This window comes from Pseudomonas songnenensis (assembly GCF_003696315.1).
Lineage (GTDB): Bacteria > Pseudomonadota > Gammaproteobacteria > Pseudomonadales > Pseudomonadaceae > Stutzerimonas > Stutzerimonas songnenensis.
This window is the reverse complement of record NZ_RFFN01000002.1, coordinates 1-56,752: the sequence shown is the minus strand read 5'-3', so window position 1 is coordinate 56,752 and position 56,752 is coordinate 1. Positions and strand designations below refer to the sequence as shown.

General features: G+C 63.9%; 51 protein-coding genes and 1 pseudogene (1 of these 52 cut by a window edge). 33 read left to right on the top strand and 19 right to left on the bottom strand.

The genetic code is table 11. The features are described from left to right. Together EA798_RS04605 and EA798_RS04600 are read right to left on the bottom strand one after the other, a co-directional pair. A protein-coding gene (locus EA798_RS04605; RefSeq protein ID WP_122098216.1) for a heavy metal sensor histidine kinase crosses the window boundary here: on the bottom strand, positions 1-1,270 show its 5' portion. The gene continues 89 nt to the left of window position 1, outside the view; the window shows 1,270 of its 1,359 coding nt (coding positions 1-1,270); the start codon lies at positions 1,268-1,270; its stop codon lies off the left edge, out of view. Further along, entirely contained in the window at positions 1,267-1,941 is a 675-nt protein-coding gene (locus EA798_RS04600) for a heavy metal response regulator transcription factor (protein WP_106157878.1), read from the bottom strand. The genes EA798_RS04605 and EA798_RS04600 overlap by 4 nt, the downstream gene beginning before the upstream one ends. A 199-nt stretch (positions 1,942-2,140) precedes the next feature. On the opposite strand from EA798_RS04600, the gene EA798_RS04595 reads away from it, so the two are divergent. Together EA798_RS04595 and uraH are read left to right on the top strand one after the other, a co-directional pair. After that, positions 2,141-2,644 (top strand): GlcG/HbpS family heme-binding protein, encoded by a 504-nt coding sequence (locus EA798_RS04595; RefSeq protein ID WP_106157877.1) that lies wholly within the window; start codon positions 2,141-2,143, stop codon positions 2,642-2,644. A gap of 16 nt (positions 2,645-2,660) precedes the next feature. Then, positions 2,661-3,071 carry a hydroxyisourate hydrolase gene (uraH, locus tag EA798_RS04590; RefSeq protein WP_003285094.1) on the top strand — a complete coding sequence of 137 codons (411 nt, stop codon included), beginning with the start codon at positions 2,661-2,663 and terminating at the stop codon, positions 3,069-3,071. A 5-nt stretch (positions 3,072-3,076) separates the two neighbouring features. On the opposite strand, the gene EA798_RS04585 is transcribed toward uraH, so the two are convergent. After that, positions 3,077-3,985: a LysR family transcriptional regulator gene (locus tag EA798_RS04585; protein WP_122098215.1), complete on the bottom strand. Its 909-nt coding sequence runs from the start codon at positions 3,983-3,985 to the stop codon at positions 3,077-3,079. Between the two features lie 114 nt (positions 3,986-4,099). Between EA798_RS04585 and gcl the strand changes: the two genes are divergently transcribed. The 6 genes from gcl to EA798_RS04555 all read left to right on the top strand — a co-directional run bounded on the left by gcl (position 4,100) and on the right by EA798_RS04555 (position 11,741). Beyond that, positions 4,100-5,881, top strand: a complete 1,782-nt coding sequence (gcl, locus tag EA798_RS04580) for a glyoxylate carboligase (protein ID WP_122098214.1) — start codon at positions 4,100-4,102, stop codon at positions 5,879-5,881. A 173-nt stretch (positions 5,882-6,054) separates the two neighbouring features. Further along, positions 6,055-6,837 (top strand): hydroxypyruvate isomerase, encoded by a 783-nt coding sequence (gene hyi, locus EA798_RS04575; RefSeq protein WP_122098213.1) that lies wholly within the window; start codon positions 6,055-6,057, stop codon positions 6,835-6,837. Positions 6,838-6,869: 32 nt separating this feature from the next. Further along, positions 6,870-7,760 (top strand): 2-hydroxy-3-oxopropionate reductase, encoded by an 891-nt coding sequence (locus EA798_RS04570; RefSeq protein ID WP_106157874.1) that lies wholly within the window; start codon positions 6,870-6,872, stop codon positions 7,758-7,760. A gap of 328 nt (positions 7,761-8,088) precedes the next feature. Continuing rightward, positions 8,089-9,360, top strand: coding sequence for a glycerate kinase type-2 family protein (locus EA798_RS04565; RefSeq protein ID WP_122098212.1), 1,272 nt, complete (start codon positions 8,089-8,091; stop codon positions 9,358-9,360). Between the two features lie 32 nt (positions 9,361-9,392). Continuing rightward, on the top strand, positions 9,393-10,808 hold the full coding sequence (pyk, locus tag EA798_RS04560) for a pyruvate kinase (protein WP_122098211.1): 1,416 nt from the start codon (positions 9,393-9,395) through the stop codon (positions 10,806-10,808). A gap of 96 nt (positions 10,809-10,904) precedes the next feature. Then, the gene (locus EA798_RS04555) at positions 10,905-11,741 is read left to right on the top strand and encodes an urea transporter (protein ID WP_122098210.1); all 837 of its coding nucleotides are present in this window, start codon (positions 10,905-10,907) and stop codon (positions 11,739-11,741) included. A 1-nt stretch (position 11,742) separates the two neighbouring features. Here the strand turns inward: EA798_RS04555 and EA798_RS04550 are convergent, their stop codons facing one another. Then, the gene (locus EA798_RS04550) at positions 11,743-11,967 is read right to left on the bottom strand and encodes a DUF2188 domain-containing protein (protein WP_122098209.1); all 225 of its coding nucleotides are present in this window, start codon (positions 11,965-11,967) and stop codon (positions 11,743-11,745) included. A gap of 261 nt (positions 11,968-12,228) precedes the next feature. Here EA798_RS04550 and hmpA point away from each other — a divergent pair, with 261 nt between their 5' ends. The 4 genes and pseudogenes from hmpA to pncB all read left to right on the top strand — a co-directional run bounded on the left by hmpA (position 12,229) and on the right by pncB (position 15,601). Beyond that, positions 12,229-13,407: an NO-inducible flavohemoprotein gene (gene hmpA, locus EA798_RS04545; RefSeq protein WP_122098208.1), complete on the top strand. Its 1,179-nt coding sequence runs from the start codon at positions 12,229-12,231 to the stop codon at positions 13,405-13,407. A gap of 52 nt (positions 13,408-13,459) precedes the next feature. Next, the gene (locus EA798_RS04540; protein WP_106157868.1) at positions 13,460-13,693 is read left to right on the top strand and encodes a hypothetical protein; all 234 of its coding nucleotides are present in this window, start codon (positions 13,460-13,462) and stop codon (positions 13,691-13,693) included. Positions 13,694-13,946: 253 nt separating this feature from the next. Then, positions 13,947-14,099 (top strand): annotated as a pseudogene (locus EA798_RS04535) (con-10 family general stress protein); the annotation flags it as partial. A 299-nt stretch (positions 14,100-14,398) separates the two neighbouring features. Further along, positions 14,399-15,601 carry a nicotinate phosphoribosyltransferase gene (gene pncB / locus EA798_RS04530; protein WP_122098207.1) on the top strand — a complete coding sequence of 401 codons (1,203 nt, stop codon included), beginning with the start codon at positions 14,399-14,401 and terminating at the stop codon, positions 15,599-15,601. Positions 15,602-15,638: 37 nt separating this feature from the next. Here the strand turns inward: pncB and EA798_RS04525 are convergent, their stop codons facing one another. After that, positions 15,639-16,832 carry a GGDEF domain-containing protein gene (locus EA798_RS04525; RefSeq protein ID WP_106157866.1) on the bottom strand — a complete coding sequence of 398 codons (1,194 nt, stop codon included), beginning with the start codon at positions 16,830-16,832 and terminating at the stop codon, positions 15,639-15,641. 345 nt (positions 16,833-17,177) lie between these two features. Between EA798_RS04525 and EA798_RS04520 the strand changes: the two genes are divergently transcribed. Next, complete coding sequence (locus tag EA798_RS04520; RefSeq protein WP_122098206.1) at positions 17,178-19,040, top strand: autotransporter domain-containing SGNH/GDSL hydrolase family protein; 1,863 nt, start codon at positions 17,178-17,180, stop codon at positions 19,038-19,040. A gap of 59 nt (positions 19,041-19,099) precedes the next feature. Here EA798_RS04520 and EA798_RS04515 read toward each other — a convergent pair whose 3' ends face one another. Then, positions 19,100-19,999: an ATPase gene (locus EA798_RS04515; RefSeq protein ID WP_122098205.1), complete on the bottom strand. Its 900-nt coding sequence runs from the start codon at positions 19,997-19,999 to the stop codon at positions 19,100-19,102. 358 nt (positions 20,000-20,357) lie between these two features. On the opposite strand from EA798_RS04515, the gene EA798_RS04510 reads away from it, so the two are divergent. Further along, positions 20,358-20,627 carry a hypothetical protein gene (locus tag EA798_RS04510; RefSeq protein WP_106157863.1) on the top strand — a complete coding sequence of 90 codons (270 nt, stop codon included), beginning with the start codon at positions 20,358-20,360 and terminating at the stop codon, positions 20,625-20,627. A gap of 5 nt (positions 20,628-20,632) precedes the next feature. Here EA798_RS04510 and EA798_RS04505 read toward each other — a convergent pair whose 3' ends face one another. Beyond that, complete coding sequence (locus EA798_RS04505) at positions 20,633-21,523, bottom strand: LysR family transcriptional regulator ArgP (protein WP_106157862.1); 891 nt, start codon at positions 21,521-21,523, stop codon at positions 20,633-20,635. 92 nt (positions 21,524-21,615) lie between these two features. On the opposite strand from EA798_RS04505, the gene EA798_RS04500 reads away from it, so the two are divergent. The 4 genes from EA798_RS04500 (at position 21,616) to EA798_RS04485 (ending at position 26,356) form a co-directional block, all read left to right on the top strand. Then, on the top strand, positions 21,616-22,224 hold the full coding sequence (locus tag EA798_RS04500) for a LysE/ArgO family amino acid transporter (protein WP_122098204.1): 609 nt from the start codon (positions 21,616-21,618) through the stop codon (positions 22,222-22,224). 400 nt (positions 22,225-22,624) lie between these two features. Further along, positions 22,625-23,206, top strand: a complete 582-nt coding sequence (locus EA798_RS04495; RefSeq protein WP_003294652.1) for a superoxide dismutase — start codon at positions 22,625-22,627, stop codon at positions 23,204-23,206. Between the two features lie 282 nt (positions 23,207-23,488). Then, on the top strand, positions 23,489-25,549 hold the full coding sequence (locus EA798_RS04490; protein ID WP_122098203.1) for a putative bifunctional diguanylate cyclase/phosphodiesterase: 2,061 nt from the start codon (positions 23,489-23,491) through the stop codon (positions 25,547-25,549). A gap of 123 nt (positions 25,550-25,672) precedes the next feature. Further along, on the top strand, positions 25,673-26,356 hold the full coding sequence (locus EA798_RS04485; RefSeq protein WP_122098202.1) for a spermidine synthase: 684 nt from the start codon (positions 25,673-25,675) through the stop codon (positions 26,354-26,356). A 14-nt stretch (positions 26,357-26,370) separates the two neighbouring features. Here EA798_RS04485 and EA798_RS04480 read toward each other — a convergent pair whose 3' ends face one another. Both EA798_RS04480 and EA798_RS04475 read right to left on the bottom strand, forming a co-directional pair. Next, positions 26,371-27,264: a GIDE domain-containing protein gene (locus tag EA798_RS04480; RefSeq protein WP_122098201.1), complete on the bottom strand. Its 894-nt coding sequence runs from the start codon at positions 27,262-27,264 to the stop codon at positions 26,371-26,373. A 1-nt stretch (position 27,265) separates the two neighbouring features. Further along, the gene (locus EA798_RS04475) at positions 27,266-27,838 is read right to left on the bottom strand and encodes a LemA family protein (protein WP_122098200.1); all 573 of its coding nucleotides are present in this window, start codon (positions 27,836-27,838) and stop codon (positions 27,266-27,268) included. A gap of 168 nt (positions 27,839-28,006) precedes the next feature. On the opposite strand from EA798_RS04475, the gene EA798_RS04470 reads away from it, so the two are divergent. The 7 genes from EA798_RS04470 to EA798_RS04440 all read left to right on the top strand — a co-directional run bounded on the left by EA798_RS04470 (position 28,007) and on the right by EA798_RS04440 (position 39,324). Continuing rightward, the gene (locus tag EA798_RS04470; RefSeq protein WP_122098199.1) at positions 28,007-29,341 is read left to right on the top strand and encodes an imelysin family protein; all 1,335 of its coding nucleotides are present in this window, start codon (positions 28,007-28,009) and stop codon (positions 29,339-29,341) included. Positions 29,342-29,509: 168 nt separating this feature from the next. Beyond that, positions 29,510-30,928: a di-heme oxidoreductase family protein gene (locus EA798_RS04465; protein WP_122098198.1), complete on the top strand. Its 1,419-nt coding sequence runs from the start codon at positions 29,510-29,512 to the stop codon at positions 30,926-30,928. Positions 30,929-30,973: 45 nt separating this feature from the next. Then, complete coding sequence (locus EA798_RS04460; protein ID WP_122098197.1) at positions 30,974-32,050, top strand: imelysin family protein; 1,077 nt, start codon at positions 30,974-30,976, stop codon at positions 32,048-32,050. A gap of 2 nt (positions 32,051-32,052) precedes the next feature. Next, positions 32,053-33,147, top strand: coding sequence for a DUF1513 domain-containing protein (locus EA798_RS04455; RefSeq protein WP_122098196.1), 1,095 nt, complete (start codon positions 32,053-32,055; stop codon positions 33,145-33,147). 84 nt (positions 33,148-33,231) lie between these two features. Continuing rightward, a complete protein-coding gene (locus EA798_RS04450; RefSeq protein ID WP_122098195.1) occupies positions 33,232-34,854 on the top strand; it encodes a methyl-accepting chemotaxis protein in 1,623 nt (540 codons plus the stop codon). A gap of 225 nt (positions 34,855-35,079) precedes the next feature. Beyond that, positions 35,080-36,213 (top strand): efflux RND transporter periplasmic adaptor subunit, encoded by a 1,134-nt coding sequence (locus EA798_RS04445; protein ID WP_122098194.1) that lies wholly within the window; start codon positions 35,080-35,082, stop codon positions 36,211-36,213. A gap of 54 nt (positions 36,214-36,267) precedes the next feature. Then, positions 36,268-39,324 (top strand): multidrug efflux RND transporter permease subunit, encoded by a 3,057-nt coding sequence (locus tag EA798_RS04440; RefSeq protein WP_122098193.1) that lies wholly within the window; start codon positions 36,268-36,270, stop codon positions 39,322-39,324. An 18-nt stretch (positions 39,325-39,342) separates the two neighbouring features. On the opposite strand, the gene EA798_RS04435 is transcribed toward EA798_RS04440, so the two are convergent. The 5 genes from EA798_RS04435 to EA798_RS04415 all read right to left on the bottom strand — a co-directional run bounded on the left by EA798_RS04435 (position 39,343) and on the right by EA798_RS04415 (position 43,269). Continuing rightward, positions 39,343-39,564, bottom strand: coding sequence for a hypothetical protein (locus EA798_RS04435; protein ID WP_122098192.1), 222 nt, complete (start codon positions 39,562-39,564; stop codon positions 39,343-39,345). Positions 39,565-39,737: 173 nt separating this feature from the next. Then, positions 39,738-41,387 carry a chaperonin GroEL gene (groL, locus tag EA798_RS04430; protein WP_106157848.1) on the bottom strand — a complete coding sequence of 550 codons (1,650 nt, stop codon included), beginning with the start codon at positions 41,385-41,387 and terminating at the stop codon, positions 39,738-39,740. A 47-nt stretch (positions 41,388-41,434) separates the two neighbouring features. Then, a complete protein-coding gene (locus EA798_RS04425) occupies positions 41,435-41,728 on the bottom strand; it encodes a co-chaperone GroES (protein WP_011914234.1) in 294 nt (97 codons plus the stop codon). A gap of 248 nt (positions 41,729-41,976) precedes the next feature. Beyond that, positions 41,977-42,435, bottom strand: coding sequence for an FxsA family protein (locus tag EA798_RS04420; protein ID WP_106157847.1), 459 nt, complete (start codon positions 42,433-42,435; stop codon positions 41,977-41,979). A 126-nt stretch (positions 42,436-42,561) separates the two neighbouring features. After that, positions 42,562-43,269 (bottom strand): HugZ family pyridoxamine 5'-phosphate oxidase, encoded by a 708-nt coding sequence (locus EA798_RS04415; protein WP_122098191.1) that lies wholly within the window; start codon positions 43,267-43,269, stop codon positions 42,562-42,564. 102 nt (positions 43,270-43,371) lie between these two features. Between EA798_RS04415 and EA798_RS04410 the strand changes: the two genes are divergently transcribed. Beyond that, a complete protein-coding gene (locus tag EA798_RS04410) occupies positions 43,372-44,130 on the top strand; it encodes an SDR family oxidoreductase (protein ID WP_122098190.1) in 759 nt (252 codons plus the stop codon). A 76-nt stretch (positions 44,131-44,206) separates the two neighbouring features. On the opposite strand, the gene EA798_RS04405 is transcribed toward EA798_RS04410, so the two are convergent. Beyond that, positions 44,207-45,211 (bottom strand): DUF481 domain-containing protein, encoded by a 1,005-nt coding sequence (locus EA798_RS04405; RefSeq protein ID WP_122098189.1) that lies wholly within the window; start codon positions 45,209-45,211, stop codon positions 44,207-44,209. A gap of 136 nt (positions 45,212-45,347) precedes the next feature. Between EA798_RS04405 and EA798_RS04400 the strand changes: the two genes are divergently transcribed. Together EA798_RS04400 and EA798_RS04395 are read left to right on the top strand one after the other, a co-directional pair. Continuing rightward, on the top strand, positions 45,348-45,707 hold the full coding sequence (locus EA798_RS04400) for an MGMT family protein (RefSeq protein WP_122098188.1): 360 nt from the start codon (positions 45,348-45,350) through the stop codon (positions 45,705-45,707). Between the two features lie 38 nt (positions 45,708-45,745). Then, complete coding sequence (locus EA798_RS04395) at positions 45,746-47,446, top strand: AmpG family muropeptide MFS transporter (protein ID WP_122098187.1); 1,701 nt, start codon at positions 45,746-45,748, stop codon at positions 47,444-47,446. A 48-nt stretch (positions 47,447-47,494) separates the two neighbouring features. Here the strand turns inward: EA798_RS04395 and EA798_RS04390 are convergent, their stop codons facing one another. Both EA798_RS04390 and EA798_RS04385 read right to left on the bottom strand, forming a co-directional pair. Next, on the bottom strand, positions 47,495-48,319 hold the full coding sequence (locus EA798_RS04390) for a mechanosensitive ion channel family protein (RefSeq protein WP_106157841.1): 825 nt from the start codon (positions 48,317-48,319) through the stop codon (positions 47,495-47,497). Between the two features lie 89 nt (positions 48,320-48,408). Then, positions 48,409-48,888, bottom strand: a complete 480-nt coding sequence (locus EA798_RS04385) for a YajQ family cyclic di-GMP-binding protein (protein WP_106157840.1) — start codon at positions 48,886-48,888, stop codon at positions 48,409-48,411. Between the two features lie 156 nt (positions 48,889-49,044). Here EA798_RS04385 and EA798_RS04380 point away from each other — a divergent pair, with 156 nt between their 5' ends. The 5 genes from EA798_RS04380 to EA798_RS04360 are packed head-to-tail and all read left to right on the top strand — an operon-like array spanning position 49,045 to position 54,618. Then, positions 49,045-50,010 carry a GGDEF domain-containing response regulator gene (locus EA798_RS04380; RefSeq protein WP_122098186.1) on the top strand — a complete coding sequence of 322 codons (966 nt, stop codon included), beginning with the start codon at positions 49,045-49,047 and terminating at the stop codon, positions 50,008-50,010. 4 nt (positions 50,011-50,014) lie between these two features. Then, positions 50,015-50,926 (top strand): putative 2-dehydropantoate 2-reductase, encoded by a 912-nt coding sequence (locus tag EA798_RS04375; RefSeq protein ID WP_122098185.1) that lies wholly within the window; start codon positions 50,015-50,017, stop codon positions 50,924-50,926. A 45-nt stretch (positions 50,927-50,971) separates the two neighbouring features. After that, the gene (locus EA798_RS04370) at positions 50,972-52,987 is read left to right on the top strand and encodes a sensor histidine kinase (RefSeq protein WP_106157837.1); all 2,016 of its coding nucleotides are present in this window, start codon (positions 50,972-50,974) and stop codon (positions 52,985-52,987) included. Positions 52,988-53,006: 19 nt separating this feature from the next. After that, positions 53,007-53,597, top strand: coding sequence for a cob(I)yrinic acid a,c-diamide adenosyltransferase (locus EA798_RS04365; protein ID WP_122098184.1), 591 nt, complete (start codon positions 53,007-53,009; stop codon positions 53,595-53,597). Continuing rightward, complete coding sequence (locus EA798_RS04360; protein WP_122098183.1) at positions 53,590-54,618, top strand: ion transporter; 1,029 nt, start codon at positions 53,590-53,592, stop codon at positions 54,616-54,618. Before EA798_RS04365 ends, EA798_RS04360 begins: the two co-directional genes overlap by 8 nt. A 30-nt stretch (positions 54,619-54,648) precedes the next feature. Here EA798_RS04360 and EA798_RS04355 read toward each other — a convergent pair whose 3' ends face one another. Together EA798_RS04355 and EA798_RS04350 are read right to left on the bottom strand one after the other, a co-directional pair. After that, positions 54,649-55,440 carry an alpha/beta hydrolase family protein gene (locus tag EA798_RS04355; protein ID WP_106157834.1) on the bottom strand — a complete coding sequence of 264 codons (792 nt, stop codon included), beginning with the start codon at positions 55,438-55,440 and terminating at the stop codon, positions 54,649-54,651. After that, positions 55,427-56,554: a DUF3182 family protein gene (locus EA798_RS04350; protein ID WP_122098182.1), complete on the bottom strand. Its 1,128-nt coding sequence runs from the start codon at positions 56,552-56,554 to the stop codon at positions 55,427-55,429. Before EA798_RS04350 ends, EA798_RS04355 begins: the two co-directional genes overlap by 14 nt. Positions 56,555-56,752 lie beyond the last annotated feature (198 nt).

The following is a 56,752-nucleotide window of genomic DNA, read 5'->3' as shown; positions in this document are numbered from 1 at the left end:
TCGAACGTACGATGGCCAGCCCCAGCCCGCCGGAGTCGCCCGGCTCGGCGCGGGAAGGGTCGCAGCGGTAGAAGCGGTCGAACAGGCGTGGCAGATGCTCCGGGGCGATGGGCGGGCCCTGGTTGATCACGCTGACGCGCCGCCAGCCGTCCCCGGTAGCGCTGATGATGCGCACCGGGCTGTCGGCCGCGCCGTAGCGCAACGCGTTGGCGAGGAGATTGGCCAGCGCCCGGCGGATCAGTTCGGGGTCGCCGCACAGCTCGCCCTCGGTCTCGTCGAGCAGCTGGATGCCGCGCTCCTCGGCGACGCCCTCGAAGTAGTCGCACAGTTGCTCGACCAATGCCGGCAGTGCAAAGCGCTGCCGCTCGATGGCCGCCGCCGGCTGTTCGGCGCGGGCGAGAAACAGCATGTTGTCGATCATCCGCGCCAGGCGCTCGTACTCCTCCTGATTGGAGACCAGCAGCGCCTGGTAATCATCCACCGAGCGGGCACGGTGCAACAGCTGCTGGGTCTGGCCCATGAGGTTGCCCAGTGGCGTGCGCATCTCGTGGGCCAGGTCCTCGCTGAAGCGCGACAGACGCGCGAACCCCTGCTCCAGCCGGGCCAGCATCTGGTTCAGTGCCGCACGCAGCGGTTCCAGCTCGCTCGGCACGGTCGAGTCGTCGAGGCGCAGGTGCAGGTGCTGCACGTCGATCGCCAGGGCCTGACACGTCAGCCGGCGCACCGGGCGCAGCGCGCGCCGGCTGATCAACCAGCCGAGCACGGACGCCAGCAGCGCGCCGACGCTCAGCGCCCACCACAGCTTGGCGCGATAGGCACCCAGCATCTGTTCGCGCTCGCTCAGCAGGCGCCCGGCCACCAGTGTCAGCCCCGCCTCGCCGGGCAGCTGTCGCCAGGCCAGACGCGCCTCGCCGATATCCTGCAGCGCCACCGGATCGGCGGCCGGCAGTGGCGGAATCGCCAGACGGGTCGGGTTGATCTCGATCAGCGCACGCCCCTGCGCATCGAGCAGCCAGAGCAGGCTGTCGCGGTTGCCCAGCATGTTCTCGTACAGCTGCGGCCGCTGGCGCAGCGCGTCGATGCTGGCACTGTCCTCCAGCAGGGCCTGCATGCGCTCCAGCCGGCCGAGCAGCGCCTGGTCGTCGCGCCAGACGATCTCGCGTTCCAGCGAGCGGTACAGGTAGAGGCCGATGGCGCCGAGCAGCACCACCGCGACGAGGGCGAAGGCCAGCGCCAGGCGCAGGCTGAGCGAGCGTGGCAGCAGGCTCATGCCGAGACGTCCAGCACGTAGCCCATGCCGCGCACGGTGTGGATGAGCTTGAGCGGGTACGGATCGTCGACCTTGGCGCGCAGGCGGCGGATCGCCACGTCGACCACATTGGTATCGCTGTCGAAGTTCATCTGCCAGACCTGCGAAGCGATCTGCGCACGGGACAGCACCTCGCCCTGACGGCTGAGCAGCAGATGCAGCAAGGCGAACTCCTTGTTGGTGAGGTTGATGCGCTCGCCCTGACGGGTGACGCGGCGGCGCAGCAGGTCCAGCTCCAGGTCGGCGACGTGGAAGCTTTCGACCTCGCGCGGCGGCCCACGGCGCAGCAGGGTGCGTACCCGCGCCAGCAGCTCCGCGTAGGAGAACGGCTTGACCAGATAGTCGTCAGCGCCCAGCTCCAGCCCACGCACACGGTCCTCCACCGCATCGCGAGCGGTGAGGAACAGCACCGGCGTATGCGCCGAACGTTTGCGCACCACCTGCACCAGCTGCCAGCCATCGAGCCCCGGCAGCATGACGTCGAGGATCACCAGATCGAACGCTTCCTCCTCGATCAGGTGCTTGCCGTCGACGCCGTTGCGCGCGACCTCCACCCGGTAGCCGGACTCCTCCAACCCACGCTTGAGGTAGTCGGCCGTCTTGGCCTCGTCCTCCACCACCAGAATTCGCATCGGGTCACCTTGCCAAATGTGCGTCGCAGGTCGTTGAAGAACGTCAGCGAGGCAACGCAGGTAGTTCTTCAACGGCCTGCTAGGTTATGGGAGCCGGCGACTACCAGCCATTACAAAAGCGTAATGCGCAGGCAACGGTTCTGACGGGCAGGCATCGGCACCATGCGCTCCGAAGCCAAGTCACCCAAGGAAAACCAATATGCGTATCGCCGCCACACTGTCACTGCTGACCCTGGCAGTGCTTACCCCGGCCCTGAGCGCCAACGCCGCCACACCAGCGCCGATTACCCAGCAGAACGTCTCGCTGGCGCTGGCCGACGGGCTGATCCAGCAGACCCTGGATGCCTGCCACGCACAGAACCGCACCGCGGTAGTCGCCGTGGTCGATCGCGGCGGCAACCTGGTCGCCCTGCGCCGCGACGACAACGTCGGCCCGCACAACACCCTGGCCGCGCAGCGCAAGGCCTACACCGCGCTGTCGAGCAAGACGCCGACCCGCCTGTTCGCCGAACGCGCCGCCAGCACGCCGGATGCCGCCAACCTCAACACCCTGGACGAACTGCTGCTGCTCGGCGGTGGCGTGCCGCTGAAGGTCGGCGACGAGGTGATCGGTGCCATCGGCGTGGCCGGTGCTGGCGGTGCCAAGAACGACGAGGCCTGCGCCGTGGCCGCCATCGAAAAACTGCTGCCCTCCTCCCACTGAAGAAAAGGAAAACACCATGAAAGCACTACGTTCAATCGCCGCCGGCTTGATGCTCAGCGGCCTCTCCGGCCTGACCCTGGCGGCCGGCAACCCGCTCAGCGTGCACGTGCTGAACCTGGAAAACGGCCTGCCGTCACCGGACGTACGCGTCACCCTGGAACAACGTCAGGGTGACACCTGGAAATCACTCAACAGCGGCGAGACCAACGCGCAGGGTCGGATCACGGCGCTCTACCCGGAAGGCAAAGCGCTGGAGAAAGGCACCTACCGCGTCACCTTCATGACCGGAGACTGGTTCGCCACGCAGAAGGCCAGTACCTTTTTCCCCGAAGTTCCGGTGATCTTCGAAGCCGATGGCAGCGTCGAGCACTACCACATCCCGCTGCTGCTGAGCCCCTACGGCTTCTCCACCTACCGCGGCAACTGAGCCGCTCAGCGCACTTCCCAGTAGCCCGGTGCGTTGTAGATGTCCTTCAGGTAGTCGATGAAGAAACGCACCTTGGCCGGCAGGTAGCGCTGCTGCGGGTAGACGGCCTGGATGTCGTAGGCCGGCAATGCGTACTCGTCGAGTACCGTGACCAGCTCGCCGCGCTTGAGCTCGGCCTGGATCTCCCAGGTCGAGCGCCAGCCGATGCCCAGGCCCTGCTTGACCCAGTCGAACAGCAGCTCACCGTCATTGCAGTCCAGATTGCCGGCCACGCGGATCGCCACCTGCCTGCCGTCGCGCAGGAAGGTCCAGCCGCGCTGCTGACCGCCCTGCAGGTTGAAGGCCAGGCAGTTGTGCGCGGTCAGCTCTTCCAATGCCGTTGGCGTGCCATGGCGGGCGAAGTACTCCGGCGAGCCACAGACCACCCGCCTGTTCGGAAACAGCCGCACCGCCACATAGTTGGGGTCGGTCACCTCGCCGATGCGAATGCCCATGTCGTAACCGTGACGCACCAGGTCGACCACACTGTCGGTGAAGTTGAACGACAGTTGCAGGTCCGGGTAGCGCGCCTGGAACGCCGGTGCGTGCGGGCCGATATGCCGCCGCCCGAATGCCGCCGGCGCCGACACCACCAGATGGCCGCGTACCGAGGTGCGGTCGTGGCTGATGCTGGCATCCACCTCATCGAAGTCCTTCAAAAGCCCGCGCGCGCGCTCCAGATACTGCTCACCCAGATCGGTCAGCGACAGCCCGCGCGTCGAGCGGTGCATCAGCTTGACGCCCAGGTGTCGCTCCAGCGCGTCCAGCCGCCGGCCCATCACCACCGGGGTGACGTTTTCCTTGTGCGCAGCGGCGGCGAAGCTGCCGCAGTCGGCCACCAGTACGAAGCTGCGCAAAGTCGTGTAGCGATCCATTCGATACTCCTGATATCGACAGAACTGAAGTCTCGGCCAATTCCGCCGGAGAATCCAGGGCGCCATGCTTGAGCCACGTATAAAAACTATCGAGTTACCCAGGAGGAACGATCCATGGCCCGCATGAGAGCAATCGACGCCGCCGTCGCGGTATTGCGCAAGGAAGGCATCGACACCGCCTTCGGCATCCCCGGAGCCGCGATCAATCCGCTGTATTCCGCCCTGCGGGCCGATGGCGGCATCCGTCACATCCTTGCTCGCCACGTTGAAGGCGCTTCGCACATGGCCGAGGGTTATACCCGCACCAAGGCCGGCAATATCGGCGTGTGCATCGGCACCTCGGGCCCGGCCGGTACTGACATGATCACCGGGCTCTACTCCGCCTGGGCCGACTCGATCCCGATCCTCTGCATCACCGGCCAGGCGCCGCGTGCCCGCCTGTACAAGGAAGATTTCCAGGCCGTGGATATCGAATCCATCGCCAAGCCGGTGACCAAGTGGGCCGTCACCGTACGCGAACCGGCGCTGGTTCCGCGCGTGTTCCAGCAGGCCTTCCACGTGATGCGCTCGGGTCGTCCCGGCCCGGTGCTGATCGACCTGCCGTTCGACGTACAGATGGCCGAGATCGAGTTCGACGTCGACACCTACGAGCCGCTCGCCGTGTACAAGCCGGCGGCGACCCGCAAGCAGATCGAGAAGGCCATCGACATGCTCTGCGCCGCCGAGCGTCCGCTGATCGTTGCCGGTGGTGGTATCTACAACGCCGGTGCCGAAGCGCTGCTGGTGGAATTCGCCGAAACCGTCGGCGTGCCGGTGATCCCGACGCTGATGGGCTGGGGCTCGATTCCCGACGATCACCCGTTGATGGCCGGCATGTGCGGCCTGCAGACCAGCCACCGCTACGGCAACGCCAACATGCTGGCCTCGGACTTCGTGCTCGGCATCGGCAACCGCTGGGCCAACCGTCACACCGGCTCGGTCGAGGTCTACACCAAGGACCGCAAGTTCGTGCACGTGGATATCGAACCGACCCAGATCGGCCGGGTGTTCTCGCCGGACTTCGGCATCACTTCCGACGCCGGCGCTGCACTGAGGCTGTTCGTCGAAGTCGCCAAGGAGCGCAAGGCCGCCGGCCAGTTGCCGGATCGCAGCAGCTGGGCGGCCGACTGCCATGAGCGCAAGCGCACGATGCTGCGCAAGACGCACTTCGACAGCGTGCCGATGAAGCCGCAGCGCGTGTACCAGTGCATGAACAACGCCTTCGGCAAGGACGCCTGCTACGTCAGCACCATCGGCCTGTCGCAGATCGCCGCCGCGCAGTTCCTGCATGTCTACAAGCCGCGCCACTGGATCAACTGCGGCCAGGCCGGCCCGCTCGGCTGGACCATTCCGGCGGCGCTCGGTGTGGTCGCCGCGGACCCGACCCGCAAGGTGGTGGCGCTCTCGGGCGACTACGACTTCCAGTTCATGATCGAGGAGCTGGCGGTGGGTGCGCAGTTCAAGCTGCCTTACATCCACATTCTGGTGAACAACGCCTACCTCGGACTGATCCGCCAGGCGCAGCGCGGCTTCGAGATGGATTACTGCGTGCAGCTCGGCTTCGAGAACATCAATGCCGATCAGAGCGGCATGGAAGGCTACGGCGTCGATCACGTCGCGGTGGTCGAGGGCCTGGGCTGCAAGGCAATCCGCGTGTTCAAGCAGGAAGACCTGCGCCCGGCCATCGAGCAGGCCCAGGTCTGGATGGCCGAGCACCAGGTGCCGGTGGTGATCGAGGTGATCCTCGAGCGGGTGACCAACATCGCCATGGGCACCGAGATCGACGCGATCAACGAGTTCGAGGCGCTGGCCGCAGGCCGCGAAGACGCACCGACCGCGGTTGGATTGCTGGATTGAGTCAACCGTAACCAGACGCGCGGAAGACGCTTCGCGGTCTTCCATCCTACGAACACTTCGGACCGTAGGGTGGCTATCGCGAAGCATATCCACCGCACACGCAACACCCAGGGTGGCCACCACACCACCGCAATGCGAACCCGAATGTGATCCCTACAGATCAGGAGAAAACCATGCCCCGCTTTGCCGCCAACCTGTCGATGCTGTTCACCGAGCAGGACTTCATGGACCGCTTCGCCGCTGCCGCCCAGGCCGGCTTTACCGGTGTCGAGTACCTGTTCCCCTATGACTTTCCTGCCGAGCAGATCAAGGCTCAGCTGGATGCCAACAGGCTGACCCAGGTGCTGTTCAACCTGCCGGCCGGTGACTGGGCCGATGGCGAGCGCGGCATCGCCATCCTGCCGGAGCGGGTCGAGGAATTCCGCGCCGGCGTGGACAAGGCCATCGCCTACGCCAAGGTGCTGGGCAACACCCAGGTCAACTGCCTGGCCGGCATCGCCCCGCGTGGCGCCGATCTCGGCCAGCTGGAAATCACCTTTATCGAAAACCTGCGCTACGCCGCGCAGAAGCTCGAGGAGGCCGGCATCCGCCTGGTGATGGAGATGATCAACACCCGCGACATTCCGCGCTTCTTCCTCAACAACACCTCCCAGGCGCAGGAGATCCGCGGCAAGGTCGGTCACGCCAACCTGTTCCTGCAGTACGACATCTACCACATGCAGATCATGGAGGGAGACCTGGCGCGCACCATCGAGAACAACCTGGCGGCGATCAACCATATCCAGCTGGCGGACAACCCCGGACGCAACGAGCCGGGCACCGGCGAGATCAACTATCGCTTCCTGTTCGAGCATCTGGATCGCATCGGCTACCAGGGCTGGGTCGGCTGCGAGTACAAGCCGGCCACTACCACCGAAGCCGGCCTTGGCTGGCTGAAAAGCCACAACGCCATCTGACCCGAACTGAATCGAATTGAAGGAGATTACTCATGGCTAAGATCGGATTTATCGGCACCGGCATCATGGGCCTGCCCATGGCTCAGAACCTGCAGAAAGCAGGCCACGATATCTTTCTGTCCACGCATCACGACGCCGCTCCGGCAGCTCTGCTCGAGGCCGGCGCAGTCGCCCTGGCCAACCCGAAGGAAGTCGCCCAGGAAGCCGAGTTCATCATCGTGATGGTGCCGGACACCCCCCATGTCGAGGACGTGCTGTTGCGCGAGAACGGCATTGCCGAAGGCGTCGGGCCGAACAAGCTGGTGATCGACATGAGCTCGATCTCGCCCAGCGCTACCAAGGCGTTTGCCGAGAAGATCAACGCCACCGGCGCCCAGTACCTCGACGCCCCGGTATCCGGCGGTGAAGTCGGCGCCAAGGCGGCCACCCTGTCGATCATGGTCGGCGGCAGCGAAGAAAGCTTCGCCCGTGCCCTGCCGCTGTTCCAGGCGATGGGCAAGAACATCACCCTGGTCGGTGGCAACGGCGATGGCCAGACCGCCAAGGTGGCCAACCAGATCATCGTTGCGCTGAACATTCAGGCGGTGGCCGAAGCCCTGCTGTTCGCCGCACGCAACGGTGCCGACCCGGCCAAGGTGCGCGAGGCGCTGATGGGCGGTTTCGCCGGCTCGAAGATTCTCGAGGTGCACGGCGAGCGCATGATCAAGGGCACCTTCGACCCGGGCTTCCGCATCAGCCTGCACCAGAAGGACCTCAACCTCGCCCTGGCCGGTGCCCGCGAGCTGGGCCTGAACCTGCCCAACACCGCCAATGCCCAGCAGGTGTTCAGCACCTGCGCGGCAATCGGCGGCAGCGGCTGGGACCATTCGGCGCTGATCAAGGGCCTGGAGCACATGGCCAACTTCTCGATCCGCAAGGAGTAAAGCCTTCGAGCACGCTGCAATGGGCCAGCGACCCCACCTTCAGGGACAGACAGACCGGGTGGTGGGTCATCGCAACGCCCGCGCAGCGCCGCTCAAAGGGCCGGGCCAGAGGTGCGTCAGGTCGGAATCATCGCGTCTCCCCACGACCAGCATGACCTGCGCATCTCAGCCCGACCGCCGTCACCAGACGGCACCTTTTCGATTCGCCCGGCACAAGGAGTCACGGCCCGACTGCCGGGCGGGTCGATTTCAATTGCAGACCTTAGCGCTTGCATTGGCGAGCCCTAAGGTCTGGAATCGGTTGCAGACCTCATACAAGGAGCTTCAGATGACCCTCGACCCGCAAGCCCTGCTGCGCCAGTTGTTCGACAGCGCCATCGAGGCCGCCCACCCGCGCCATGTGCTCGCCGACCATCTGCCCGAAGACCGCAGCCGCCGGGCCATCGTCATCGGCGCCGGCAAGGCGGCCGCGGCCATGGCCGAAGCCATCGAGAAGGTCTGGGAAGGCGAGCTGTCCGGGCTGGTGGTGACCCGCTACGAGCACCATGCCGACTGCCGGCGCATCGAAGTGGTGGAGGCCGCACACCCGGTACCGGACGATGCCGGCGAGCGCGTCGCCCGCCGAGTGCTGGAGCTGGTCAGCAACCTCGAGGAAAGCGATCGGGTGATCTTCCTGCTCTCCGGCGGCGGCTCGTCGTTGCTGGCATTGCCGGCCGAGGGCATCTCGCTGGCGGACAAGCAGGCGATCAACAAGGCGCTGCTGCGCTCCGGCGCGCACATCGGCGAGATGAACTGCGTGCGCAAGCACCTTTCGGCGATCAAGGGCGGGCGCCTGGCCAGGGCCTGCTGGCCGGCCAGCGTGTACACCTACGCGATCTCCGACGTGCCCGGCGACGAAGCCACGGTGATCGCCTCCGGGCCGACCGTCGCCGATCCGACCACGTCGGCCGAGGCGCTGGCGATCCTCGAGCGCTATCACATCGAGGTGCCGGCCAACGTGCGTGCGTGGCTCGAAGACCCACGCTCGGAAACCCTCAAGCCGGGCGACCCGATGCTCTCGCGCAGCCATTTCCGGCTGATCGCCACGCCGCAGCAGTCGCTCGATGCCGCAGCCGAGGTAGCCCGTGGCGCCGGTATCACCCCGCTGATCCTCGGTGATCTGGAAGGCGAAGCACGCGAGGTGGCCAAGGTGCATGCCGGCATCGCCCGCCAGGTGGTGCTGCACGGCCAGCCGATCGCCGCGCCCTGCGTGATCCTCTCCGGCGGCGAGACCACCGTCACCGTGCGCGGCAACGGCCGCGGCGGGCGCAATGCCGAATTCCTGCTCGCCCTGACCGAGGCACTGCAAGGCCTGCCCGGCGTTTACGCCCTGGCCGGCGACACCGACGGCATCGACGGCTCGGAAGACAACGCCGGCGCACTGATGACCCCGGACAGCTTTGCCCGCGCCGAAGCACAGGGCCTGCGCGCCGCCGACTCGCTGGCCAACAACGACGGCTATGGCTACTTCGCCGCGCTGGACAGCCTGATCGTCACCGGCCCGACGCGCACCAACGTCAACGACTTCCGCGCCATCCTGATTCTGCCGCCCTCGGCCTAGACCGAGGACGTTCACCTGCCAGCGAGCCCGCCATGAAACCCGATAAGAAGGTCAAGATACTTGCCACCCTCGGCCCCACCACCCGCAGCATCGACGATGTACGGGCGCTGGTCGCCGCCGGAGTCAACCTGTTCCGCCTGAACTTCAGCCATGGCGAGCACGCCGACCATGCCGAGCGCTTCGCCTGGATTCGCGAGGTGGAACGTGAACTGAACCAGCCGATCGGCATCCTCATGGACCTGCAGGGGCCCAAGCTCAGGGTTGGCCGTTTCGCCGAGGGCAAGGTGCGCCTGGAGCGTGACCAGGCCTTTCGTCTGGACCTGGACCCGACACCGGGCGACAGCCGGCGCGTGAACCTGCCGCACCCGGAGATCATCGCCGCGCTGGAACCGGGCATGCAACTGCTGATCGACGATGGCCGCCTGCGCCTGACGGTCACCGAGCGTCATGCCGAGGCTATCGAGACCCGCGTGGTGGCCGGCGGCGAGCTGTCCGACCGCAAGGGCGTGAATGTGCCTGAGGCGGTGCTGGAGCTGAGCCCGCTGACCGAGAAGGACCGCCGCGACCTGACCTTCGGCCTGCAGCTGGGCTTCGACTGGGTCGCACTGTCGTTCGTCCAGCGCCCGCAGGACATCCATGAGGCACGCAAGCTGATCGGTGATCGGGCCTTTCTCATGGCCAAGATCGAGAAGCCGTCGGCGGTGCAGCACCTGCGCGAGATCGCCCGCCTGTCCGACGCGATCATGGTGGCGCGCGGCGATCTGGGCGTGGAAGTGCCGGCCGAAAACGTGCCGCGCATCCAGAAGGACATCGTGCGGATCTGCCGCCAGCTCGGGCGTCCGGTGGTGGTGGCGACACAGATGCTCGAATCCATGCGCTTCGCCCCGGCCCCGACCCGTGCCGAGGTCACCGACGTGGCCAACGCCGTGGCCGAGGGTGCGGACGCGGTGATGCTGTCGGCGGAAACCGCCTCCGGCGACTACCCGCTGGAAGCGGTGAGCATGATGAGCAAGATCATCCGCCAGGTGGAAAGCGGCCCGGACTTCCAGGCCCAGCTCGACGTGCACCGGCCCAACGCCGAGGCCACCCTGCCGGATGCCATCAGCTGCGCAATCCGCCGCATCAGCGGCATCCTGCCGATCGCCGTGCTGGTCAACTACACCGAGTCCGGCCGTTCCAGCCTGCGCGCCTCGCGTGAACGCCCGGCCACGCCGATTCTCAGCCTGACGCCGAGCGTCGCCACCGCACGCAAGCTCACCGTGGCCTGGGGCGTGTACTCGGTAGTGGATGCACCGATGCGCGACATGGAACAGGTCAGCAGTCACGCCCTGGAACTGGCGCGTGCGCAGGGCATGGCGGAAAGCGGCGACACGGTGCTGATCACCGCTGGCGTTCCCCTCGGCCAGCCCGGCACCACCAACACGCTGCGCATCGAAGTCCTCAGCTGACACGGCCGGGCGCCTGCCCGGCCAAAGCCTAGCGATCCCCCTTCAGCCGTTGGCCCCATGCGGGCCAGCGCCCTTGCGTTCGCCCGGATTTCACCGATGCGTGTTCCCGTTGCGCTTCACCCGCTGTTCCATGCCTTCGCTCAGGTGTTTCTGCAGCGCCATGCCGGCTGTGGCGCCCTGATCATGCTGGCGCTGGCGCTGGCCGATCCGGCGTTGCTGGCCGGTTCCATTTTCGGCGTCGTGATGGCCCACAGCGGCGCGATCTGGCTAGGCTACTCCGCGGACGACCGTGAAGACGGTCTGTACGGTTATAACGCCGTGTTGCTCGGCGCGCTGCTGGTCCATCTTTTCGGCCTGTCGACGGTGAGCCTGGCCATGATCGCCACCGCCTCGCTGGCCAGTTGCCCAATCCAGGCATGGCTGCTCGGCCGGCTTCGTCATCACGGTGGACTCCCGGGCTTCACCCTTCCCTTCGTCCTGATCGGGTTCGTCACGTTGCTGGCCGCAGCCCCAGCGGCCCCGACCATCGACGCACCGCCAGCCCCGAGTACGCTGCTCGCCTGGTTGTTGGGAGTCGCGCAGGTGATATTCGTCGCTGATCGGCTGGCGGCGGCCGGCCTGGTGCTGGCCGTCGCCGTGGCGAACTGGCGCGATGCGCTCTGGCTGCTGGCTGGCTCGGCTCTGGGGATGGTGATCGGCGGCGGAATCGGAGCCGACTGGTCCGCTGGGCTGGCCGGCTTCAACCCGGCACTTGCAGCCTTGGCGCTGGCCCAACGGCGTGGAGGCTGGAGCCTGCCGGTACTGGGCATGCTCGCCGCCATCGGGTTCTGGCTGGTCCTTCATAGCCTTGGCCTGCCAACCCTCACCCTGCCCTTTCTGCTAGCTACCTGGCTGGGCCTGCTGCTTCGACTGCCACGCCGCAGCAATGGCTAGTTCATCCTCGGGTTGCCAGCGGGTCCTGCTCCTGCGGATAGCGATGCTCTTCTGCAACCTCGCCATCCTCGCCATGCACCTTGACCAGCGCCGTGCGCAGTTTCATGTAATCCCGCGTCTCGTCGAGGATGTCTTGCCGGGTCGCTGCTTCGAGCAGGGCGCGCTGGTCACCTTCTTCGCGTAGCACCCAACGGTCTTCTTCGTGGGTGATGTGGTAGGTCTCCATGGCGTTCCTCCGGTGTGGCGGTTTGTTATGGATGCTCTGTTAAGAAAGCCGTCATCGTCCGAGGTTCGCTTTGGTGCAATGGTAAAATAAACCCAGCACGGTTCATGGGACCTTAAAAGTCAGGGTCGTTTTTACTCCTCATCCGCTGCAAACCTTGATTTAAGTCAATTTCAACCTGGAACGATTGTTGAAGCACCTGTGTAGAACGTTTCGTGATCGCACCACGATCACCGGACGCCTTTCCCACCAGAGGAGTCATAGATGCTTTGCGCTGAACAGATCGCCCTGATCAAGGCCACCGTACCGCTGCTGGAAAGCGGCGGCGAAGCCCTTACCAACCATTTCTACAAGCTGCTGCTCTCCGAACACCCCGAGGTGCAGCCACTGTTCAACCAGGCCCACCAGGCCAGCGGCGAGCAGCCACGTGCCCTGGCCAACGGCGTGCTGATGTACGCCAGGCATATCGACCGCCTCGAAGCGCTCGGCCCGCTGGTCGCACAGATCATCAACAAGCACGTCGCCCTGCAGGTGTTGCCCGAACATTACCCGCTGGTGGGCTCCTGCCTGCTGCGCGCCATCCGCGAAGTGCTGGGCGAGGAAATCGCTACCGACGCGGTGATCGATGCCTGGGGCGCCGCCTATCAGCAGCTGGCTGACATCCTCATCGGCCAGGAGGAACAGCTCTATCAGTCCAAGGCCGAGGCCGTCGGTGGCTGGCGCGGCGCGCGACGTTTTCGCATCGCCAGCAAGGTGGTCGAGAGCGACGAGATCATCTCTTTCCACCTGCAGCCGGAGGACGGCGGGCCGTTGATGGACTTTGTCCCCGGCCAGTACATCGGCCTGCGCCTGGAGATCGACGGCAAGGAAGTGCGGCGCAACTATTCCCTGTCCGCTGCGAGCAACGGTCGGGAGTACCGCATCAGCGTCAAGCGCGAGCCTGGCGGCGTGGTGTCCAACGCGCTGCATGACATGCCCGAGGGCGCAATGCTGGACCTGTTCGCGCCGGCCGGCGAGTTCACCCTGCAACCCGGCGACAAGCCGCTGGTGCTGATCAGCGGTGGCGTCGGCATTACACCGACCCTGGCGATGCTGGAACAGGCACTGGCCAGCGCCCGACCGGTGCACTTCATCCACTGCGCCCGCAACGCTGGCGTGCATGCGTTCCGCCGCAGCGTGGATGCGCTGGCCGAGCGCCACGCGCAGCTCAAGCGCTTTTACTGCTACGAGGAACATTCCGACGCAACCCCCGCACCGGATGCCGTTGGCCGGCTCAGCGAACGTCAGCTCGCCGAATGGCTGCCTGCCGACCGTGATGTCGACGCCTACTTCCTGGGGCCGAAACCATTCATGGCCGCCGTTCGCCGTCAGCTCAAAGCCCTCGGCGTGCCGGAGCAGCAGACGCGCTACGAGTTCTTCGGCCCCGCTTCCGCTCTCGATTGATCCACCCCCGAGGCTCGCTCGCTGCGAGCCTCTTCGCGAAGGAGATTCAGCCATGCTTTATCACCCATCCGCCCCGCAGCACCTGATGAGCGCAGCCAACGCCCTGATGATTGCTGGCGTACTACTTCTACTGGCAGGAATCAGCGGTGCTTACCTGTTCGACCAACACCTTGCGCTGGGTAGCGTCGTCGCTGCCCATGCGCTGGTTATCCTCGGCCCTAGCGCACTGAAGATCGGCTACGTCATGCGCCTTCTGGCCGAGCGCAACGACAAGCTTGCGGCCTGAAGGGACGCATGCGTTCTCCGGATAGAGATAATTGCGCTTACTATATTAACTTCGCCGTCTCGCTTGTAATTTCACTCCGCCATAGTCCTACTCGACATGGGGAAAACCATTCGTCTACAGAGTTTAATTATTCGAAACTCCTGCCGCCGGACTCCCTCTGACACAGTGAAGGCTGATTGATCTCTTTCCTTCAGCCCTTTTGTGAAAGTCTCTATCCACTTGAGGAGAAAAAGACATGGCAAATAACAACCCTGGCAACTTCGCCAACGATAAAGAGAAAGCATCCGAAGCTGGCCGCAAGGGCGGCCACAACAGTGGCGGAAACTTCGCCAACGACCGCGAGAAGGCCTCCGAAGCCGGCCGCAAGGGTGGCCAGAACAGCCACGGCGGTGGCCGCAGCAGCTAAGCGCTGACGGCAAAAGAAGGGCAGGCGCCTTACTGGCTCCTGCCCTTCTTTTTTATCGCGACCCTGTTCTTATTAATGACTTAGCACCAGGCAATTAGTAGCCCATTAACTTCACGAAAGTGGAATTACAGATATCAAAATAATATATAAATCATATCACCGAACCTGCACTCACCATTACTAACGAAACAACCTCCATTAGCAAGCCCAGCAGCATTATCTAAATGTCCAGCACAAGCAGCCGGCGCGTCATGCCGTTTGTCGTATCATGAGGCGGGACTTTTAATCTGGAGTGATCGATGAGCAGCACTGCGTTCTCCGAACGAATCATCCAGAGCCTGCTGGATACTGATTTTTACAAGCTGACCATGATGCAGGCAGTGCTGCATCACTACCCCAACGCGGAAGTGGAGTGGGCATTTCGCAGCCGCTCCGGTGAGAACCTGACGCCCTTCCTCGATGCGATCCGCCAGCAGATCGAAGCGCTTGCCGACCTGCAGATCACCCCCCAAGAGCTGGCCTATCTCGAACGCATCCCTTACATGCAACCTGACTTCATCCGGTTCCTCGGCCTGTTTCGCTTCGACCTGCGTTACCTGCGCGTCGACATCGAGGACGGCGAACTGGTGATGTACCTGCGTGGCCCCTGGCTGCATGTGATTCTGTTCGAGGTGCCGCTACTGGCCATCGTCAGCGAGGTACGCAACCGGGTGCGCTATCCGCAGGTAACCCTGGAACAGGCAAGCGACCGGCTGAACGAGAAGCTGAACTGGTTGCGCAGCCAGGCCAGCGCCGAGGAGCTGGCACGCTTCACCCTGGCGGACTTCGGCACGCGCCGACGCTTCTCCTACGCGGTTCAGGCGATGGTGGTCGAACGGCTGCAACAGGATTTTCCGGGCCGTTTCGTCGGCACCAGCAATGTGCACCTTGCACGCGTGCAGCACGTGAAACCGATGGGCACCATGGCTCACGAATGGATCATGGCGCACCAGCAACTCGGGCCGCGCCTCATCGACAGCCAGGTCGCGGCACTCGACTGCTGGGTACGCGAATACCGTGGGGCGCTGGGGATCGCGCTGACCGACTGCATCACGATGGATGCCTTCCTGCGCGACTTCGATCTCTACTTCGCCAAGCTGTTCGACGGCCTGCGACATGATTCGGGGGATCCGCTGGTCTGGGCCGAGAAGGCCATCGCGCACTACCAGCGCCTGGGTATAGACCCTCGAACGCGCCAGCTGATTTTTTCCGATGGGCTGAACTTCGCCAAGGCGCTGGAAATACATCGCGCACTGGCCGGGCGTACTCACGCCAGCTTTGGTATTGGTACCGGGCTTACCTGCGACATCCCTGGGGTGGAGCCAACCAACATGGTCATCAAGATGACCAGCTGCAACGGCCAGCCGGTGGCGAAACTATCGGATTCACCCGGTAAAACCATGTGCCGCGACGCCGCATTCGTCAGTTATCTGCGCCACGTCTTCAACGTCGACGCCAGCTGACCGGCCCGTCGCGAACGGCCTCTTCTTGCCAACGCAACTAGGCTCCCAGTACGAACGTTGCCTGCTCCAGGGCTTCCGGCTCCACCGCGCAGAGGCGATTGCGCCCGCCTGTCTTGGCGCAGTACATGCGCTTGTCCGCCAGTTCCAGCAGATCGCGATAGTCGGCTACCTGATCGCAGCAGCGTTCCGCCAGACCGATGCTTGCCGTCAGCGCTGCACCGTCCGGCCGCTGACCCAGCCCCTGACCAACAATGCGCTCGAGCGCCTGACGCGCCTGCTGCATGTCGGTGTCCGGCATGATCAACAGAAACTCTTCGCCGCCCCAGCGCAGCAGGCTGTCGGAGGCACGCAAGGCTGCGACCAGGCGTCGGGCCGCTTCGCGCAGCACCTGATCCCCGGCTTCGTGGCCATGGTTGTCGTTGATGGTCTTGAAGTGGTCGAGATCGATGAACGCCAACGCCAGCGCGCCGTTCTTGCGTTGTGCGCTGTCCCACTGCAAGCGGAGGATTTCCTCACCGCTGCCGCGAGAGAACACCCCGGTAAGCGGATCACGGATAGCCTGGCGTACCAGGGCGAACATGAACGCCAGCTGGCTCATTCCAGCCAGGCTGGCCACACCGGCAATCAGGATCAGCAGCCAGAACGCTCCGGCAAACGATGGCCAGTTGAGTGTGGCCCAGCTGAGATAGCCGGCCAGCGCCTGGGCGAGCAGCAGCAGGCTGGCAAGCACCAGACTCTCCACCAGGGTCAGGGGAAATATCGTCAGCCCCGCCATCAGCACGAACGGCAGAAATGCATAGCCGGCACCGACCACAGCGGAGAACTGCGCCAGCTGGTAGCTGCCAAGCAGGGTATGCGAGGCGATGTAAAAGATGGTTGGAATGGCGAACAGGATCGCTATTGCGCGGTAGGCATCCAACAGGTTGCCGCTCGGGCGATAGAACAGCAGCAGGCAGGTGAACGCCAGGCAGGCCATCATCCGGAACCCGGCCAGCGCCGCCCACAGCCTGGGCTCGAACACCATCAGATCGATCAGACTCCACAACGGCGTCAACACAGCAAAAAGGAAGGCGAACAGGCGCACGCGATTGACGATCAAGGTTGCGCGACGCTGGCACAGCAGCAGCGGATGGCGCCGCGGGCTGAGCAGATGACGAAGCTCATTGGGTTTCAACTCGCTCGGCAGCAGCGAGGACAGACGGTCACGTAGCAGATCGAGAAACGCTGGCATTTATTGTTGTGCTCCCAGGCCGGGATGGTTTTCTTGCTCAGCCCGTCGCCGACAGCTGCCGACCTCGGGTCCTCCAGTTCCCTTCAAAACAGCCGGCGCGTGGTACTCGTCGTCCGGCTCACAAGCGAAGCCGATGGATGGTACGCAGCTCGGCAGTGCAATCCTTTGAGCCACAGCAATAAACCTGGAGGCAAATAGCCAGTACGACAAAAGAACTAGCCGGCCGACGAGAACGATTCGCCCTTTCGAGCGCTTATACGCACCTGTCCCAGCCATTAGCGTGACCGGGTCGCCCGCGTCTGCGTGAGCGACGTATCCACAAGAAAAACAATAAGGAGATACTCCGTGCAGAGCGCTCTCAAACCGCTTGCGGCAGTCATTTTGCTTACCTGTGCGGCCGGAACGGCTACCGCCAACAGCGGCCCGTTCAGCCAGTTCGTCGTCTTCGGCGACTCATTGAGTGATGCCGGCACTTTTCCCGATATGCTGAGCCCGACGTTCGATGCGCTGCGCTTCACCAACCGCATCGGTCCAACCTACGGCCCCGGTGAAGCCTACGCAGAGGTGGGGACCCAGCAACTGGCGTCCCTGCTCGGCCTGCAGTCGAACCCCGCCACGCCACTCGTGCGGCCAGATACCGGCGGAACCAACTATGCGGTCGGGGGCTATCGCACCGACGAAATACTCAACTCCATCACCAGCTCGTCGGATCCAGGCGCCGGCCCGCGCCCGGGTTACCTGGCCAGGTACACGCGCGCCGATGCCAACGCCCTCTACTACCTGAACGGCGGCGGCAACGACATCTTTCAGGGGCGAGATATGGTCGCAGCAGCACGCGACCTGGCGGCAGGCGTCGGCGCGTTACAGGCAGCGGGCGCGCGCTACATCATCGTCTCCGATCTGCCCGATGTCGGCACGACGCCGCTAGGGGCTTTTTCAGGCCAAACCGCTGCGTTCAACTTGCTGAGCGATCAATTCAACGCGGAGCTGGCGAGCCGCCTGCAAGCCCAAGGCGGCAACTATGTGCTGGTGAATAACCGCCTGCTCTTGTCGGAAGTTCGCGCTGACCTTGCCGCATTCGGCTTTGCCCCGAACGTGGCACAAACTGCAGTTTGCTTCGACTCTTCATCTTCGACCCCTTGCCTGCCTGACCCGACCTACGGCCTGGGCGGCATCGCGCCAGACCCGAGTCGCCTGATGTTCAATGATGGCGTCCATCCGACCACCGCTGTTCACCAGATCAGCGCCGATTACCTCTACTCGATTATTTCCGCGCCCTGGGAAGTGTCGCTGCTACCGGAAATGGGTCGCTCGGCACTGCGCGCCCACCTGCAGCAGCTGGACAACGAACTGTCTGCCCAGCGCGGCAACTGGCAGGCAGTCGGTGCCTGGCGCACCTTTGTCCAAGGCGGTTACAACCGACCTGAGTACGACGGTTACGGTGGCGGCGACGGTCACGGGCTGAGCCTGTCCGTGGGGGTTACCCAGCGCCTGAGCGAAGCCTGGCTGGCCGGCGTCAGCCTCGGGCTGGCGGAAAACTCGCTGGAGCTGGGTCGAAACGACTCCGACTACGACATGCGCAGCTACCTGGCCACGGCGTTCGCCCGTTACGAGTATCAGCGCCTGTTCGCTGACTTCAGCCTCAGCGCGGGCTACCTGGACTACCACGACCTGAAGCGCACCTTCGCCCTCGGCATCACCGAACGCGCAGAAAAAGGCGATACCGAAGGCACGCTCTGGGGCGCGGCTGCCAAGGCTGGTTTCAATCTCATGCAGCCCGGCGATCAGCTGCAGTTCGGCCCCTTTATCGGCGCGAGTTACCAGAAGGTCGACGTCGACGGCTACAGCGAGAAAGGTGCGCGATCAACCGCGCTGAGCTACCACGACCAGGAACTGAAATCGCTGCGCCTGTCGCTCGGGCTATTCGGCGAGTACGCGCTGACGGACCGCACACGGCTGTTCGGCGAAGTGGCACGGGAGGTGGAGCGTGAGGACGAGGATCGACAGGATCTGCGCATGTCGCTGAACAGCGTGCCGGACAACAGCTTCGAGCTGCCGGGAGCGATGCCGACGGGCGACCAGACGCGTTTCAGCCTTGGCCTGGCGCATCGCCTGAGCCCAGGCCTGTCCCTGCGCGCCAACTATAACTATCGGGGCAACGACAACCGCGACCACGGGCTGGGGTTGTCACTGGCCTGGGATTTGTAGCAGGGCTCGCCGGAGGGGGATACGCCGCCGCGACAGGCGCGGCGGCGACGAACGGCGGATCAGCGACCGTCGATCTGCCCTTGCAGATTGGCGATCTGGCTCTGCATGGCATTGATGGTACGGGTGACCTGAGCACGGAAGGAGTCGAACTCGGCGGTGTTGGCGGCGCTCGGTGCCGGACGGTTGTCCAGCTGGCTGCGCAGCACCAGGATGTCCTGTTCCAGACGGCTGATCGCCTGACTCTGATTGCCACCCTGCTTCAGCGCCGCCACATCCTTGCTCAGGCTGTCGATCCGTCCTGCCTGCTTGGCCTGCTCATCCAGCGTCGACTTCAGCGACGCCTGCTCGCTACCCAGCGTCTTGACGGATTCCGCCAGAGACGCAGTGGTGCCTTGCTGAGTCTGAAGATCAGTACCCAGACGTTCGAGACGCCTGCCCTGCTCCTCCAGGCGCTGATCCTGATTGCCCTGGCGACCCGCCAGACTCTGCTGCTCGGTGGCGAAGGCCTGCTGCTTGCGGCCGAGCTCTACGGTCTGCTGCTCCAACTGCTTGATGCGCAGCTTCACCGCCTCGCTTTCGGTGGTCACGTTGGATTCGGTCGCGACAACCTTGCCGGAAATATCCTGCAGGCGCCCCGCAGCGTCTTCACTGATACGGGCGAAGCTCTCCTGCGTCGCGACCAGCTGCATTTCCAGCATCGCGATCTTCTGGTAGCTCCACCAGCCAAGCGCGCCAAGGCTGATCAGCAAGGCCAGCACCATGACCCACAGCGGAGCCGAGCTCGCTCGGCCACCACCGCCACCGGCACGGCGCTTCTGCCGAGAGCGACCATCATCGACAGGCTCGGCTGCCGTCCGCCGAATCGGCTCGAGATCCGGCGCCGGATAGGGCTCCACGCGATCACGGCCTGCGGTCAGGCTGGGGATATTGTCCAGTTCGTCGTGAGCATCGTTGCGCATGGGGTACCTTCAATGGCGCGGAGCGAAAAACAGCGCGCAGTATAACGATTCGGGACGCAGCCATCAGCGATGGCTGCCCTGCTGGCCAGATGCACCGCGTTAGAGCATGGCGCTGGCTGTGAAACGCATCACGGTGCACAAAACATCGAGTTCTGCCCACGGCGAGACACCTGGGTATCGCGCGCCCATCACCACGGAAAAGGTGCAAACCTCGTCAGCTGTGCCCTGCGCGTCGCTGTCCCGGTTTTCGACGGGTGTCCGGCACGACTTGGTACGCCGCTTGCTCTATCTCTCATGCCAGCGGATAGACACTTCCGACACGGATGTCGGGCCTTAGGGCAATCACGAGGAACACAGCATGGAGCTGAACAAAGCGGTTATCGACTGCATGCGCAGCCTGCGACGCAGACTTCGCGATGAGCAGCAACTCGACATCCATCTCAACCAACCGGACGCGGTATCGGCCATGCTGGCCGGCTGCGTGCGCTCGAATGACGAACTGACGCGCGAACTCGGCCGCCAGCTCGCCGCCTTCAGCGATCAGTTGCCAGCCCCTGTGCCGCCTCCGGCGCGCAATTCAGGCAGCGCTACCGTGCGCATCTATCGGGGCCAGCGAGTTCTCGCCTGAGTCTGTCAATCGACCAGCAACCAGCCGCTGGCGCAATGCACCAGATGCCGGGTCAGCTCATCGAGCAGCTGCCCGCCATTACGCCAGTGGTGCCAGTACAACGGCACGTCGATCGGCGGTCCGGACAGCACATCGACCAATTCCCCACGCGCAAGTTCGCCGCGCACCTGCAACTCCGGCACCAGCCCCCAGCCCAGCCCGCTGAGCAGCAGACGCACGAACCCTTCGGAAGACGGACACAGATGGTGGATGAAAGCCTCACCACCGCCGACTGACGCCATGTAGCGATGCTGCAGCTGATCGTCCGGACCAAAGACCACAGCCGGTACCCGTGCCAGATCTGTCGCCGCTGACGGCTGCTTGAAATGACGGCTGATGAATGCCGGGCTGGCCAGTGCGCGGTAGCGCATCGCCCCCAGAAACTGGCTGCGCGCACCCGCCAGCGGTCGCTCCGCAGCGCATACGCACGCCGCCACCTCGCCCGCACGCATCCTTTTCAGTCCGACAGCCTGATCCTCCACCACATGATCGAGCAATACCCGATGCTCGGCGCAGAACGGTGCGACTGCCCCCGCCCACCAGGTCGCCAGACTGTCGGCATTCAGCGCAATCCGCAGCCGCTCGGGCAAGCGGTTCTCGTCCAGCGCCGGAACCTGGCCCTGCAGATCACGCTCGAGCAGACGCACCTGCTGAACATGATTGAGCAAGCGCTGGCCCAGCTCGGTCGGCCTGGGCGGGGCATCACGCAACAACACTGGCTGCCCAACGCGCGCCTCGAGCAGCTTGATCCGCTGCGATACGGCTGACTGCGAAAGCCCAAGCGCCTGTGCCGCCCGCTCGAACCCGGCCTGTTCCACGACCGCCGCCAGGGCAGCGAGCAACTTGTAATCGAACATCAGTTTTCCTAATACCCCGTGACGATAATTTGTTTCTCTTATAGCCTGCCAGTCACCAGACTCGCCAGCAGAATTCGAATGAGGCGTGTGGCATGAATGCGATCTGGCAAAGCTATATCAACGGTTTACTGGTGGCGGCCGGGCTGATCATGGCCATTGGCGCTCAGAACGCGTTCGTGCTGGCGCAGAGCCTGCGCCGCGAACACCATCTGCCCGTAGCGGCGCTGTGTATCGTCTGCGACGTACTGCTGGTCAGCGTCGGCGTGTTTGGTCTGGCCGCGGTACTGGCGAGCAATCCGCTGCTGCTGGAAATCACTCGCTGGGGCGGCGTCACCTTCCTGGTCTGGTACGGCACCCTGGCACTGCGCCGGGCGGCGAAGCCGCAGAGCCTGCGCAGCGCCGACGCACAACCGCGTCCGCTGCGCGCGGTATTGCTGGCCGCACTGGCCGTGACCCTGCTCAACCCTCATGTCTATCTCGATACAGTCGTCCTGATCGGATCACTCGGCGCACAGCAACCCGAACCGGGCGCCTACACGCTGGGCGCCGCCAGTGCGTCGACGCTGTGGTTCATGACCCTGGCGCTCGGTGGCGCGTGGCTTGCGCCCTGGCTGGCGCGTCCGCTGACCTGGCGCCTGATCGACCTCGGCGTCGCGGCCATGATGTTCGCGATCGCCGCGCAGCTGGCATTCGCAGGCTGAGGCCCCTGCCCGCGGCATTCCGGCGCGTGCCGATTGGCAGCTCGCAAGGAACGCCCGAGCAGGTGACGCGGTCCACGCAAGGCGCAGCCAGTCTTTCGCAACCGATGGCATCACACCGCCAACCCCTCTGGAACCTCTATTCCATACAGTTGCCGCGTGGTTTTGCCGCAGGTCGGGTGCTATGATCGCTGGCTCGCAGACATGAAGCGGAAGGCTTCAGTCTGTCTGTTCGGCCGACCGTGAACGGCCAGAGATTGCGCAAGCATGTAGCGAGCGAAGGGAACGACAGAGGTCAGGGCGGGACGCGCATTCGCACCTGCTCACCGGCATGTCCGGCACGCCTCGTACGCTCCTTCCAGCTGGCCGCATCAATCCTCGACACCTGAGTAGGAGATACATCATGGCTTTCGAATTGCCGCCGCTGCCGTACGAAAAGAATGCTCTCGAGCCGCACATGTCCGCCGAGACGCTCGAGTTCCACCACGACAAGCACCACGCTGCTTACGTGACCAACCTGAACAACCTGATCCCGGGCACCGAGTTCGAAGGCAAGGATCTGGAAAGCATCATCAAGACCTCTTCGGGCGGCATCTTCAACAACGCCGCTCAGGTCTGGAACCACACCTTCTTCTGGAACTGCCTGGCGCCGAACGCCGGTGGTCAGCCGACTGGCGCGCTGGCCGATGCCATCAACGCCTCCTTCGGTTCCTTCGACAAGTTCAAGGAAGAGTTCACCAAGACCGCCATCGGCACCTTCGGCTCCGGCTGGGCCTGGCTGGTGAAGAAGTCCGACGGCAGCCTCGGCCTGGCGAGCACCATCGGCGCCGGCAACCCGATGACCGCAGGCGACAAGCCGCTGCTGACCTGCGACGTGTGGGAGCATGCCTACTACATCGACTACCGCAACGCTCGTCCGAAATTCGTCGAAGCGTTCTGGAACCTGGTCAACTGGGACTTCGTCGCGAAAAACTTCGCAGGCTAAGCCACCCGGACCGCAGTAATGAAATGCCCGCCCCCACGCGGGCATTTTCATTTAAGGCTTGGCCCCGGTCGGCCGCTATAGAGTAGGGGCCGTAAGGAACGGATTGCGCCGGAAGATGATTCAATACGCTATCTTTGTTCAGGAGCACGGGATTGCACTTGCACTCAGCAAAGGCGCCACATGTTTAAGCTGTGGTTCTCGCGCTCAACGGCCTCTTTGACGATTGCCGAATGACTATCAACATTTCTGCGACCGGGCGTCGGCACGGAAAAGGACCTTCATTTGAAGCTGGAAATGCGCAATAGCCTGTCGCGTAAGCTCCTGCGTGTCGTCCTGCTATCGGCGCTGGCGGTAGGGCTGGTACTCAGCTGCGCGCAGATCATCTTTGGCGCGTACAAGACGCGTCAGCTGATCGAGGCCGATGCCCAACGCATCCTGCGTATGACTCGCGATCCCTCCACCCAGGCGATCTACAGCCTCGACCGGGAGATGGGCGCCCAGGTGATGGAAGGCCTGTTTCAGCATGAATCGATTCGCATGGCATCGATAGGCCATCCGGACGAAGGCATGCTGGCGCTGAAGATCAGGCCACCCATCAGCCTGCCGACCCGCTGGATGACCGATCCGATTCTTGGTCGCGACCAGCAGTTCTCGATCCCGCTGATCGGCAAGCCGCCCTACAACGAGTACTACGGCGAACTGCGCATCACCCTGGACACCGCCCAGTATGGCCAGGAGTTCGTCAACGACTCCGTCGTCATCTTTATCCTTGGCCTCCTGCGCGCGCTGACCCTGGGCTTTGTGCTCTTTCTGATCTACCAGTGGCTGCTGACCCGTCCGTTGACCAAGCTCATCGAGCACCTCGCGCAGATCAATCCCGACCGGCCCGGCGAACACAAGCTGCCGATGATCAGGGGGCACGAGCGCAACGAGCTGGGCCTGTGGGTGGAAACCGCCAACGGCCTGCTCGCCTCCATCGAACACAATATGCACCTGCGTCAGGAAGCCGAAAGCAGTCTGCATCGCCTGACCCAGTACGACTCGCTGACCGGTCTGCCCAACCGTCAGCAACTGCAGAGTCAGCTCGACCATATCCTCGATGAAGCGCGCCGCCTGCAGCGACGTATCGCAGTGCTGTGTCTGGGCCTTGATGACTTCAAGGGCGTCAACGAGCAGTACAGCTACCAGGCCGGCGACTACATGCTGCAGGCTCTGGCGGATCGGTTGCGCGCCTCGGAGACGCGCCTGGGCGCGCTGGCACGGCTGGGCGGCGACCAGTTCGTACTGGTGCTGAGCGGTATCGAGCAGCCGTACGAGGCCGCCGAACTGGCCCAGGCGGTGCTCGACGATCTGGAGAACCCGGTCGAACTGGACGGCCACCCGATTCGGCTGCGTGCCACCATCGGCATCACGCTGTATCCGGAAGATGGTGACAACACCGAGAAGCTGCTGCAGAAGGCCGAGCAGACCATGACGCTGGCCAAGAGCCGCTCACGCAACCGCTACCAGTTTTATGTCGCCAGTATCGACAGCGAGATGCGGGCCCGCCGGGAGCTGGAGAAGGACCTCAGCGAAGCGCTCAAGCGCAACGAGTTTCATCTGGTCTACCAACCGCAGGTGGACTACCGGCAGAACCGCATCACCGGCGTCGAGGCGCTGATTCGCTGGAAGCATCCCCAGGGCAAACTGGTACCGCCGGATCTGTTCATTCCGCTGGCCGAGCAGAACGGCAGCATCATCGAGATCGGCCAATGGGTGCTCGATCAGGCCTGCAGCCAGCTGCGGCAATGGCACGCTCAGGGTCATACCGGCCTGCGCGTGGCGGTGAACCTGTCCACGGTGCAACTGCGTCATCCACAGCTGCCAGCGATGATCGGCGAGCTGCTGCACAGGCATCAGCTCCCCGCCGAAACCCTGGAACTGGAAGTCACCGAGACCGGGTTGATGGAGGACATCGACGCCGCGGCGAACAACCTGCACAGCCTGCGGCGTTCCGGCGCGCTGATTGCGATCGATGACTTCGGTACCGGCTATTCCTCGCTCAGCTATCTCAAGAGCCTGCCGCTGGACAAGATCAAGATCGACAAGAGCTTCGTTCAGGACATCGGCCAGGACGAAGGCGCGACCATCGTCCGAGCGGTCATCCAGCTGGGCAAGAGCCTGGGCATGACGGTGATCGCCGAAGGCGTTGAAACGCCTGAGCAGGAAGCCTACCTGATCGCCGAAGGGTGCCAGGAGGGTCAGGGCTACTACTACAGCAAGCCGCTGCCGGCACGCGACCTCGACCTGCTGCTGCGCCAGTCGGCGCCGTTCGACCGGGCAGTCAACTCCGAACTCCGCTAGACCAGGCCGGCAGAGTCGCTGACGTAATCATCTGATGCGAAAGCCCAGACGCTGGCCAGCCGCAAGGACTTCGGCCACACTTCCCCCCCTTTCCGGCCGTCCGCGGCCCGCGACGAGCCCCCGATGAAACGTTTCGTACTTCTGGACACCGCTGTGATCCCCACCGGTGGCGCTCTGTGCCTGTTCGAATATGGCGATGACTTCGTCATCAAGATCCAGCGCGGTAACGGCAACCAGCTGATGAACACGCGCACCCACGGCTCGGAAGACGCGTTGGCGGAGATTCCCTGCAAGCGGATCGCCGGCCGCCCGCAGGTACGTGTACTGATCGGTGGATTGGGCATGGGCTTCACCCTGGCTTCCGCCCTGCGCCACCTTGGGCCTGACGCCGAGGTGCTGGTAGCGGAACTGGTGCCGGGGGTGATCGAATGGAACCACGGCGCGCTCGGCGAGAAGTCCGGACATCCTGTGCGGGACCGCCGCGCCCAGGTGCTCAATCAGGACGTCGCCGAACTGCTGCAACAGCAGCCCGAGAGCTTCGATGCGATCATGCTGGACGTGGATAACGGTCCCGAAGGCCTGACGCAGAAGAGCAACAGCTGGCTCTATTCACTGGATGGCCTGCATGCCTGCGCCCGCGCACTGCGCCCGGCCGGCGTACTCGCGGTATGGTCGGCCAGTGCCGACCGGGCCTTCTCCGACAAGCTTGCCAAAGCCGGTTTCAAGGCCGAGGAAGTGCAGGTGTTCGCGCATGGCAACCGCGGCACACGACACACCATCTGGATCGCCGAAAAGCGCAAGCGCTGAGCTGCAGCTGGCGGTTACCAGGCGGTTATACCCAGCTGCATTGCCAGCCATACGGCGCCCGCCAGGCACATCACCGCGCCTCCCGCTGCCTGCCAGTAGAAGCGCCGGGTAATGACCTCCTCCCCATGACTGGACAGCACGAAGGGCAACGCTTCATCGGGGCGAGACAACTGATGCTGTTCCGGAGCGGCGCTGCTCTGGCGATGACGATCTTCTGCCTCGAGCCGCGCGGCCAGGTGCACGCGATTCCATTCCTGCTCGTCGAGCTGTCCGTCGGCGTTGCTATCGAAACGCTGTAGCAAACCAGCGTAGTCGCCCTTCCACTGGCGGATCACTTCACGCTTGGCTGATGAGAGATCGAGGCCGTGGCGCCCGCCGCCGGTGGTGCGAAAGTCACCGATCGCATACAGCGGCTCGCCCTCATGCAGACGCTCTTCGGTGTAACGATAGCGTTTGCCGCTGCTGAGCAGGCCCAGCCAGCCACTCGGCGCGACGCCACGGGGGTGGCGCAGGCTGCCGGTCCAGACCTTGCGGTAGGCGGGATGCACATCGGCGCCACGCGGGTCGATCAGGCACTCGCCAGTGGCATCGGCCAGGCGCAACCAGGCTTCGCTGGTGCCGCGCTCCAGCACGTTCCAGCTGCTGCGCTTGCCATTGGAGCGATACTCTTCGATGCAGTAGCGCCACCACAGGCAGTGCTCACCGGTCAGCGGCGCCACGGGCTGCGGCACGGCCAGCTCACGCAGAATGCCGACCAGCTCGACATAGCCCTGCGCCGCCGAGCGGATGCGTGACGTCGGGGTATCGAGCAGGTGCCGCGCACGCGACCAGCGCCCGATACAGATCCAGGCGCCGCCGATGCACAGCACAGCAGCCAGGGCGAGGGTGAAAAACTGGCCGAGGTCCATTTCAGCCGAACAGCGCCTTCAGATCGACGTCGGCCTTCTCCGCCTCACTGAACTGCAACAGCGCCGCCTCCTTGAAGCCGAACGCCCTGGCCAGCAGCACATCAGGGAACTGCTCGATGCGCACGTTGTTCAGATTCACCGCCTCGTTGTACAGCTCGCGGCGATCAGCGATGCCGCTTTCGAGCCCACTGATGCGTTGCTGCAGGTGACGGAAACTGTCGTTGGCCTTGAGCTCCGGGTAGTTCTCGGCCAGCGCGAACAGCCGGCCCAGACCCGCACGCAGGCCGGTCTCGGCCTGCCCCAGCGCACCGACGTCGCCCTGCTCGCGAGCATTGGAAACCGCGTTGCGCGCGCTGATCACCTGCTCCAGCGTGTTGCGTTCGTGCTGCATGTACTGGCGGCAGGTCTCCACCAGCTTGGGCAGCTCTTCGTGGCGCTGGCGCAGCAGCACGTCGATGTTCGCCCAGGCCTTGCCGACGCCATGCTTGAGCCGCACAAGGCCGTTGTAGAGGATCACCGCATAGGCGGCGATGAGAAACAGCACTACCAGCACAACCACCGCGCTCAGGCTCATGACATCTCCATATTTGGATTCAAAACGCCAGCATTCTACCGGTTGCGCTGACGCGGAAGAGAGAGGCCGTGCACGCATTGGCTTTGCACAAAATGAAAATCTTTCGCATTATTGACCGCTTCCGAGCAGCACTCGGCTTCGTTCATTCGCACGCAAAGGAACCCGCACATGCTACGCACCCCCATCTGGGCAACCGCCAGCCTTCTCGCCGTGGCTATCTCGCTCGCCGGTTGCGGTGAAGACAAGACACCCACCAACCAGACCGCGGCACCGCAAAGCACAACCGAAAGCGTGCCGGCTGAACAGACGCAGAAGCCGGACGAGAAGGCCGCCAAGGCCGTGGTCAGCCATTACGCCGACCTGGCGCTGGCCGTATTCAGCGATGCCCACAGCACCGCGGTGCAACTCCAGCAGGCCATCGATGCGCTGCTCGCCAACCCCAGCGATGAAACCCTGCAAGCCGCTCGCCAGGCCTGGCTGGCCGCTCGCATTCCCTACATGCAGACCGAAGTGTTCCGCTTCGGCAATCCGGTGGTCGACGAGTGGGAGGGCCAGCTCAACGCCTGGCCGCTGGACGAAGGCCTGATCGACTACGTCGAAGGTGACTACCAGCATGCGCTGGGCAACCCGGGCGCCAACGCCAACATCATCGCCAATACCGAGTTGCAGATCGGCGAAGACAAGATCGACACCCGCGAGCTCACCGCCGAGCTGCTGACCAGTCTCAACGAACTGGCCGGCTCCGAGGCCAACGTCGCCACCGGCTACCACGCCATCGAGTTCCTGCTCTGGGGTCAGGACCTCAACGGCACCGGTCCGGGCGCCGGCGAGCGTCCGCATACCGACTACGTCGTTGGTGAAGGCTGCACCGGCGACAACTGCGAGCGTCGCCGCACCTACCTGAAAGTCGCGACCGACCTCTTGGTCAGCGATCTGCAGGAGATGGTCGAACAGTGGCAGCCGGGCGCCGAGAACTACCGCGCCAGCCTGGAAGCCGAATCGGGCGAAAACGGCCTGCGCAAGATGCTCTTCGGCATGGGCAGCCTGTCGCTCGGTGAACTGGCCGGCGAGCGCATGAAGGTCGCGCTGGAGGCCAACTCCACCGAGGACGAGCACGATTGCTTCAGCGACAACACGCACAACTCGCACTTCTTCAACGCCCGCGGCATTCGCAACGTTTATCTGGGTGAGTACAAGCGCGTCGACGGCAGCACCCTGACCGGCCCAAGCCTCGCCTCGCTGGTGCAGGGTGTCAGCCCTGAAGTCGACAGCACGCTGAAGACCGACCTGGAAACCACCGAAGCCAAGCTGCAGGTGCTGGTTGAAAGCGCCAACAACGGCGAAGCCTTCGACCAGCTGATCGCGGCGGACAACGCCGAAGGCCAGGAAAAGGTGCGTAACGCCATCGCCGCACTGGTCAAGCAGACCGCCTCCATCGAACAGGCCGCCGCCGCCCTCGGCATCAGCGACCTCAACCCCGACACGGCCGATCACGAGTTCTGATCGGCTCTGACACGGGCGCAGCGCCTGCGCCCGCGTCACCCCAGGGATCCACACCCGAACGCCAAAGCGCAATGCTGCGGCACCCACGCAAATGCAAATCCCTCTTATTCAATTTCGATTAGCCTGCTAAGATTGCGCGGCTTAATTCACGCCCCGCAGGTATTTTTGATGCGCCCGCTGTTTCGCCGCCTCTTTCCGCTGCTGGCCCTGGCTCTGGCCGCCTGCGGCACCGATGACGCACCGCGCTTCGCACAGGCCGAACCCGGCGAAGCGCTCTCGGGCGGCACCACCACGGTCATGAAGTTCGACCATAACGCGTTCTCCATGCCCTCGGCCAACCTCGCGCCGACACGTCGACTCGACTTCAGCGTCGGCAACAGCTTCTTCCGCAACCCCTGGGTCATCGCCCCCGCGTCCACCACGGCGCGTGACGGCCTTGGCCCGTTGTTCAACACCAACGCCTGCCAGAACTGCCATATAAAGGACGGCCGCGGACACCCGCCGGCGCCGGATGCGGCAAGCGCCGTTTCGATGCTGGTGCGGCTATCGATTCCGGCAGGGCCAGAGCACGCCGAGGTCGTCCGCGAGCGCGGTATCGCCCCCGAGCCGAGCTATGGCGGCCAGCTGCAGGACATGGCGATTCCCGGTGTCGCCCCGGAGGGCAAGGTTCGTCTGCGCTATTCGACCGAGCGTGTGAGGTTCGCCGACGGCACCGAGGTCGAACTACGCAAACCGATCATCGAGCTGAGCGAGCTGGGCTACGGCGATATGCATCCGGATACCCAGATGTCGCTGCGCATCGCGCCGCCGATGATCGGCCTCGGCCTGCTCGAAGCCATTCCCGAAGAGGCGCTGCTGGCCAATGCCGACCCCGATGACCGCAACGGCGACGGTATCTCCGGACGCCCGAACCGGGTCTTCGACCAGACCACCCGGCAAACCGTGATGGGTCGCTTCGGCTGGAAGGCCGGCCAGCCGGGCCTGAATCAGCAGAACGCCGACGCCTTCTTCAACGACATGGGGCTGTCCAGCAGCCTGTTCAGTGGCACCAGCTGCACCGAACGGCAGACCGAGTGCCGCGCCATGCCTGACGGCGGTGAGCCGGAAGTGAGTGACAATATCCTTGCCCAGGTACTGTTCTACACCCGCAACCTCGGCGTGCCGGCGCGACGCAACGTCGGCGATCCGCAGGTGCTTGCCGGCAAGACGCTGTTCCACCGTGCCGGCTGTCAGCGCTGCCATGTAGCGCAGTTCACCACTGCCGCCGACGCAGCGGAGCCGGAGCTGGCCAACCAGCTCATCCGCCCCTACAGCGACCTGCTGCTGCATGACATGGGCGAAGGCCTGGCCGATCACCGCCCCGAGTTCGAGGCCAGCGGCCGTGAGTGGCGTACGGCGCCGCTGTGGGGTATCGGTCTGACCCAGACGGTCAGCGGGCATAGCCAGTTCCTGCACGACGGCCGCGCCCGCAACCTGCTCGAAGCGATACTCTGGCATGGCGGCGAAGCAGAGAAAGCCCGCCAGGTCGTGCTGGGCTTCAACCAGGAAGAACGTAACGCGCTATTGAGCTTCCTCGAATCGCTCTGAATACCATTCAATCCAGCTTTCCGCGCTAAAGCCTATGAGGACACCATGATCCGCTCCTACTCCCTGCGCATCGCCAGCGGCGGCCTGCTGACCGCCCTGCTGCTGAGCGCCTGCACCCCGGCTGACCCGCGCGCCGAAACCAGCAAGGCGCTGACCGATGGCGTGCTGCTGCCGACTTATAGCCAGTGGGCCGAAGCCGACCGCCGCCTCGCCGCGAGCGCGATCGCCTATTGCGCCGACAACCAGACGACCGAAGAAGCGCGCGAAGCCTTCGTGCATGCACAGACCGCATGGGCCGGCCTGCAGCCGCTGCTGATCGGCCCGATGGGCGAAGGCAACCTGGCCTGGCAGGTGCAGTTCTGGCCGGACAAGAAGAATCTCGTCGCGCGTCAGGTCACCGCATTGCTCAACACCAAACCCGAACTCACCCAGGCCGACCTGGACGGCGCCAGCGTGGTGGTCCAGGGTCTTAGCGCCTATGAGTACATCCTTTTCGACAAAAGCATCGACCTCGGTGATGCGGCTGCCAAGCAGCGCTATTGCCCGCTGCTTACGGCGATCGGCGAGCACCAGCAACAGCTCGCCGCCGGCGTGCTGCAGCAATGGCAGGACAAGGACGGTGTGGCCGACCAACTGCGCCGTTTTCCCAATGAGCGTTACGCCGAGCCGAGTGAAGCGATCGCCGAGCTGCTGCGCGTTCAGGTCACCGCACTCGATGGCCTGAAGAAAAAGCTCGGCGCCCCCCTCGGTCGACAGACCAAGGGGCATCCGCAGCCCTATCAGGCCGAAGGCTGGCGCAGCGACACGACGCTGGCCAACATCACCTCGGCGATCAAGGGGGCCGAAAGCCTGTGGCTAGGCGCCAACGAAGACGGCCTGCGCAGGCTGCTCAGCGCCGAGCAGGCGGATCTGGCCAAGCGCATCGACGCCGCTTATGCCGAGCTGTTGCAGCAGCTGGCAGGCATGAATCAGCCCTTCGCCGAGCTGCTGGGCAACGACGCGGGACGTGGCGAGCTCGACGCGCTGTACAAGCGCATCGACAGCCTGCATCGCCTGCACCAGCTGGAACTGGCCCGCGCCCTTGGCGTGCAGATCGGTTTCAACGCCCACGACGGAGACTGAGCATGAGGCGCCGAACCCTGCTTGGCCTGACCGGCGCCATGCTTGCTGTCGGCAGTATCGCCGGCTGGACCCTGACCCGTGACGGTGGCCAACCGGTGCTGCTGTCGGCACGCAACGGCACGGACGGCAAGCATTACGTCGTCGGGTATCGTCTCGACGGCAGTCAGGTATTCGCCACCCCGGTCGCCGAGCGCTGCCACGATGTCTACCCGCACCCTTATCTGCCGCTCGCGGTATTCGTCGGCCGTCGCCCGAGCCGCGAAAGCTATCTGATCGATTCGCGGGACGGGCGGCTCTTGCAGGTGCTGGCGTCGCCGCCACATCGGCACTTCTACGGTCATGGCGTGTTTCACCAGGACGGTGAGTGGTTCTACACCACCGAAAACGACACCACCGATGCGGGCCGTGGCGTGCTCGGTGTCTATCGACTGGAGGGCCGACAGCTGGTGCGCGTTGGCGAGCACGCGACCCATGGCATCGGCCCACATCAGCTCCTGTGGATGCCGGACAACGAAACCCTGGTGATCGCCAACGGCGGCATCCGCACCGAAGCGGACAGCCGTGCGATGATGAATCTCGACGCCATGGAGCCGAGCCTGGTGCTGCTGCGCCGCGATGGCAGCCTGGTCAGCAAGGAGCAGCTGCCGGAGCGGATGAACAGCGTGCGCCACCTCGCCGTCGCTGCCGATGGCACCATCGTCAGCGGGCAGCAGTACGAGGGCGATGCCATGGACCGCGTACCGCTGCTGGCGATCAAGCGCCCCGGGCAGGCCTTCCAGCACTTCCCGCTGGGCGAGAGGCAGCGGCAGATCATGAACCAGTACACCGCCAGCCTCGCCATCCACGACGAATTGCGTTTGCTGGCGGTAACCGCACCACGAGGCAACAAGCTCTTCATCTGGGATCTGGACAGCACCGAGCTGCGCCAGGAAGCCCACCTGCCCGATTGCGCTGGCGTCGCGGCAGTCGCCGAGGGCTTCGTGGTCAGCTCCGGCCAGGGTCGTTGCCGCCTGTTCGACTGCCGCAGCCAACGTATCGCCAGCACGCCGCTACAGCTGCCGGCAGGGCTTTGGGACAACCATCTGCGCATCCTCTAGCTAAAGAAAAACGCCACACCGCCGATGTTCCTGGCAACGGCAGGGATGCTCATTGACGTTTTTTCTCTCGACGAGACCTTGCCCATGTTTCAGAAGTCCCTGCGCGCGCAGATCCTCGCGCTGATCGGCGGCAGCCTGCTGCTGACGCTACTCATCGCTCTTGCCTGCATCCGCATGCTCAGCGGCAACATCGACCATTTCCAGGCCCTGCTCGACGGCCCGCTGGAAGAGCTGCAGCTCATTGACGAGGCCAACCTCGAATTCAAGGTGCAGGTTCAGGAATGGAAGAATGTACTGCTGCGCGGCAAGCAGCTCGAAAACCGCAGCCGCTACTGGAATCAGTTCGAAGCCCAGGAAACCAAGGTGCAGAAGATCCTTGGCGACCTGCTTGTGCTAAGCGCCGACGAGCCGGCGCTGGCCAGCCAGATCGAACGCCTGCGTAACGAGCACCGCACCCTTGGAGCTGCCTACCGTAAAGGCCTGGATGCCTATATCGCGGCTGACAGCGACCCGTTGGCCGGAGATGCCGCCGTCGCCGGCATCGACCGCGCCACCAGTGCGCAGCTGAGTGAGCTGGTCAAGCAGCTGCACGACGCTGCAGCGCAACAGTCGAAAACGATCCAGGCCGATGCCGCAACCACCGCTGTGCTCGGAACGATCATCATGGTTCTGGCCGCGTTGCTGGTGGCGTTGCTCAGCCTCTGGCTGGTCAATCGACAGATCATCGAGCCGATTCGCAGCCTGATCGAACACATTGCACGCCTGAGCCAGGGCAAGTTTGCCGACCGTGTGGATGCCAGCCGCGCGGACGAACTGGGCCGCCTGGCCGTCGCCGCCAACGTGCTGCGCGATTTTCTCGCCGACACCTTCACTCGCCTGCAGCAGAGCACGTCCAATCTGGACAGCGCCAGCGGCGAGCTGAGCGCCATCGCCAGGCTGATGGCAGAGGGCACGCGCGAGCAGTTCTCGCGTACCGACCAGGTCGCCACGGCGATGCATGAGATGTCCGCCACCGCCCAGGAGGTATCGCGACATGCTGCCGAAGCAGCGCAGGCCGCTGATGCCGCTGACCATTCGGCACAACAGGGCGAGGCCGTGATGCGCGCCACGATCGCCACCATCACCGACGTGAGCGGCGAGATCGCCAGCACCGCTGAGGTCATTCGCCGCCTTGAAGGCGACAGCGGCCGCATCGGCAAGGTACTGGAGGTGATCCGCGGGATCGCCGACCAGACCAATCTGCTGGCGCTCAATGCCGCCATCGAAGCCGCTCGCGCTGGCGATGCCGGCCGCGGCTTTGCCGTGGTCGCCGACGAGGTGCGTACCCTGGCCCAGCGCACAGCCGAATCCACCGCCGAGATTCACCAGATCATCGATACCGTGCAGACCGGCGCGAGCAACGCCGTGCGCGCCATCGAGAACGGCCAGGCCCGCAGCGAACAGGGCGTCGGCCAGGTGACCGAGGCCGGACTGATGCTGCAGCGCATCACCGAAGCGGTAGAAGCCATCCGCGACATGAACCGCCAGATCGCCACTGCTGCCGAGGAACAGACTGCAGTCGCCGAGGATATCTCGCGCAACATCACCGAGATCACCTCGATCGCCACCATCAACCAGCAGAACGTCGAGCGCACCGAAACCGCCAGCCAGAACCTGCACGGGCTGTCGGCGCAACTGACCGAAGTCACCCAGCGCCTCGCCGGCTGACGATCAGCGGGGCGGGCTGACAGTCTGTCGCCCGCCCCGCATTTCAGTCGTCTAACGCGCGTTCTCCCCCTTTACTTGCCTCCGATTCGGGGCTAAGTTCCTCCCTCCCCGGCCCAGCTGCGCCAGTGCCAGCGATCGTCCTTCGTGACAATGACCGGACCGTTCGAACGGCTGCCTCGATCACGGCAGTAGACAGCCGGCTCACATCTCCAAGGAAATCGGAAAATGTTGCGCCGCATGCTGTTCATGCTGGGCGCGGTGGTCGTCGTCGTTGCGATCCTCGCCGCGCTCAAGTTCAATTCCATCTACCAACAGATCCAGCAGTTCCAGGCGCCCAAGCCGGCGATCGACGTCGAGACCGAAGTCGCCCGACGCATGGACTGGCAGAGCCGCCTGCCGGCAATCGGTACGCTCAGGGCCTCCCAGGGTATCGACCTCAGCGTCGAGATCGCCGGGACGATTACCGACGTGCAGTTCCAGTCTGGCGAAAAGGTCAGCAAGGGGCAGGCTATCGTGCTGCTGGACAGCGAGATGGAACAGGCCAGCCTGGCCAGTGCCGAAGCGGACCTCAACCTGTCCCGCGTGGAATTCCAGCGGGCGCGCAGCCTGCTGGATCGTCAGGCCATTTCCCGCAGTGAATACGACCGGCTCAACGCCGAATCGCAGAAGGCCGAGGCCAGCGTGGCCCAGTTGCGCGCCAGCCTGGCCAAGAAGCGCGTGCTGGCGCCCTTTGCCGGCACCATCGGCATTCGCCAGGTGGATGTGGGTGATTACATCGCCGCCGGCACGCCGATCGCCACGCTGCAGGACCTGACCACGCTTTATGTCGACTTCTTCCTGGCCGAACAGCACGTGCCGCTGCTGGCCCTCGGACAGAAGGTGCAGCTGCGCGTAGCGGCGTATCCAGACGAACGTTTCGAGGGCGTGATCACGGCGCTGAACCCGAAAGTGGAAACCACCACCCGCAACGTGCAGGTGCGCGCCGAGCTGGCCAACCCGGACGGACGCCTGTTGCCCGGCATGTTCGCCGACCTGCAGGTCCTGCTGCCGACCGAAACGGCGCAGGTGGTCGTGCCGGAAACCGCCATCACCTACACGCTGTACGGCAACTCGGTACTGCTGGTGACCGAAGGTACGCCGCCGGAGGGTGTCAACACGGACGAGCCCTATCTGGTGGTCGAGCGTCGCTTCGTCACCACCGGTGAGCGGCGCGACGGGCTGACGGTCATCCTCGAAGGTCTCGAGGGCGGTGAGCAGGTGATCACCGCCGGCCAGCTCAAGCTGGACAGCGGCGCTCATGTCGCCATCGCCGAGAACCGCACGCTCAAGCTCGACGGCGCCGAGCCGGCGTCCGAATAAGCGGCCTGCCGCTCCGGCGGCAGCGCCACATCGAACAGTTCCAGGGACTTGCCCATGGCTTTCACCGATCCCTTCATCCGCCGCCCGGTACTGGCGAGCGTCATCAGCCTGCTGATCGTGCTGCTCGGCGTGCAGGCGTTCAACAGCCTGACCATTCGCCAGTACCCGCAGATGGAAAGCGCGCTGATCACGGTGACCACCGCCTACCCCGGCGCCAATGCCGAGACCATCCAGGGCTATATCACCCAGCCGCTGCAGCAGAGTCTGGCCAGCGCCGAAGGCGTGGACTACATGACTTCGGTCAGTCAGCAGAACGCCTCGGTAATCTCGGTCTACGCGCGCATCGGTGCCGACACCGACCGGCTCTACACCGAGCTGCTCAGCCAGGCCAACTCGGTGAAGAACCAGCTGCCGCAAGCCGCCGAGGACCCGGTGCTGAACAAGCAGGCGGCCGATTCCACCGCGCTGATGTACATCAGCTTCTACAGCGACCAGCTCTCCAACCCGCAGATCACCGACTACCTGTCCCGGGTGATCCAGCCCAAGCTGGCGACGCTGCCAGGCATGGCCGAAGCGGAAATCCTCGGCAACCAGGTGTTCGCCATGCGCCTCTGGCTGGACCCGGTGAAGCTTGCCGCCTATGGCGTCTCTGCCGGTGATGTGAACGAGGCGGTGCGCAAGTACAACTTCCTCTCCGCTGCCGGTGAAGTGAAGGGCCAGTACGTGGTCACCAGCATCAACGCCGACACCGAGCTGAAGACGCCGGAAGCGTTCGCCGCCATCCCGCTCAAGACCCAGGGCGACAGCCGCGTGCTGCTGGGTGACGTCGCGCGAGTGGAAATGGGCGCCGAGAGTTACAACTCGATCAGCTCGTTCGACGGCATTCCCTCTGTCTACATCGGCATCAAGGGCACGCCCAGCGCCAACCCGCTGGATGTGATCAAGGAAGTGCGCGCGATCATGCCGCAGATCGAGGCGCAGCTGCCGCCGGGACTCAAGGCAAGCATCGCCTACGACGCCACCGAGTTCATCCAGGCCTCCATCGACGAGGTGGTCAAGACCCTGGCCGAAGCCGCCGTGATCGTCATCGTCGTGGTGTTCCTCTTCCTCGGCTCGCTGCGTACCGTACTGATCCCGGTGGTGACCATCCCGCTGTCGATGATCGGCGTGATGTTCTTCATGCAGGCGATGGGTTATTCGATCAACCTGCTGACCCTGCTGGCCATGGTGCTGGCGATCGGCCTGGTGGTGGACGACGCCATCGTCGTGGTGGAGAACATCCACCGGCATATCGAGCAGGGCAAGTCACCGTTCCAGGCTGCCCTCGACGGCGCACGGGAGATCGCGATGCCGGTGGTCACCATGACCATCACCCTGGCCGCGGTCTATGCGCCCATCGGGTTCCTGCAGGGGCTGACCGGCGCGCTGTTCCAGGAGTTCGCCCTGACCCTGGCCGGCGCGGTACTGATCTCCGGCGTGGTGGCGCTGACCCTGTCGCCGATGATGTGCTCGAAGCTGCTGCGTCACGAGGAGAATCCCAGCGGCTTCGCCCATCGCCTGGACGAACTGTTCGAACGGCTCAAGCAGCGCTATCAGCGTGCATTGCACGGCACGCTGAATACCCGCCCGGTGGTGCTGGTATTCGCCGTACTGGTTCTCGCGCTGATTCCCGCCCTGCTGATGTTCACCGAGAGCGAGCTGGCGCCGGAAGAAGACCAGGGCATCGTCTTCATGATGGCCAGCGCGCCGAAGACCGCCAACCTGGACTACCTGAACGCCTACACCGACCAGTTCCTGGAGATATTCCAGAGCTTCCCGGAGTATTACTCCTGGTTCCAGATCAACGGCTTCGACGGCGTGCAGAGCGGCATTGGCGGCTTCCTGCTCAAACCCTGGGACGAACGCGATCGCTCGCAGATGGAAATCCTCCCGGAGGTACAGGCCAAGCTCGATCGCCTGCCTGGCCTGCAGATCTTCGGCTTCAACCTGCCTTCGCTGCCCGGCACTGGCGAGGGCCTGCCATTTCAGTTCGTCATCAACACCGCCAACGACTACGAGACGCTGCTGCAGGTCACCGAACGCATCCGCAAGCGCGCCGAGGAATCAGGCAAGTTCGCCTTCCTCGATGTGGACCTGGCGTTCGACAAGCCGGAGATCGTGGTCGAGATCGACCGCGAGAAGGCCGCGCAGATGGGCGTGTCCATGGAAGACCTCGGCCTGACCCTGAGCACCCTGCTCGGCGAAGGCGAGATCAACCGCTTCACCATCGAAGGCCGCAGCTACAAGGTCATCGCCCAGGTCGAGCGCGCCTATCGCGACAACCCCGACTGGCTGAGCAACTACTACGTGCGCAACGGACAAGGCCAGATGCTGCCGCTGTCAACGCTGATCAAGGTGCGCGACCGCGCCCGGCCGACTCAGCTCAAGCAGTTCCAGCAACTCAACGCGGCAATGATTCAGGGCTTTCCGATCGTCAGCATGGGCGAGGCGATCGATACGTTGCAAACGATCGCCCGCGAAGAAGCGCCGGATGGTTTCGGCTTCGATTACGCCGGCGCGTCGCGGCAGTACATCCAGGAAGGCAATGCCCTGTATCTGACATTCGCGCTGGCCCTGGCGGTGATCTTCCTGGTCCTGGCGGCCCAGTTCGAAAGCTTCCGCGATCCGCTGGTGATTCTGGTGACCGTGCCACTGTCGGTATGCGGCGCGCTGGTGCCGCTGTTCCTCGGCCTTTCCAGCATGAACATCTATACGCAGGTAGGCCTGGTGACGCTCATCGGCCTGATCAGCAAGCACGGCATCATGATCGTCGAATTCGCCAATCAGCTGCGTCGTGAGCACGGTCTGAGCCGGCGCGAAGCGGTGGAAGAAGCGGCGGCGATTCGCCTGCGACCGGTGCTGATGACAACCGCGGCGACGGTGTTCGGCATGGTGCCGCTGATCATTGCCAGCGGCGCCGGTGCGGTCAGCCGCTTCGACATCGGCCTGGTGATCGCCACCGGCATGTCGGTGGGCACGCTGTTCACCCTGTTCGTGCTGCCGGCAGTGTATGACCTGGTAGCCCAACCGGACCGCCGGCCAGGCGAGCACGCCGAGATCGCCCTCCGCTAAAGGCCGGGCATTCCCGTTTCAGCGCATCCCCTGAGACAGGCCGTAAAGCAGCAACAGCAGATCCTGGTCAGGGCGTGCAGCGTCGAACCGGGACTTGCTGCCAGGCGGCAGCGGGCAATAGCTGCGCTCCATACTGCTTTGTACCAGGGTGGCCCCCGGCTCATTCCAGGCCGCCACACAGAGGGTGGTGACTCCAAGCGCGCCGACCAGAAACAATCCTCGAGCAATTTCCAGCTTCATGGCGTAAGCCCTTGATTAGTCGGATGGTTAACTGACCGTAGCCTAGCTGTTTAATTCCGGCAGGCTTTTGGACGAACGGCTGTATCTCCACTGCCGGGCGCGCGCCTTTCTCAAGTCAAAAAAAACCCCGCACCAGGCGGGGTTTTTCTTTTGCAGCTCAGGGGCCGATCGGCTTACATCATGCCGCCCATGCCACCCATACCGCCCATGCCACCCATGTCCGGCATGCCGCCAGCGGCCTTGTCGTCAGCCACTTCAGCGATCATCGCTTCGGTGGTGATCATCAGGCTGCCAATGGAAGCCGCGGCCTGCAGAGCAGAACGGGTCACCTTGGCCGGATCGAGAATACCCATCTCGATCATGTCGCCGTAGGTGTCGGAAGCAGCGTTGAAGCCGAAGTTGCCTTCGCCCTGCTTGACCTTGTCGACCACGACGCTCGGCTCGCCACCAGCGTTGGAGACGATCTGACGCAGCGGTGCTTCGACAGCGCGACGCAGCAGCGCGATGCCGACGTTCTGGTCTTCGTTCTCGCCCTTCAGCTCGGAGATGGCCTGCAGAGCACGTACCAGGGCGACGCCGCCGCCAGGTACCACGCCTTCTTCGACGGCAGCACGGGTCGCGTGCAGGGCGTCTTCTACGCGGGCCTTCTTCTCTTTCATCTCGACTTCGGTACCGGCACCGACCTTGATCACGGCAACACCGCCAGCCAGCTTGGCCAGACGCTCTTGCAGTTTCTCTTTGTCGTAGTCGGAGGTGGTGTCTTCGACCTGCTTGCGGATCTGGGCAACGCGGGCTTCGATATCAGCCTGGGCGCCAGCGCCGTCGATGATGGTGGTGTTTTCCTTGTTCAGCACGACGCGCTTGGCGTTACCCAGGTGCTCCAGGGTAGCGGTTTCCAGGCTCAGGCCGACTTCTTCGGAAATCACGGTGCCGCCAGTCAGGATGGCGATGTCCTGCAGCATGGCCTTGCGGCGATCGCCAAAGCCCGGGGCCTTGACCGCAGCAACCTTGACGATGCCGCGCATGTTGTTGACCACCAGGGTAGCCAGGGCTTCGCCTTCGACGTCTTCGGCAACGATCAGCAGCGGGCGACCGGCCTTGGCAACAGCTTCCAGCACCGGCAGCAGTTCGCGGATGTTGGAGATCTTCTTGTCGACCAGCAGCAGCAGCGGGCTGTCCAGCTCGGCGACCATGGTGTCCGGCTTGTTGATGAAGTAAGGCGACAGGTAGCCGCGATCGAACTGCATGCCCTCGACGACGGACAGCTCGTTCTCCAGACCCGAACCTTCCTCGACGGTGATCACGCCTTCCTTGCCAACGCGCTCCATGGCCTCGGCGATGATGTCACCGATGGAGGAGTCGGAGTTGGCGGAGATGGTGCCGACCTGGGCGATGGCCTTGGAATCGGTGCACGGCTTGGCCAGGTTCTTCAGCTCGGCGACGATGGCGATGGTGGCCTTGTCGATGCCGCGCTTGAGGTCCATCGGGTTCATGCCGGCAGCAACGGCCTTCAGGCCTTCGTTGACGATGGCCTGGGCCAGAACGGTAGCGGTGGTGGTGCCGTCACCGGCCTCGTCGTTGGCCTTGGACGCAACGTCCTTGACCAGCTGGGCGCCCATGTTCTCGAAGCGGTCCTTCAGTTCGATTTCCTTGGCGACGGAAACGCCGTCCTTGGTGATGGTCGGAGCACCGAAGCTCTTCTCCAGCACGACGTTGCGGCCTTTCGGGCCGAGGGTCGCTTTAACAGCGTCAGCCAGGACGTTTACACCGACCAGCATCTTCTTGCGTGCGGAGTCGCCGAATTTGACTTCTTTAGCAGCCATGTTGATTGATCCTCAATTCGTGAATTTATACGGAGATTCGCAGGTGATCAGGCTTCGATGACGGCGAGGATTTCGTTCTCGCTCATCACCAGCAGGTCTTCGCCGTCAACCTTGACGGTGTTGCTGCCGGAGTAAGGGCCGAACACCACCTTGTCACCGACCTTCACGGCCGGGGCGCGTACTTCGCCGTTGTCCAGCACGCGGCCGGTACCCACAGCAACGACTTCGCCACGGTTCGGCTTCTCGGCAGCGGAGCCCGGCAGGACGATACCGCCTGCGGTCTTGGTTTCTTCTTCGCTGCGACGAATCACGACGCGGTCATGCAGAGGACGAAGCTTCATTGTCGATCTCTCCTAGTAGAGTGGTTCCATGCCGATGACCCTTCATCGGCGGGTTGGGCAAATCCGGCGTTGCCGGTTGCGGCCCGCTATGCGAGCCGCAGAAGACGGACTGTCGATCACGACAGCGACCTTGCGGTGTCCGCTACATGCGGGCGTTCAAGAGCATTTCAAGGGGCGCAGATGAAATTTTCATGGCCACAAACGAAACCGGCACGCCTGCTGGCGTGCCGGAATGCCGGGTGATCGGCCTAGCGGTCGCGGTCATCACGCTCCCACTCGCCCTCGATCACGTTAGGCCGCTGCGGGTTGGAGCGCGCCTGCAGATCGTCGGCAAAGGCGCGCTGGCGGCGCACCTGCGCTTCGATCCGCCGACTGATCTGACGAAACAGGAAATTGCGGGTCGGCGGGAACAGCACGATCAACGCCAGCACGTCACTGATGAAGCCTGGCAGGAACAGCAAACCACCACCGATGGCCATCATCAGCCCCTGCAGCATCTCGCGTTCGGGCAGTTCGCCGCGCGCCAGTCGCTCACGCGCGCGCCAGGCAGTGGCGAAACCAGCCAGGCGCAGCAGCAGCACGCCGGCGATGCCACTCAGCACCAGCAGCAGGATGGTCGCCAGCGCGCCGATGGAACTGCCGACCTTGATCAGCACGTACAGCTCGGCCAGCGGAAACAACAGAAACAGCACAAAGAAGATTCGCATCGATGGTCCTTGGCGGAAGATCAGCTTCCCGTCCTCTGTAGATGGCGGCATGACGGGTCTAATTCAACCCGAGCGATAAATTGCCTGTAACCGGATTATGCGTAACGCCGCTGAAGTGAAGCTGAATCAACCACGCGCCATGGCAACCAGCGCCTGGCGTACCGCCATCGGCGTTTCGCATGGATGTGCGAATGCCAGCCAATGCAGCGCCTGCCCGATCCGAAGATGAAAGCCCTCGCTGTCGACTCCGGCCATCTGCGCAGCGCAGCTCTGCGGCAACCCCGCCTGCTCGACGTAACGGGCTATCGCGGCGACGTGATCTTCGTTCATGTGCTCGACCATGCCCCGCTCCACTTCGCCATGCTCGGCAGCGAAGGGATTGGCCAAGGCGACGTCGTCCAGCCAATGAATCGCGCCGAAACCACCGATATAGCGCCAGCGCACCGGCTCCAGCACCCAGAAATCGAAATCATGCACGCGATGGTAATCGCGTGACTCGGGGAAGTAGCGGTAATAGCGCTGCGCAGCCGACTCGATCGCCGCAGGCTCATCGAGCTGACGGGCTTCTGCCAGCAGCGTGAGCCGCCCGGCTGCCTGTACATCCTCGGCGGCGCGTTCGCCGACCAGCAGCGAGCAGCGACCATCGGCCTCGAGATTGCGGGTGTGCTGGGCGATGCGGCTGATCAGGATCAACGGCCAGCCGCTGGCGTCCAGGCAGTACGGAACAACCGAGCCGAACGGAAAACCGGGCATCGCCTGGGAGTGGGTAGAGAGCACGCCGCGGTATTCCTTGAGCAGGAGTTGTCGGGCATGCTTGCGGGCTTCGGCGCTCACTGGGGCTCCTCGAGAGACGGGTCCGGGTCGACGGAGTGCTCAGCATAACGATTTCCCTGGCGGGCGTCGTTCCCGCCTTAACAAGGACAACAGGAGACGCGCATGCAACTGCAAGACAAGGTCATCATCGTCACCGGCGGCGGCCAGGGCCTCGGCCGCGCCATGGGCGAGTATCTGGCGAGCAAGGGTGCACGGCTGGCACTGGTCGATCTGAACCAGGAGCGCCTGGACGATGCTGTCGCTGCCTGCAAGGCGGCCGGCGGGGATGCCCGGGCCTACCTGTGCAATGTGGCCAACGAGGAACAGGTGACCGATATGGTCGCGCGCGTCGCCGAGGACTTCGGTGGCCTGCACGGGTTGGTGAACAACGCCGGTATCCTGCGCGACGGCCTGCTGCTGAAGGTCAAGGATGGCGAGATCAGCAAGATGAGCCTGGCGCAGTGGCAAGCGGTGATCGACGTCAACCTGACCGGCGTGTTCCTCTGCACCCGCGAAGTCGCGGCAAAGATGGTCGAACTGAAGAGCGAAGGTGCGATCGTCAACATCTCGTCCATTTCCCGCGCCGGCAACATGGGTCAGACCAACTACTCCGCCGCCAAGGCCGGTGTCGCCTCGGCGACGGTGGTCTGGGCCAAGGAGCTGGCACGCTATGGCATTCGTGTCGCGGGGGTGGCGCCAGGCTTCATCGAGACGGAGATGGTCGCCAGCATGAAGCCCGAGGCACTGGAGAAGATGACCTCAGGCATTCCGCTCAAGCGCATGGGCAAACCGGCCGAGATCGCCCACTCGGTGGCGTACATCTTCGAGAACGACTACTACACCGGACGCATTCTCGAACTCGACGGTGGCCTGCGCCTCTGATCGTGTTGCCAGCCCCAAAAAGAAAGGCAGCCATCGGGCTGCCTTCTTTATATATGTGCAAGTCGGCGGGTTTCGCTTACCAGCCCACCCCGAAACCGATGCTGTAGCGTGTCTCGTCAAGGTCGTTGTCGGCGCCGCTGATGATGTCTTTCTGCGCCTTCATGTTCAGCGAGGCCCAGTCGGTCACCTTGTAGCGCAAACCAACCTCGGCATCGAGTGCGTAGTCAGCGACGTTCTCCAGCGGCTTGCCAAGCTCACCGGTACTGAACAGCTCGAAGGTCTTGCCGACCAGATAGCGGTTGTAATCCCACTTGACCGCCGCCAGGTAGAAGTTTTCCTTGTCGCCGTCGGCGAACTCGTAGTCGCTGCGGTTGATCAGGCCGGCCAGGGAGAAGGCACCCAGCTCGTTGTCCCAGAACTGGTAACCCGGACCGGTACCGATGGTGCGCTGACGGCGGACGTCTTCGATCTGGTCGCGCTTGTAGCTCAGGCGACCCTGCCAGAACCAATGCTGATCGAGGAAGCGGTCCAGCGCATACTCGGCGTCCCAGTTGTCGGTAACGGTCACACCATCGCGGTATTCGCGGTTGTAGTTGCCGGTGCCGTTATGCCGCCACAGGCCATGACGAGCCTTGGTATCGAAGGAAACGTCGTAATCATCCGTATCGGTTTCCGCACGCTTGTAATCCATCGCCACGTCGATGTTGCCCTTCCAGGTGAAATCCTGAATCAGCGGCTTGGGATGGATGATCTGGGTGATGCTCGCCAGTTCCACGGTGCGCGGCGCGGCACCGTTGACGAGGGTGACCTTGCCCGGCTCGGAGGCCTGCAGCGAATGAGCGACCTCACCGGTGACGTCGTCCTGCTTGACCAGCAGTTTGCGGTCGCTTTCCAGCGTGGCGATCTGATTCCACTTCAGCGGAATAGAGCCACCGTATCCGGTTTCGATAAGCAGTTTGCCGCCGTCGAGCACGCTGATCTTGCCGGTCAGGCGATCACCATTCTTCAGCCAGACGGTGTCGGCGAACGATGGTAGGGCAACGGCGCAAAGGGTCGCGCAAAGCAGGGTTCTGGTGAGCATATGAGGGCTGCGAATCTGTCGAAGACGGTTGAAAGGCTGGCATTATCCCTATGCATAGAGCTACAGCAAGCACAGACCGCCGAATGGAACGCGAGTTCGCTGCGGCCGGCTCACACATCATCCGGAAGCCTCCTGCATGATTGACCACGCACCGCTGCTACCGCCGTCCGCCGACGCTGAAACGCGCCGCGCTGCCGTTTACCTGGTGATGTCGCAGATTCCGTCCGGCAAGGTCGTCAGCTATGGCGAACTGGCTGCGATGGCCGGGCTGGGCCGCGCCGCCCGCTGGGTTGGCCGCCTGATGTCACAGCTGCCAGATGACACCAGCCTGCCCTGGCACAGAGTGATCGCCGCGGGCGGCCGCCTCAGCCTGCCAGCCGGCACAGCGGCCGGGCACGAGCAGCGCATGCGCCTGCGTGCCGAAGGGCTCACCATCGTCAACGACCGGGTCGACATGCGTCGCCACGGCTGGCATTCGACGGAGCACAGCGGTTAGAGTGCGCCCTTCGTCCGAACTGCACAGAACCTCGATGTATGTCCCGTGAAACCTGGCGCGATGCGCTAGCCGCCTACGCCAGCCCCGCTACGCTGGCCCTGCTGTTGCTGGGTTTCGCCGCGGGCCTTCCCGCTGTACTGGTGTTCTCCACGCTGTCGGTCTGGCTGCGCGAAGCGGGCGTTTCCCGGGAGACCATCGGTTTCGCCAGCTGGATCAGTCTGGCTTATGCCTTCAAGTGGGTCTGGTCGCCGATGCTCGACCAGTGGCGCCTGCCCTGGATCGGCAGCCTTGGCCGCCGGCGCTCATGGCTGGTGTTGTCGCAAGCGCTGATCGCCATCGGCCTGATCGGCATGGCGCTGTGCAATCCACAGCACAACCTGACCATGCTCATCGCGCTGGCGGTGGTGGTGGCTTTTTCCTCGGCCACCCAGGATATCGCCATCGATGCCTATCGCCTGGAGATCGCCGAGGACAAATTGCAGGCGACCCTGGCCGCGAGTTACATGACCGGCTACCGGATCGCCATGCTGCTAGCCAGTGCCGGCGCCCTGTTCCTCGCCGAATGGTTGGGATCGAGCAGCGTCGATTACAACCAGGCGGCCTGGACCACGACTTATCTGGTCTTCGCGCTGCTGATCGTTCCCGGCCTGATCACCAGCCTGGTGATCCGTGAACCGGATGCAGGCACCCCGCTCCCCAACGAGCCGTCACGCTTCAGCTTCAACCATCAGCTGGCAGCGGTCGGCCTGCTGCTGGTGCTGCTGATCTCGGTACCGGCAATGATCAATGCACTGATCGCTCAGGCCTGGCCGCGGGCGACCCTCTACGCGCTGTTCATTCTCGGAACGATTTCGCCGGTAGGGCGGGCGCTGTTCGTCCCGGTACGGCACATCTTCAGTCAAGCCAAGGAACGCCAACGGCCGACCCGCTTCGACTTCGCCCACCAGGCAGTGTCGGTGATCGTGCTGATCATCCTGATGGTGTCCACCACGGGCATGTTCCAGTCCTACTGGGGCGGCTACTGGCCACGCGGCACCATGTACCTGCTGATCTGCTGGGGCTGTCTGTCGGCTCCCGGACGCATCCTGATGGGCCCGGTACTGACGCCGATCACCGATTTCATCGTCCGCTATCGCTGGCAGGCCCTGTTGCTGCTCGGGCTGATCGCCACCTATCGCATGTCGGACACGGTGATGGGTGTGATGGCCAACGTGTTCTACATCGACCAGGGATTTTCCAAGGACGAGATCGCCAGCGTCAGCAAGCTGTTCGGTCTGGTCATGACATTGCTTGGCGCGGCGTTCGGCGGGTTGCTCATCGTGCGCTTCAGCATCCTGCCCATCCTCTTCATCGGCGGCGTCGCGTCGGCGGCGACCAACCTGATGTTCATGCTCCTGGTGGAGATGGGTGCGAACCTGCAGATGCTCATCGTCACCATTTCCTGCGATAACTTCAGTGGCGGCCTGGCCTCCACCGCGTTCGTTGCCTACCTGTCGAGCCTGACTAACCTGAAGTTTTCCGCCACGCAATATGCGTTGCTCAGCTCGCTGATGCTGCTGTTGCCGCGCCTGCTCGGCGGCTATTCCGGCGTGATGGTCGAAAGCCTCGGCTACAGCAACTTCTTCCTCGTCACTGCCCTGCTGGGTATCCCGACGCTGGTGCTGATTGCCTGGCAATGGACCCGGAGCCGACGGCAGCCGGATGACGGGGAACGCGAAGGCGTCTCGGAGCGCAGCTGAAAACGACGAAGCCGGCAACTGCCGGCTTCGTTGTGTCTGCAGGTCGAATCAGCGCTGCACGAGATGCACTACCCGCTGCGGGAACGGAATACCCACGCCAGCGGCAGTCAGGCGCTCCTTGGCCTGTTCGGTGAAGCTGAAGGTCACCGGCCAGAAGTCAGCGGTCGCCACCCATACACGCAGGGACAGATTCACCGAGCTGTCGCCAAGTCCGGTGACGAACACCACCGGCTCGGGCTCGCGCAGTACCCGCGGATCCTCGGCAATTTCCAGCAACACCTGTCGCGCCAGCTTGATATCGCTGCTGTAGTCGATGCCGATGTTGATGTCGGCACGGCGCCGCGGCTCGCGGGAGAAGTTGGTGATGTGTCCATTGGAAAGTGCCCCGTTGGGCACCACCACGGTCTTGTTGTCTCCGGTCTTGAGCACCGTATGAAAGATCTGGATGGAGTTGACGGTGCCCGCGATACCTTGCGCCTCGATCCACTCGCCAACGCGAAACGGACGGAACAGCAGGATCAGCACACCACCAGCGAAGTTCGCCAAGCTGCCCTGCAAGGCCAGGCCGATGGCCAGACCGGCGGCACCGATCACCGCGATGAAGGATGTGGTTTCCACCCCGATCATCGACGCCACGCTGACCAGCAGCAGCACCTTGAGCACCACACTGGCCAGGCTGCCAATGAAGCCGTGCAGGGTCGGGTCCACCTGCCGGCGCTGCAGCAGGCTGCTGACCTTGGCGGTGAGGGTGTTGATCAGCCACCAGCCGAACAGGAACGTCAGCAGTGCCAGCGTCACCTGCGCGCCGTATTGCAGCACGACGGGCAGCCAGGATTCGGAAAGATCGACCAGGTAGTCGACGGAGAGGTCCATGGAGATACTCCTTCAAGGCATCGGTGCCCGGAGGATGGGCACCGACGAAAAGCGGGGGTGCAGAGCACGCGCCTGGGCGCGGAGAGAACTCAGTCGCGGAAGTTGTTGAACTGCAGCGGCATGCCGAATTCGTGGCCACGCAGCAGGGCGATGGCTTCCTGCAGATCGTCGCGCTTCTTGCCGGTCACACGCACCTGCTCGCCCTGGATGGCGGCTTGTACCTTGAGCTTGGCGTCCTTGATGTAGGCGACAATCTTCTTCGCCAGTTCCTTGTCGATTCCCTCGCGCAGCACCACTTCCTGCTTGGTGCTCTTGCCGGATGCATAGGCATCCTTGATTTCCAGACACTGGATATCGATCTTGCGCTTGACCAGGCTCAACTTGAGGATTTCGAGCATCTGCTCCAATTGAAACTCGGCATCCGCCGTCAGCTGCACGGTCAGGTCCTTCTGCTCGAAGCTGCCTTTGCCGCGCAGATCGTAACGACGATCCAGTTCCTTGATGGCGTTGTCGATCGCGTTGGTGACTTCGTGTTTGTCCAGTTCGGACACCACGTCGAACGAGGGCATGGGATTCCTCCACTATGTAGCGCGACGGGCCGCATGTGCCGAGCGCGCGTGTCTTGACGGTTTAGAATGCGCGGTCATTATAACGATTCGACGTGTCAGCGCCCGCCCTACGGCAAGAGTGACAGGACGTCCCCCTTTCAATTGATTGAGCTTGCCATGCCCAACCCCCTTCTGAGCATCCTCGTAGTGGATGACGCCAAGTTTTCCAGCGTCATGATCGGCCGCGCGCTGAGCAAGGCCGGCTACCAGGATATTCGCTTCGCCAGCAGTGCCGCCGATGCGCTGATGCAGCACGCGCAACGCCCGGCTCATGTCCTGCTGGCAGATTGGCTGATGCCGGAGATGGACGGCCTCGAACTGACCGGCCAGATTCGCCAGCGCGATGCCCTGAGCGGTCATTACAGCTACGTCATCCTGCTCACCGGTCGCGACAGCGAGAATGCGCTAGGCCAGGCCTTCGACCACGGCGTCGACGATTTCATCAGCAAATCGGCGATGAACGAGCAATTGCTGCCGCGCATCTTCGCCGCCGACCGTCTCTGTGGCTCGTTGCAGCGGCTCAAGCAGGAAAACCACCAACTGGCCGAGAACGTCGCCACGCTCGAACAGCACAGCCTGCAGGACCCGCTGACCGGCCTGGGCAATGGGCGGTATCTGCAGCAGCGCATGGCGGCCAGTCTGCGGCAGATGGAAAACCGCGGCTCGGCACTGTATTACCTGCAGATCGGCCTGGCAGAAGCCGATGCGCTGCGAGAGCGCTATGGCGAAACCGTTTTCGCCGAAATCCTCTGCGCCGTTGCCATCCGCCTGCAGCAGCTCGTTCGACCACTGGACGTCGTCTGCCGCATCAGCGAAAGCCAGTTCGGCCTGCTGGCCCTGGTCAACGACGCCAAAGGTTGCTCGCCGAGCAGCTTCAAGCGGCTGCATGAAGGCCTGAACCTCAGGGCGCTGAAGACCAGCGAAGGGTTCGTGTCGATCAAGGCCGGCATCAGCCTGGTCAGCCTCGACAGCGAGGCGCTGCCGATCGCACCGGAAACCGTCATCGAACGGGCGGCGGCCCTGCTGCCCAGCGCCTACAGCACCGGCCGTATCGTCCCGCTGCGCCTGAAGCAACCGGCATGACCCAATGAGCTGGCACGTCCTCGGCGCAGGCGCTCTCGGCAGTCTCTGGGCGACCCGCCTGCACAGGGCAGGCATTCCGGTGCGAATCATCCTGCGCTCGGCACAACGCCTCGCCGACTACCAGCGCGCCGGCCGGCTCACGCTAAGCGAAGCAGGCCGCACCAGCCTGCATGCCATCCCGGCGGAACTGCCCGATGCGACCACACCGATCCAGCGCCTGCTGGTCGCCTGCAAGGCCTACGATGCCGAAGCGGCGATCACCCAGTTGGCGCCGCGCCTGGCCCCGGACTGCGAAATGCTCCTGCTGCAGAACGGCCTCGGCAGCCAGCAGTCGATTGCAGATCGCTGGCCGCAGGCGCGCTGCATCTTTGTCTCGAGTACCGAAGGGGCCTATCGCGACGGTTCGATGCATGTGGTATTCGCCGGCCACGGGCAGAACTGGCTGGGCGCCCCGGATGGTGGCGAGGCGCCTGTCTGGCTGGACGAGCTGGACCGAGCAGGCATTCCACACAGCTGGAGCAGCGATATCCTCGCGCGACTGTGGCGCAAGCTGGCCTTGAACTGCGCCATCAATCCGCTGACCGTGCTTCACGACTGCCGCAACGGTGAGCTGCTGCACTATCGTGAACAGCTGAGCGAGCTCTGCGAAGAACTGAGCGAACTGCTCGGCGCCTGCGGACAGGCAGCCGCCGCCGAGGAGCTGGAGCGGGATGTCCTGCGGGTGATCGAAGCGACGGCTGCCAATTACTCCTCCATGTATCAGGATGTGCGACTCGGCCGGCGCACGGAAATCACCTATCTGCTCGGTCATGCCTGCCGCAGCGCGGACTCCCTCGGCCTGGCCGTGCCGCGGCTGCACGCGCTGCATCGGCGTTTGCGCGAACACCTGAGACAGCACGGATTGCCCACCGACTGAGCCGCGGCTACCCTGCAGAAACCCTCTGCTACGCCGTGCCCGCCAATGATCCTGCGTCAGCGCCTCGAAAATCTCCCAGTCGGCCGCAAACTGCTGCTCGCCCTCCTCGTCCTGCTTGCCGCCGTGCTGCTGATCTCCAATCTCACCTTCATCAGTGCGGCCTACTGGATTTCGCGGCAGAGCGTGGCGCCGCAGGCCATGCACACCCTCGGCGAATTGTTCGCCACCGAAGAGCTGAGCACCCGCGCGCTGTCGTCGCCGGAAGCAGCCAACGCGTTGCTCAGGCGCCTGGAAGGTTATGCGCCATTGCGCGCCGCGGTGATCTACGACGGGCACGGCAACAGCCTCGCGCAACTGCAGCAAGGTGAACGGCTGCGCTTGCCGGAACAGCTCGGTGCGGTCGCCCAGTGGCGCACCGGCGAGATCCGCGCCAATCTGCTGGTCAGGCTGCCGCAACCGGACGGCAGTGCCGGTCACCTGCTGATGGTCGCCAGCAGCGAGCTGCCAGGGGCCTTCTACACCGGCACCCTGACGGCGAGCCTGGCAATCCTCGTGGCCAGCCTGTTGCTCTGGTTGCTGGTCGCCAGGCAGATCCGCCAGCTCATCACCCGTCCGATCCGCGACCTGGAAGCCCTGTCGCGCCAGGTTACCCGCGAGGAGGATTACTCGCTGCGCGCCAAGCCCGGCAATCAGGACGAGATCGGCCGGTTGGCCGATGCGTTCAACACCATGCTGTCACGCATGGAAGCCCGCGAGCAGCAGCTCAAGCGCGCCCGTGACGATGCCCAGGAGGCGTTCGACCATGCCCAGGGCCTGGCCGAGGAGACACGTCATTCCAACCGCAAACTGGAGCTGGAAGTCCAGGTGCGCAGCAAGATCGAGCAGAAGCTCACCGGATTCCAGAAGTACCTCAACAGCATCATCGACTCGATGCCCTCGGCACTTATCGCCCTCGACGAGCAGCTGTACGTCACGCAGTGGAACCAGGAAGCCAGCGCGCTTTCCGGAACGCCACTGGATGACGCGCTCAATCAACCCGTGTTCGTTGCGTTCGAGCCGCTCAAGCCCTTTCTTGCGCAGATTCGCCGTACCTCGGAGCAGCACGTGGTGGCGAAGATCGAACGGGTGACCTGGCTGCGCAACGACGAGCCGCACCACTACGCGCTCACCTGCTATCCGTTGACCGGCGCGGGCGGCCGTGGCGTGGTGATCCGCATCGACGACATCACCCAGCGCATCAACATGGAAGAAATGATGGTGCAGTCAGAGAAGATGCTCTCGGTCGGCAGCCTGGCGGCCGGCATGGCCCATGAGATCAACAACCCACTCGGCGCCATCCTGCACAATGCGCAGAACATTCGCCGCCGGCTGTCGCCGGAACTCGAACGCAATCGGGAGGCCGCGGAGGAAACCGGCGTGCGCCTGGAGGCGGTCAACCAGTACCTGCAGCGCCGCGAGGTACCGCAGCTGCTCGATGGCATCCAGCAGGCGGGCTCGCGCGCGGCGAAGATCGTCAGCCACATGCTCAGCTTCAGCCGCATGAGCAACCGCCAGTTGGCCGACTGCCACCTGCCGGTGCTGATCGATCAGGCGCTGGAAATAGCGGGCAACGACTTCGCGCTGATGGAGGGTTTCGACTTCAAGGCCATCGATATCGTCCGGGATTTCGACCCGCGGGTGGACCGGGTGCCCTGCATCGGCAACGAGCTGGAACAGGTGCTGCTCAATCTGCTGAAGAACGCTGCCCAGGCCATCCATGCGCACCAGGTCGGCGAACCCGGACAGATCATCCTGCGCACACGCCTGAACCCGCCCTGGGCGGAAATCCAGGTGGAGGACAACGGCGGCGGTATTCCAGAGAATGTGCGCAAGCGCATCTTCGAGCCGTTCTTCACCACCAAGGAAGTCGGTCAGGGAACCGGACTGGGTCTTTCCGTTTCGTATTTCATCATCACCAACAATCATCAGGGCCAGATGGAGGTGCAGTGCCAACCCGGCCACGGCACCACCTTTACCCTGCGCCTGCCGCTGAACTCGCCCGCCGAGCCAGCCACGACCTGAACCAAGGGATCAAAATCGCATGGGCAATCGACTGTCGAAAATCTACACCCGCACCGGCGACACCGGCGAAACCGGGCTCGGCGACGGCCGCCGCGTGCCCAAGGACCATCCACGCGTGGAAGCCATGGGTGAGGTCGACACGCTGAACAGTCAATTGGGGCTGCTACTGGCCGAACTGGCGGAGGCACAGGTGCAATGGCCAGCCCTCGATGAGCTGATCAGTGTCCTCGCCCCCTGCCAGCACCGTCTGTTCGATCTCGGCGGCGAACTGGCGATGCCCGACTACCAGGCCCTGCAGGAAGGCGAGATCGAACGACTGGAGCAGGCCATCGATCGCTGGAACGAGGAACTCGGCCCGCTGAAGGAATTCATTCTGCCCGGCGGTTCCCGACTGATCGCCCTCGCGCACCTCTGCCGCAGCATGACCCGTACGGCCGAACGCCGTTGCCAGCTGCTGAACGCCAGCGAAGCCGTGCGCCCGGTGTTGCTCGCCTACCTGAACCGCCTTTCCGATGCGCTGTTCGTCGCTGCACGTCTGATCGCCCGCCGCCAGGGTTGTGGAGAAATCCTCTGGCAGCCGGCCGCCGCGAAGCCCCAGGCGAATGGCTGAGCAGAGCGTCGCACAACAGGCGCGACGGCGCGATGGGCTGCATGCCATCTGGGAAGTGTTCATCGTCCTGCTGGTGTGCGTGAACCTGGCGCTGATCCTGTTCGACAGCCTGTTCGCGCTGCAACCGATCAATACGACACTGGCGAGCCTCGCGCCGCGACTGCACGAGAACTACCAGCAGACCATCCACGCGAACTTCCAGTACATCGATCTCGGCTTCGTCGCGATCTTCGTGCTCGACGTCCTGCTCGGCTGGACGGTGGCCATATTCGAGCGGCGCTATGCGCGCTGGTATTACTACCCCTTCACCCACTGGTATGACGTGATCGGCTGCATCCCTCTGGCCGGATTGCGCTGGCTGCGCGTGCTGCGCATTGGCGCCCTGCTGATCCGCCTGCAGCGCCTGGGCCTGATCGACATGCGCAACTGGGCGATCTACGGGGTCTTCAGCCGCTATTACTACCTGCTGATCGAAGAGCTTTCCGACCGGGTGATGGTACGTCTGTTCGGTCGCCTGCAGCAGGAGATCGGCGCCAGTGACGACCTCTCGCGGCGGCTGTTGCAGGAGGTGGTCCGCCCGCGCAAGCAGCGTGTGCTGAATGATATTTCGCGGCGCCTGCAGGCCATGCTGGAAACCGGTTACCGCGACAATCGCGGCGCCATTGAAGGCTACGTCAGCCAGCTGATCCATCAGGCGCTGCAGGACAACCCGGAAATGCACAGCCTGCGCCGGCTGCCCCTTGGCAATCGCCTGGCCAGCACCCTTGACGAAGCCCTCAGTGACATTGCCGCAAGGCTGCTGCAGGGTGCCGTGGAGGGCATGCGCGGCCCGCAGTTCCAAGCACTGGCCGGGAGCCTGGCAGACGAATTCTTCGATGCCTGGGTGTATCAGGACGAGCATACCGATCTGGCGTTGGAGGAGCTGCTGGTGGACGTGATCGAAGTGCTCAAACAGCAGGTACTCGACCGGCGCTGGAGCCGTTTCGTCGGTCCGACGCCCCCGGCCACGCCGCCCGAATGACAGCGGCGGCCCAGCTGGTCGCCGCCATACTCAACCTGTCGCTTCGTCTTCGTCCACGCTCTTGAAACCCATGGCCGACTTCTCGTCGAGGCGTGCACCAACGATCATCTCGGTCGCCCAGTTCACCAGAATCGAGGTGTAGGCCTCCTGACAGCGCTCGTTGCTCAACGCATGATCGGCACCATCGATGATGCGATGGGTCAGCGAATGGGTGCTGTGGAAGGCCGCGCGATAACTCATGATCGTTTCGTGAGGAACGAAGGTATCGTGCTCGGACTCGACGATCAGCACGTCGCCGCGGAACGCCGCACAGGCAGCCAGGGCACGGTTTTCCTCCGGGCGCACACGCCTGTTGCGTAGCTGGTTGAGCACATCGCGGTCGAGCTGGCGCTTGGGAACCTGCCATTCCTCATCGCGATAGAGGGCCGGTACGCGCAGCGCCAGCCATTTCACCGGGCGCAACTCGGTGAGGATCGCTGCCAGGTATCCGCCGTAGCTGGTGCCCACCACGGCGATCGCCGAAGGGTCGATATGCGGATGCTGGGCGAGCAGATCGTAGGCGGCCAGCAGGTCGTCGAGGTTCTGTTCGCGGGTCACCGTCTCCTGCTGCGCGCGGGTTTGCGCATGACCGCGCAGGTCGAACGACAGGCAGACGCAACCCAGCCCGGCGATACCGCGGGCACGGCTGAGATCACGCTGCTGGCTACCGCCCCAACCATGCACAAAGAGCACCCCTGGCATTTTTTCCGGTGGGGACAGAAAGGTCCCAGCGATATGTTCCTCGCCTACCAGAATGTTCACCATCTCACTATGCGTCGCCATAGTCCTCCACCATTACGCACTTGGTGATGAAGCCGACGTCGGCGTCCTCATCCCGAAACAGCACCTGGGCGCCGGCCGGGACCTGCTGCTGTTCGCCATAGAGTTCGATCGAAGACGCCTTTACCGCAAGCACCGCACCGCCCTGCCTGAATGCTTCGAGCGCTGCGATCTCGGCACTGCTGGCACCACCGATGCGCCAGGACTGCTCGAGCACACCGGAGCGCGGCTGGCCGCGACCGTCGATACCCTGGGCAATGTCGTAGTTGCGGCGGGAGGCGAAGAAATGCCTGTAGCAGGCCGACGCTGCCTCGTCGTAAACCTGCGCCTGGCTGACCGCCAGGCGCGTGGTTTCCGGCAGGTCCAGCGCCAGCAGTGCCTCAAAATCACCATTGACCACTACCAGATCGGAACCGCCATACACCTCGTTGCCCGCGTTATCCTGGGTCAGACGCTGGGTGCCGTAATAGCTCGCCAGGCGACCGCCGATCCGTACCTGACCGACACTGAATGTCGTGACACGCTCCAGATGCGCCTCCAGAACCACGCCATACCGGGCCAGTTCCTGCTCGTCGAGGGCGAACAAAGCCTGGTCGAGGGCATCACTGTCATCGACGCGCTGCTGCCCGCGCCCTCCGGTGGCACGCACCGGTTTGATCCGCACCGGCCCCTCGTGCAACAGGCGCCGCCCCGCGTCGCGTGCATCCTCCAGACTGAACGCGCTGTAGCCGGCCAGAACGCAGCCCTTCACCTGCGTGCTGAAATCCCGTGACCAGCCAACCGGCGCGACCGCATCCGGACGCACCAGCGGGTGGGTGATCGCCTTGGTTTCAACGAAGGCCTGCGGCACGACGCCACCAAACAGATCGCCTTCCTCATCCAGGCCCAACGCCTGCGCTTCACGCAGTCCGACCACGGTGCCCGACGGAACGAGGTAGGGGTGGGCGTCATAGCGCCGCTGCGGGTCGTACTCGCCACCGAAACTGAGCCCCAGCAGCGCTGCCAGGCGTTCGGCCAACACGGCGTGGACCAACTTTTCGTGCTGCGGCTCGCGTGGCCGATTGGGGTAGGTCAACACGACCCTGCGTGCACTCTGCGGGGTTTGCGCATTCATCATCTTTGTGGACGGCTCCTGGACTGCTCGACATGTACGCCCTGTGACCGGAAGTCAGGGTGGGCGTTCGCGTCCACCTGAGCGGTAGCGCGGTCATCGGTAGACCGCGACCAGTGCCCAATGATCCTCACCGGCCCGGTGAACGCCCTTTCAACCGTTGCGGCAGTCCGCCGCTTAAAAGCAAAAGGGGAGCAGCCTCGC

Coding starts and splice junctions, on each gene's coding strand:
- EA798_RS04600 (WP_106157878.1), bottom strand. CDS start 1,941: ATGCGAATTCTGGTGGTGGAGGACGAGGCCAAGACGGCCGACTACCTC.
- EA798_RS04595 (WP_106157877.1), top strand. CDS start 2,141: ATGCGTATCGCCGCCACACTGTCACTGCTGACCCTGGCAGTGCTTACC.
- uraH (WP_003285094.1), top strand. CDS start 2,661: ATGAAAGCACTACGTTCAATCGCCGCCGGCTTGATGCTCAGCGGCCTC.
- EA798_RS04585 (WP_122098215.1), bottom strand. CDS start 3,985: ATGGATCGCTACACGACTTTGCGCAGCTTCGTACTGGTGGCCGACTGC.
- gcl (WP_122098214.1), top strand. CDS start 4,100: ATGGCCCGCATGAGAGCAATCGACGCCGCCGTCGCGGTATTGCGCAAG.
- hyi (WP_122098213.1), top strand. CDS start 6,055: ATGCCCCGCTTTGCCGCCAACCTGTCGATGCTGTTCACCGAGCAGGAC.
- EA798_RS04570 (WP_106157874.1), top strand. CDS start 6,870: ATGGCTAAGATCGGATTTATCGGCACCGGCATCATGGGCCTGCCCATG.
- EA798_RS04565 (WP_122098212.1), top strand. CDS start 8,089: ATGACCCTCGACCCGCAAGCCCTGCTGCGCCAGTTGTTCGACAGCGCC.
- pyk (WP_122098211.1), top strand. CDS start 9,393: ATGAAACCCGATAAGAAGGTCAAGATACTTGCCACCCTCGGCCCCACC.
- EA798_RS04555 (WP_122098210.1), top strand. CDS start 10,905: ATGCGTGTTCCCGTTGCGCTTCACCCGCTGTTCCATGCCTTCGCTCAG.
- EA798_RS04550 (WP_122098209.1), bottom strand. CDS start 11,967: ATGGAGACCTACCACATCACCCACGAAGAAGACCGTTGGGTGCTACGC.
- hmpA (WP_122098208.1), top strand. CDS start 12,229: ATGCTTTGCGCTGAACAGATCGCCCTGATCAAGGCCACCGTACCGCTG.
- EA798_RS04540 (WP_106157868.1), top strand. CDS start 13,460: ATGCTTTATCACCCATCCGCCCCGCAGCACCTGATGAGCGCAGCCAAC.
- pncB (WP_122098207.1), top strand. CDS start 14,399: ATGAGCAGCACTGCGTTCTCCGAACGAATCATCCAGAGCCTGCTGGAT.
- EA798_RS04525 (WP_106157866.1), bottom strand. CDS start 16,832: ATGCCAGCGTTTCTCGATCTGCTACGTGACCGTCTGTCCTCGCTGCTG.
- EA798_RS04515 (WP_122098205.1), bottom strand. CDS start 19,999: ATGCGCAACGATGCTCACGACGAACTGGACAATATCCCCAGCCTGACC.
- EA798_RS04510 (WP_106157863.1), top strand. CDS start 20,358: ATGGAGCTGAACAAAGCGGTTATCGACTGCATGCGCAGCCTGCGACGC.
- EA798_RS04505 (WP_106157862.1), bottom strand. CDS start 21,523: ATGTTCGATTACAAGTTGCTCGCTGCCCTGGCGGCGGTCGTGGAACAG.
- EA798_RS04500 (WP_122098204.1), top strand. CDS start 21,616: ATGAATGCGATCTGGCAAAGCTATATCAACGGTTTACTGGTGGCGGCC.
- EA798_RS04495 (WP_003294652.1), top strand. CDS start 22,625: ATGGCTTTCGAATTGCCGCCGCTGCCGTACGAAAAGAATGCTCTCGAG.
- EA798_RS04485 (WP_122098202.1), top strand. CDS start 25,673: ATGAAACGTTTCGTACTTCTGGACACCGCTGTGATCCCCACCGGTGGC.
- EA798_RS04480 (WP_122098201.1), bottom strand. CDS start 27,264: ATGGACCTCGGCCAGTTTTTCACCCTCGCCCTGGCTGCTGTGCTGTGC.
- EA798_RS04475 (WP_122098200.1), bottom strand. CDS start 27,838: ATGAGCCTGAGCGCGGTGGTTGTGCTGGTAGTGCTGTTTCTCATCGCC.
- EA798_RS04470 (WP_122098199.1), top strand. CDS start 28,007: ATGCTACGCACCCCCATCTGGGCAACCGCCAGCCTTCTCGCCGTGGCT.
- EA798_RS04465 (WP_122098198.1), top strand. CDS start 29,510: ATGCGCCCGCTGTTTCGCCGCCTCTTTCCGCTGCTGGCCCTGGCTCTG.
- EA798_RS04460 (WP_122098197.1), top strand. CDS start 30,974: ATGATCCGCTCCTACTCCCTGCGCATCGCCAGCGGCGGCCTGCTGACC.
- EA798_RS04455 (WP_122098196.1), top strand. CDS start 32,053: ATGAGGCGCCGAACCCTGCTTGGCCTGACCGGCGCCATGCTTGCTGTC.
- EA798_RS04450 (WP_122098195.1), top strand. CDS start 33,232: ATGTTTCAGAAGTCCCTGCGCGCGCAGATCCTCGCGCTGATCGGCGGC.
- EA798_RS04445 (WP_122098194.1), top strand. CDS start 35,080: ATGTTGCGCCGCATGCTGTTCATGCTGGGCGCGGTGGTCGTCGTCGTT.
- EA798_RS04440 (WP_122098193.1), top strand. CDS start 36,268: ATGGCTTTCACCGATCCCTTCATCCGCCGCCCGGTACTGGCGAGCGTC.
- EA798_RS04435 (WP_122098192.1), bottom strand. CDS start 39,564: ATGAAGCTGGAAATTGCTCGAGGATTGTTTCTGGTCGGCGCGCTTGGA.
- groL (WP_106157848.1), bottom strand. CDS start 41,387: ATGGCTGCTAAAGAAGTCAAATTCGGCGACTCCGCACGCAAGAAGATG.
- EA798_RS04425 (WP_011914234.1), bottom strand. CDS start 41,728: ATGAAGCTTCGTCCTCTGCATGACCGCGTCGTGATTCGTCGCAGCGAA.
- EA798_RS04420 (WP_106157847.1), bottom strand. CDS start 42,435: ATGCGAATCTTCTTTGTGCTGTTTCTGTTGTTTCCGCTGGCCGAGCTG.
- EA798_RS04410 (WP_122098190.1), top strand. CDS start 43,372: ATGCAACTGCAAGACAAGGTCATCATCGTCACCGGCGGCGGCCAGGGC.
- EA798_RS04405 (WP_122098189.1), bottom strand. CDS start 45,211: ATGCTCACCAGAACCCTGCTTTGCGCGACCCTTTGCGCCGTTGCCCTA.
- EA798_RS04400 (WP_122098188.1), top strand. CDS start 45,348: ATGATTGACCACGCACCGCTGCTACCGCCGTCCGCCGACGCTGAAACG.
- EA798_RS04395 (WP_122098187.1), top strand. CDS start 45,746: ATGTCCCGTGAAACCTGGCGCGATGCGCTAGCCGCCTACGCCAGCCCC.
- EA798_RS04390 (WP_106157841.1), bottom strand. CDS start 48,319: ATGGACCTCTCCGTCGACTACCTGGTCGATCTTTCCGAATCCTGGCTG.
- EA798_RS04385 (WP_106157840.1), bottom strand. CDS start 48,888: ATGCCCTCGTTCGACGTGGTGTCCGAACTGGACAAACACGAAGTCACC.
- EA798_RS04380 (WP_122098186.1), top strand. CDS start 49,045: ATGCCCAACCCCCTTCTGAGCATCCTCGTAGTGGATGACGCCAAGTTT.
- EA798_RS04375 (WP_122098185.1), top strand. CDS start 50,015: ATGAGCTGGCACGTCCTCGGCGCAGGCGCTCTCGGCAGTCTCTGGGCG.
- EA798_RS04370 (WP_106157837.1), top strand. CDS start 50,972: ATGATCCTGCGTCAGCGCCTCGAAAATCTCCCAGTCGGCCGCAAACTG.
- EA798_RS04365 (WP_122098184.1), top strand. CDS start 53,007: ATGGGCAATCGACTGTCGAAAATCTACACCCGCACCGGCGACACCGGC.
- EA798_RS04360 (WP_122098183.1), top strand. CDS start 53,590: ATGGCTGAGCAGAGCGTCGCACAACAGGCGCGACGGCGCGATGGGCTG.
- EA798_RS04355 (WP_106157834.1), bottom strand. CDS start 55,440: ATGGCGACGCATAGTGAGATGGTGAACATTCTGGTAGGCGAGGAACAT.
- EA798_RS04350 (WP_122098182.1), bottom strand. CDS start 56,554: ATGATGAATGCGCAAACCCCGCAGAGTGCACGCAGGGTCGTGTTGACC.